37 protein-coding genes and 1 pseudogene (1 of these 38 running past the window's edge) are annotated in these 43,229 nt (G+C 32.3%); 19 read left to right on the forward strand and 19 right to left on the reverse strand.

The genetic code is table 11. From position 1 onward, the window contains the following. Nucleotides 1-318 carry the 5' portion of a beta-ketoacyl-ACP synthase II gene (fabF, locus tag KA867_RS10960; protein WP_210138034.1) on the reverse strand. Its footprint begins 927 nt before the window's first position, so the window shows 318 of its 1,245 coding nt (coding positions 1-318); its start codon is at nt 316-318; the stop codon falls past the left edge of the window. 11 nt (nt 319-329) lie between these two features. Continuing rightward, nucleotides 330-1,271: a beta-ketoacyl-ACP synthase III gene (locus KA867_RS10965; protein ID WP_210138035.1), complete on the reverse strand. Its 942-nt coding sequence runs from the start codon at nt 1,269-1,271 to the stop codon at nt 330-332. A gap of 228 nt (nt 1,272-1,499) precedes the next feature. On the opposite strand from KA867_RS10965, the gene KA867_RS10970 reads away from it, so the two are divergent. Then, entirely contained in the window at nt 1,500-1,694 is a 195-nt protein-coding gene (locus tag KA867_RS10970; RefSeq protein ID WP_210138036.1) for a YjzD family protein, read from the forward strand. A 276-nt stretch (nt 1,695-1,970) separates the two neighbouring features. Here KA867_RS10970 and clpB read toward each other — a convergent pair whose 3' ends face one another. Beyond that, nucleotides 1,971-4,580, reverse strand: a complete 2,610-nt coding sequence (gene clpB / locus KA867_RS10975; RefSeq protein ID WP_210138037.1) for an ATP-dependent chaperone ClpB — start codon at nt 4,578-4,580, stop codon at nt 1,971-1,973. 319 nt (nt 4,581-4,899) lie between these two features. Here clpB and KA867_RS10980 point away from each other — a divergent pair, with 319 nt between their 5' ends. Then, on the forward strand, nt 4,900-5,319 hold the full coding sequence (locus tag KA867_RS10980; protein WP_210138038.1) for a nuclear transport factor 2 family protein: 420 nt from the start codon (nt 4,900-4,902) through the stop codon (nt 5,317-5,319). A 285-nt stretch (nt 5,320-5,604) separates the two neighbouring features. On the opposite strand, the pseudogene KA867_RS10985 reads toward KA867_RS10980, so the two are convergent. Together KA867_RS10985 and KA867_RS10990 are read right to left on the reverse strand one after the other, a co-directional pair. After that, nucleotides 5,605-7,428: pseudogene (locus KA867_RS10985) on the reverse strand (acyltransferase family protein). A gap of 229 nt (nt 7,429-7,657) precedes the next feature. Then, the gene (locus tag KA867_RS10990; RefSeq protein WP_019469047.1) at nt 7,658-7,966 is read right to left on the reverse strand and encodes a metal-sulfur cluster assembly factor; all 309 of its coding nucleotides are present in this window, start codon (nt 7,964-7,966) and stop codon (nt 7,658-7,660) included. Nucleotides 7,967-8,079: 113 nt separating this feature from the next. Between KA867_RS10990 and KA867_RS10995 the strand changes: the two genes are divergently transcribed. Beyond that, on the forward strand, nt 8,080-8,922 hold the full coding sequence (locus KA867_RS10995; RefSeq protein ID WP_210138039.1) for a Cof-type HAD-IIB family hydrolase: 843 nt from the start codon (nt 8,080-8,082) through the stop codon (nt 8,920-8,922). A 28-nt stretch (nt 8,923-8,950) separates the two neighbouring features. After that, nucleotides 8,951-10,273: a CoA-disulfide reductase gene (locus KA867_RS11000; protein ID WP_210138040.1), complete on the forward strand. Its 1,323-nt coding sequence runs from the start codon at nt 8,951-8,953 to the stop codon at nt 10,271-10,273. Nucleotides 10,274-10,527: 254 nt separating this feature from the next. Here KA867_RS11000 and KA867_RS11005 read toward each other — a convergent pair whose 3' ends face one another. From KA867_RS11005 to KA867_RS11045, 9 genes are all read right to left on the reverse strand, one after another. Continuing rightward, nucleotides 10,528-10,917, reverse strand: a complete 390-nt coding sequence (locus tag KA867_RS11005) for a YisL family protein (protein ID WP_019469044.1) — start codon at nt 10,915-10,917, stop codon at nt 10,528-10,530. A gap of 229 nt (nt 10,918-11,146) precedes the next feature. Beyond that, nucleotides 11,147-12,052: a fumarylacetoacetate hydrolase family protein gene (locus KA867_RS11010; RefSeq protein WP_210138041.1), complete on the reverse strand. Its 906-nt coding sequence runs from the start codon at nt 12,050-12,052 to the stop codon at nt 11,147-11,149. A gap of 120 nt (nt 12,053-12,172) precedes the next feature. After that, nucleotides 12,173-13,312 (reverse strand): DUF418 domain-containing protein, encoded by a 1,140-nt coding sequence (locus KA867_RS11015; RefSeq protein ID WP_210138042.1) that lies wholly within the window; start codon nt 13,310-13,312, stop codon nt 12,173-12,175. Nucleotides 13,313-13,337: 25 nt separating this feature from the next. Beyond that, nucleotides 13,338-17,009, reverse strand: coding sequence for a helicase-exonuclease AddAB subunit AddA (addA, locus tag KA867_RS11020; RefSeq protein ID WP_210138043.1), 3,672 nt, complete (start codon nt 17,007-17,009; stop codon nt 13,338-13,340). Then, the gene (addB, locus tag KA867_RS11025; protein WP_210138044.1) at nt 17,006-20,470 is read right to left on the reverse strand and encodes a helicase-exonuclease AddAB subunit AddB; all 3,465 of its coding nucleotides are present in this window, start codon (nt 20,468-20,470) and stop codon (nt 17,006-17,008) included. Before addB ends, addA begins: the two co-directional genes overlap by 4 nt. A 229-nt stretch (nt 20,471-20,699) precedes the next feature. Beyond that, the gene (lepB, locus tag KA867_RS11030) at nt 20,700-21,272 is read right to left on the reverse strand and encodes a signal peptidase I (protein ID WP_107384475.1); all 573 of its coding nucleotides are present in this window, start codon (nt 21,270-21,272) and stop codon (nt 20,700-20,702) included. A gap of 18 nt (nt 21,273-21,290) precedes the next feature. Then, nucleotides 21,291-21,809, reverse strand: a complete 519-nt coding sequence (lepB, locus tag KA867_RS11035) for a signal peptidase I (protein WP_210138045.1) — start codon at nt 21,807-21,809, stop codon at nt 21,291-21,293. Between the two features lie 4 nt (nt 21,810-21,813). Further along, nucleotides 21,814-22,389 carry a TVP38/TMEM64 family protein gene (locus KA867_RS11040; protein ID WP_210138046.1) on the reverse strand — a complete coding sequence of 192 codons (576 nt, stop codon included), beginning with the start codon at nt 22,387-22,389 and terminating at the stop codon, nt 21,814-21,816. Between the two features lie 236 nt (nt 22,390-22,625). Continuing rightward, nucleotides 22,626-23,957, reverse strand: coding sequence for a glucose-6-phosphate isomerase (locus KA867_RS11045; RefSeq protein WP_210138047.1), 1,332 nt, complete (start codon nt 23,955-23,957; stop codon nt 22,626-22,628). A 353-nt stretch (nt 23,958-24,310) separates the two neighbouring features. On the opposite strand from KA867_RS11045, the gene KA867_RS11050 reads away from it, so the two are divergent. The 6 genes from KA867_RS11050 to KA867_RS11075 all read left to right on the forward strand — a co-directional run bounded on the left by KA867_RS11050 (nt 24,311) and on the right by KA867_RS11075 (nt 30,584). Continuing rightward, entirely contained in the window at nt 24,311-25,513 is a 1,203-nt protein-coding gene (locus KA867_RS11050; protein ID WP_210138048.1) for an argininosuccinate synthase, read from the forward strand. Beyond that, a complete protein-coding gene (gene argH / locus KA867_RS11055; RefSeq protein ID WP_210138049.1) occupies nt 25,506-26,900 on the forward strand; it encodes an argininosuccinate lyase in 1,395 nt (464 codons plus the stop codon). The genes KA867_RS11050 and argH overlap by 8 nt, the downstream gene beginning before the upstream one ends. 388 nt (nt 26,901-27,288) lie before the next feature. Beyond that, a complete protein-coding gene (locus tag KA867_RS11060; protein ID WP_210138050.1) occupies nt 27,289-27,603 on the forward strand; it encodes an ArsR/SmtB family transcription factor in 315 nt (104 codons plus the stop codon). A 2-nt stretch (nt 27,604-27,605) separates the two neighbouring features. Then, nucleotides 27,606-28,895, forward strand: a complete 1,290-nt coding sequence (arsB, locus tag KA867_RS11065) for an arsenite efflux transporter membrane subunit ArsB (RefSeq protein ID WP_210138051.1) — start codon at nt 27,606-27,608, stop codon at nt 28,893-28,895. Between the two features lie 17 nt (nt 28,896-28,912). Further along, complete coding sequence (gene arsC / locus KA867_RS11070; RefSeq protein WP_210138052.1) at nt 28,913-29,308, forward strand: arsenate reductase (thioredoxin); 396 nt, start codon at nt 28,913-28,915, stop codon at nt 29,306-29,308. A 292-nt stretch (nt 29,309-29,600) separates the two neighbouring features. After that, nucleotides 29,601-30,584, forward strand: coding sequence for a glycerophosphodiester phosphodiesterase (locus tag KA867_RS11075; protein ID WP_210138053.1), 984 nt, complete (start codon nt 29,601-29,603; stop codon nt 30,582-30,584). Between the two features lie 62 nt (nt 30,585-30,646). Here KA867_RS11075 and KA867_RS11080 read toward each other — a convergent pair whose 3' ends face one another. The 5 genes from KA867_RS11080 to KA867_RS11100 form a co-directional block, all read right to left on the reverse strand. Beyond that, nucleotides 30,647-31,891, reverse strand: a complete 1,245-nt coding sequence (locus tag KA867_RS11080; protein ID WP_210138054.1) for a Glu/Leu/Phe/Val family dehydrogenase — start codon at nt 31,889-31,891, stop codon at nt 30,647-30,649. Nucleotides 31,892-31,998: 107 nt separating this feature from the next. Next, nucleotides 31,999-33,189 carry an ornithine--oxo-acid transaminase gene (locus KA867_RS11085; protein ID WP_210138055.1) on the reverse strand — a complete coding sequence of 397 codons (1,191 nt, stop codon included), beginning with the start codon at nt 33,187-33,189 and terminating at the stop codon, nt 31,999-32,001. A 563-nt stretch (nt 33,190-33,752) separates the two neighbouring features. Further along, on the reverse strand, nt 33,753-34,886 hold the full coding sequence (locus KA867_RS11090) for an NADH-dependent flavin oxidoreductase (protein WP_210138056.1): 1,134 nt from the start codon (nt 34,884-34,886) through the stop codon (nt 33,753-33,755). A gap of 187 nt (nt 34,887-35,073) precedes the next feature. Beyond that, nucleotides 35,074-35,475, reverse strand: a complete 402-nt coding sequence (gene ygs, locus KA867_RS11095; protein WP_046208025.1) for a S1 domain-containing post-transcriptional regulator Ygs — start codon at nt 35,473-35,475, stop codon at nt 35,074-35,076. 431 nt (nt 35,476-35,906) lie between these two features. Continuing rightward, nucleotides 35,907-36,503 carry a peptidylprolyl isomerase gene (locus KA867_RS11100; RefSeq protein WP_210138057.1) on the reverse strand — a complete coding sequence of 199 codons (597 nt, stop codon included), beginning with the start codon at nt 36,501-36,503 and terminating at the stop codon, nt 35,907-35,909. 67 nt (nt 36,504-36,570) lie between these two features. Here KA867_RS11100 and kapB point away from each other — a divergent pair, with 67 nt between their 5' ends. From kapB to KA867_RS11145, 9 genes are all read left to right on the forward strand, one after another. After that, nucleotides 36,571-36,951, forward strand: a complete 381-nt coding sequence (gene kapB, locus KA867_RS11105; RefSeq protein WP_210138058.1) for a sporulation phosphorelay system protein KapB — start codon at nt 36,571-36,573, stop codon at nt 36,949-36,951. Between the two features lie 128 nt (nt 36,952-37,079). Then, on the forward strand, nt 37,080-39,497 hold the full coding sequence (locus tag KA867_RS11110; RefSeq protein WP_210138059.1) for a Na+/H+ antiporter subunit A: 2,418 nt from the start codon (nt 37,080-37,082) through the stop codon (nt 39,495-39,497). Beyond that, nucleotides 39,478-39,906, forward strand: coding sequence for a Na(+)/H(+) antiporter subunit B (locus KA867_RS11115; RefSeq protein ID WP_210138060.1), 429 nt, complete (start codon nt 39,478-39,480; stop codon nt 39,904-39,906). The genes KA867_RS11110 and KA867_RS11115 overlap by 20 nt, the downstream gene beginning before the upstream one ends. After that, a complete protein-coding gene (gene mnhC1, locus KA867_RS11120) occupies nt 39,906-40,253 on the forward strand; it encodes a Na+/H+ antiporter Mnh1 subunit C (RefSeq protein ID WP_040030166.1) in 348 nt (115 codons plus the stop codon). The genes KA867_RS11115 and mnhC1 overlap by 1 nt, the downstream gene beginning before the upstream one ends. Continuing rightward, nucleotides 40,240-41,736, forward strand: a complete 1,497-nt coding sequence (locus KA867_RS11125; RefSeq protein ID WP_210138061.1) for a Na+/H+ antiporter subunit D — start codon at nt 40,240-40,242, stop codon at nt 41,734-41,736. Before mnhC1 ends, KA867_RS11125 begins: the two co-directional genes overlap by 14 nt. Before the next feature lies 1 nt (nt 41,737). Next, nucleotides 41,738-42,217 (forward strand): Na+/H+ antiporter subunit E, encoded by a 480-nt coding sequence (locus tag KA867_RS11130; RefSeq protein ID WP_210138062.1) that lies wholly within the window; start codon nt 41,738-41,740, stop codon nt 42,215-42,217. Further along, nucleotides 42,217-42,510 (forward strand): Na(+)/H(+) antiporter subunit F1, encoded by a 294-nt coding sequence (locus KA867_RS11135; RefSeq protein ID WP_046208018.1) that lies wholly within the window; start codon nt 42,217-42,219, stop codon nt 42,508-42,510. The genes KA867_RS11130 and KA867_RS11135 overlap by 1 nt, the downstream gene beginning before the upstream one ends. Continuing rightward, nucleotides 42,488-42,844 (forward strand): Na+/H+ antiporter subunit G1, encoded by a 357-nt coding sequence (locus KA867_RS11140; protein ID WP_210138063.1) that lies wholly within the window; start codon nt 42,488-42,490, stop codon nt 42,842-42,844. The genes KA867_RS11135 and KA867_RS11140 overlap by 23 nt, the downstream gene beginning before the upstream one ends. A gap of 200 nt (nt 42,845-43,044) precedes the next feature. Continuing rightward, nucleotides 43,045-43,182, forward strand: coding sequence for a hypothetical protein (locus KA867_RS11145; protein ID WP_210138064.1), 138 nt, complete (start codon nt 43,045-43,047; stop codon nt 43,180-43,182). Nucleotides 43,183-43,229: the final 47 nt, after the last annotated feature.

Below are 43,229 nucleotides of genomic sequence, written 5' to 3' on the forward strand. Positions count from 1 at the left end.
AATCCAAACACCAATTCTATCGGCAGTGTTTTCATTAATTTCTAGTTTTGCATCATTGACCGCTTCTCTTGCAGCAACTACTGCATACTGTGTGAATCGGTCCATACGACGTGCTTCTTTTTTATCTATATGATCTTCAATATCAAAATCTTTTAATTCACCAGCTAAATGAACTTTATATGCTGACGTATCTAAACGTGTTATTTCGTCTATACCACTAACACCATTTAGTGCATTTTTCCATGAAGTTTTTGCATCATTACCGATTGGAGATAAAACACCCATACCAGTAATTACAACGCGATGTTCCTTGCTCATAAATTATCCTCCTATTTTCCCCATCTTATAGTTACAGCACCCCAAGTAAGACCACCACCGAATCCTACAAGTACTAAAACATCATCATCTTTAATTTTACCATTTTCTAATTCTTGTGCGATACTTAAAGGAATTGAAGCTGCAGAAGTATTACCAAATTTATCAACTGAGACGCTCATTTTTTCTTTTGGTATACCTAATCTTTCTCTTGCAGATTCCATAATTCTAATATTAGCTTGATGTGGTACAAACATATCGATATCGTTTGGTTCTAAATTTGCTTTTGCAACTGCATTATTTGAAGCTTCACCCATGATTCTAACAGCAAATTTAAACACTTCTCGTCCATTCATAAATATCTTACCATTTTCTGGATTTAAATATAAATATTCTCCTCCAGAACCGTCTGATCCAAGTTCATAACTTAAAATGCCTCGGCCTTCAGACACTTCACCGATAACTACTGCACCAGCACCATCACCAAATAATATAGCTGTTGAACGGTCAGTGTAATCTGTGATTTTAGATAATTTATCTGCGCCTACAACTAAAATATTTTTATAATCACCTGATTGTACGAATTGTTTAGCATTGATCATTGCATACATGAAACCACTACATGCAGCTAACTGATCCATAGAAGCAACTTTTCCGATTCCAAGTCTATCTTGTAATATATTAGCTACAGTTGGAAACGGAAAATCTCCTGTAGATGTCGCAACAATAATCATATCTATATCAGTTGGTTCTATACCAGCATCATTGATAGCCTTAACACTTGCTTGATAAGCTAAATCAGAAGTCTCTTCATCTTCCTCAGCCCATCTTCTTTCTTTAATACCTGTCATTTTTGAAATCCATTCATCTGAAGTTTCTAAAAATGATTCAAAATAGGCATTCTCTACTACTTTTTCAGGCGCATATGCACCGAAACCTTTAATACCCACGTTCATGGTTGTACACCTTCTTAATAATTTTTTAATACCAGGTATTAATTTAACATAATATATATTTCCAATACAAGAACTTCACCTAGTATACTCATTAAAATCACATTATTTATTATAATTTATCGTAAATGTTAGCACAATTAAAATCTATACTTTATAAGTTACTACTATACAAATACTACTTTCTTATTTATAATAAAGTTATATATATTAAATTGGAGGCATTACATAATGAAATACCTCGCAGTGTTATTTTGGTCTATTGTCTTATTACAAATGGTGAATTTCGTACTTAACAGTCTTTCAGGTGGGGGCGCACTTAATTTAATCACCCCTGTTATTGGTGCTATTGTATTTACAATCATTGTCGTATTATTTGACTTGATTATTAAACCTTCAAAGCATGAGACGAAAGAACAACATTAAATTTTTATCACATACAAATAAAAAGTTCAGAACGTAAGATATCTCGAACTAACAAAAAATGACAATTTCTTAGTTTTTAAATAGAAATTGTCATTTTTTACTACATCCTATCGCAAATAATCTATATGCCATGACTGTTTTGCATTGATACAATTTGTTAATTAACACTTTGAACATTCAAAATTAATATAATAATAGCCCGTAAAAGAACTACTTCAGTTCACTTACGGGCTTATTTTATGAGGTTTGATATCTCAAGTACTATTTATTTTCAGTTTATATTATTTCTGGTCTGATTTCTTCAAATGTTAAACCATCATCCGATAAATCTATTTTTATTAACGTACCTTCTGGTAAATTTTCTTTAATCATTTTGCGTGCAAGTGGTGTTTCAATTTGTCTTTGAACAAATCTTTTTAGCGGTCTTGCACCAAATTGAGGTTCATATGCCTCTTCACCTAACCATGCTTTAGCTTTATCAGAAACATCAATGGAAATACGTTGTTCCATCAATCTAATGTTTAATTGTGTTAAAATTTTATCAACAATTAAACTCATATCATTTACGGATAATGGTTTAAACAAGACGATGTCATCCATACGATTTATGATTTCTGGCTTGAAGTATTGATTTAAACTATTCATTACTGCTTTTTCTGTTGATTCAGTAATCACACCTGTATCTTTTACATTTTCTAATAATATTTGTGAACCAATATTACTAGTCATGATAATAATAGTATTTTTGAAATCTACTTCTCGTCCTTGTGAATCAGTTAAACGACCTTCTTCTAATATTTGTAACAACACGTTAAACACATCTGAATGTGCTTTTTCTATTTCATCTAACAAAATAACTGAATAAGGATTACGACGAACTGATTCTGTCAGTTGACCACCCTCTTCATGACCAACATAGCCAGGAGGAGCACCTATTAAGCGAGAGACAGAGTGTTTTTCCATATATTCACTCATATCAATACGAATCATATGTTTTTCTGAATCAAATAAAGTTGATGCTAATGATTTTGCTAATTCTGTTTTACCTACACCTGTTGGACCTAAGAATAAGAAGCTACCAATTGGTCTATTAGGATCTTTAATTCCAGCACGCGCTCTGACAACTGCATCAGCAACTAGATCTACAGCTTTATCTTGACCTACAACACGTTCATGAAGTATATCAGATAAGTTTAGGAGTTTCTCTCTTTCGGTTTCAACTAATTTTGATACTGGAATGCCTGTCCAAGAACTAACAATATCGCCAATTTCTTCATCAGTAACAATTTCACGAATGATGCGATCATTGTCTTCATTTTGTTCATTTTGGAAAGCGTCTTCTAATTCACGTAATTCTTTTTCTAGTTGCGGAATTTTACCGTGCTGTAATTCAGCTGCTTTTTCTAAATTGTAGTTATTTTCAGCATCTTCTAAAGCTTTTCGACTTTCATCTAATTCTGAACGTTTCTCTTGCAATTTAGCTATTTTTTCTTTTTCTTCTTCAACACGTGATTGAATAGAACTTTGTTTTTCCTTTTCGTTTGCTAGTTCTTCTTGTAGCTCTTGTAAACGTTGTTTACTGGCATTATCAGATTCATTTTTCAATGCTGACTCTTCAATTTCTAACTGCATAACACGACGATTCACTTGATCCAATTCTGTTGGATTTGAGCCCATTTCAGTACGTATCGTCGCACATGCTTGGTCTACTAAATCTATTGCCTTATCTGGTAAAAACCGATCAGTAATATAGCGGTCTGATAATTCAGCTGCTGCTACTAATGCTTTATCCTGTATACGAACACCGTGATATACTTCGTAACGTTCTTTTAAACCACGTAAAATAGAAATGGTATCTTCTACATTAGGTTCAGATACATTTACTTTTTGAAAACGACGTTCTAAAGCTGAATCTTTTTCAATATATTCTCTATATTCATTTAAAGTTGTCGCACCAATACAATGTAGTTCCCCACGAGCCAACATTGGTTTAAGCATATTACCTGCATCCATAGCACCTTCAGTTTTACCAGCACCTACGAGCATATGAATTTCATCAATAAACAAAATAATTCTTCCGTCTGATTCTTTGACTTCTTTAAGTACTGCTTTCAATCTTTCTTCGAATTCGCCACGATATTTTGCACCTGCTACAAGTGCACTTAAATCAAGTTCAAAAATTGTTTTATCTAACAATGATTCTGGTACGTCTTTACGTACGATACGTTGCGCTAATCCTTCTACAATTGCTGTTTTACCTACACCAGGCTCACCTATCAAGACCGGGTTGTTTTTTGTTTTTCTACTTAATATACGGATTGAATTACGAATTTCTTCGTCACGTCCAATGACAGGGTCCATGTTACCTTGACGCACTTCTTCGACTAAATCACGTCCGTATTTTTCTAAAGCTTCATAATTTGCTTCTGGATTTTGTGATGTCACGCGATTGCCTCCTCTAACTTTTTTTATAATTTCCTCTATTACTTCTTTTTTATTTGCCACAAATTGTTTGGTCGTATCATCTATATCCATTGCAGCTAATACGATATGTTCCATGGATATATATTCATCTTCATATTTTTTCATATAAGTTTCAGCTTTATTTAATAAATTGTTAGCATTTTGACTTATATATTGACCATATTGAACATTGTCTCCTTGGACCGATGGATATTTTTTAAGTTTTTCTTTATATGATTGATCTAATTTTTCTGTATCAATATGCGCTCTATCGAAAATACTTTTAAATAAACTTTCATTTTCTGTTAATGCCGCTGATAATACAGCTTCAATTTCAATATTTTGATTTTCATTTGTTTTAGCTAATTCAATTGCATTCTGTAATACACTTTGAACTGCATAGGTCATTTGATTTATATCCAAATTGATTCACCTCACCATTTAATGATTGATCAATAAAGTAAGTTTGACTTTGACTTTCTTTGACCTTATCTATATTATATTACGCTTCTTGACAAGAATCAACAATAAAGGGTTCGTTTTTTAATTATTTTTAACAGTTTTAAAAGCTTAGCAGCATATCATAACTTTTCCCAACACTCATTTGTTAAAACATCCATATAGATTACATTATAAACGCTAAATTGATAGTAATCTTTATACTTCCAACAATAGCACTTATCTCATTACGATAAAGTTATGTTAGCATTAATGTAAATATACAACACTGGAGGTTAAATATATGAATAACGTAATCAAAAGACCAACGCCGCCGTTTAATAAACAGACAGCTTTAGAAAAAGTAAAATTGGCGCAAGATGCCTGGAATACCAGAGATCCTGAAAAAGTATGTCTTGCATATACACAAGATTCACAATGGAGAAATCGTAGTGAGTTTTTTGAAGGTCGAGAAGCAATCAAATCTTTTTTATATAGAAAATGGCGCAAAGAACTTCATTACAAATTGATGAAGGAATTATGGTGTTACACCGACAACCGTATTTCAGTTAGATTTGAATATGAATGGTATGATATCTCTACAAATCAATGGATGCGTACACATGGTAATGAGCATTGGGAATTTAATAACAACGGCCTTATGACGAAAAGAGATATGAGTGCAAATGATTACCCAATCAATGAGCGTGATAGAAAATATTAAGTCTACTTTACCTAACGATTGCAACTCATAAATTATAAATACTTGTCATTTAATATATTCTCAACTTAATACGAGTACAGACTTAGTAAAAGGTTATTAATATCGTTTCAAAACGTATAAAGACGATTGTGAATTTCGAATGCATTTTCATTTAAAACACAAATAAATTCAAACGAAAGTTTTTCAAAAAATATATCTATAAAAAAGCAAACGCCAATTTCAATTGAAATTGGCGTTTATGTGTAATCAAACTATATTAATAACGTGTTTCTCTGATCTTTTGATTTATTTTGAATCGCTTGCTATATGTTTTAAAATCTCATCTGTTAAAGCCTCTACACCTTTTGTTTCTAAATGAATACCGTCTGGCGCAAAATATTCCGTATGATCTTCAGAGCGTTTGTACCAATCAATAAGCGTTACATTTTTATGTGCTTTAGCGGCATCTGTCATCAATTTATTCACGTGACTTTCATAACTTCTCGGAACGCGTGTATTCACTAAATAAATTTGTGCATTTCCGAATTTATTGATTAATGTATCTAATTGTTCTTTACTAAAGTCACCATTTGTACCTAGTTCTAGCACAATTTTATCAGTGCTTTTATTAAATGATTGATAATGTTTTTCTACAAGTGGTGCAACATCATATAGATTGCGTCCAACTTCACCATCAATTTTTGCGTTTGGTACCCTTTTTTTAAAATTTTCACCTATATCAACCATCACTGAGTCACCAATGAGCAATGGTTTAATATTTGTATATACTTCTGATGTTGTTGTTTTTTTAGCATTTGATTTATCAAAAAAGTTTACTTCATCAATTGGTATCGGCCGCACTAATTGTTTATCAAATTCATCTGTTTTAAACGTTGTTTTTTTATTCGTAATCATATCTTTTCCTAATTTATCAAAACTACCTGCTAAAACAAATAAGCTTGGAATCATAAATATTAATAAAACAACTGTTCTGACTAACGGTAATTTTTTATTTAATTTTATAGAAAATGCTTTGAAACCTTTTTTTCTAAAAGGTGTTTCAATATAGCGGTACGAGAGTTCAGCTAAAATGATTGTCAATATGATATCTAAAAAGTACACATAATTCGGTAATTGCCCAGCAACATAATATGAATGTACAAAACTAATCACTGGAAAATGCCATAAATACAAACTATAAGATCTCTTACCAATCATAACAAAAATAGGATTACCGATAATTTTAGCAAAATAACCTGATGGATGAACAGCACTCATTATGACAAATAACGTCATTGCAGATATTAAGTAAAATCCACCATTATAAATCCAATCACTATTGTCATTAACTTTACAAAAAAGTAAAAGTAAGCTAAAAATACCAAAAACACCAATACCATCTATGATATGCGTTAGTGCCTTTTGAGGATTTTTCTTCAACTTGAATGGTGGCCATAAAAACGCTAGTATAACACCCAATAACATTGTTTGAAGTCTCGTATCTGTACCAAAATAAACTCGAGAATGAGATATATGCGGTTGTGAAATGATAATCATCACAAGTAAAGAAATTAATGAAATTATCCAAAATATTAAAACAACATTGCGGTATTTTTTTAATGCTAATAAAAGGAATATAAAAAGGATTGGGAATACAATGTAAAATTGTTCTTCAATCGCTAAGGACCATAAATGTTTTAATGGCATAAAAGCAAATTGCTCAAAATAATTTACATCTGAAGCGATGTACCACCAATTAGAAAAATAAAAAATTGCTGCTATTGCATCCTTTTTTATATTAACAATTTCTTCTGGTTTTAATACCAATGTTGCTACTACTACAACAAATACTAAAGTTAGTACTGCAGGTATCAATCTTTTGAAACGTCGTACCCAAAAGTTTTTTAAATTAATTATCCCTGTTTCTTCATATTCTTTTAAAAGTAAGCTCGTAATTAAATATCCAGAAATAACAAAAAATGTATCAACACCTAAAAATCCACCAGTTAACTATTGCTTATTTAGATGGTAAATAATAATACCAATTACTGCAATTGCCCTTAAACCATCCAAACCAGGCATATACCGCGTATTACGTTTCACACGATTATTTTCAAGATTATTGTTCATTTCTCCACAAACTTTCCTAAAATTACGTTAACATCTAATTTATTTACCTAGCTATTGTAATATTAATGTAATACAACTGCAATTATTTTAATGAATTGAACGATAGAAATTAAAAATTTTAAAATAGCCTGACATAAAGCATACACATATCTTTTCAAATAAAAAAACTAGCTTAAGTTAGCAATACATATCAAACGTATTGCTACTTAAACTAGTTATCTATTTTTTATTAACCTATACCAAGCGCAATTTTAGCATAACGTGACATCATTTCTTTACTCCATGGTGGACTCCAAACAATATTTACTTCTGTGTCTGAAATCTCAGGAATTTCTGCTAAGACCATTTTTACTTGGTTCATAATTTGTGGTCCAAGCGGACAACCCATAGAAGTTAATGTCATTTCTACTGTACATAAGCCTTCATCATCAACATCTACATTATATACTAAACCTAAGTTTACGATATCGATTCCTAACTCAGGGTCAATTACCATCTCTAAAGCATTTAGTATGCTATCTTTTAATCCTTCGTCCATACATCTCACCTCTTCGTATTTAATCATACTAACAATATATCAAATATCTTACAAAACGCCAATAAAATGCTATGATATTCATACATCATTTATTAAATTTAAAGGAGATTTACATGAGTTCTTATTTAATTTGTTTAGACTTAGACGGAACACTGTTAAACGACGACAAGAAAATTACACCTTATACTAAAAAGGTTTTAACTACATTGCAAAAGCAAGGACACAAACTAATGATAGCAACAGGCAGACCATACAGAGCCAGTCAAATTTATTATCATGAGCTAAATATGAACACGCCTGTAGTAAATTTTAATGGTGCTTTCGTGCATCATCCAAAAGATGATCATTTTAAAAATAAACATGAAGTACTAGATTTAGACTTATCACATGAAATCATTCAGTCACTAAACAACTTTGGTGTCTCCAATATTATTGCTGAAGTAAAAGATTATGTCTTTTTAAATAATTTTGATCAAAAATTATTTGATGGCTTTTCAATGGAAAACCCTAAAATAGAAACTGGTGACTTACTTAATTCCTTAAATGAATCACCTACTTCAATTTTAGTTGAAGCTGAAGAGTTTATGATTCCTAGAATCAAGCAAATGCTTACACGTTTCTATGCAGAAAACATTGAACACCGAAGATGGGGCTCACCTTTCCCAGTTATTGAAATCGTAAAACAAGGTATTAGTAAAGCAAGAGGTATAGATTATGTAAAATCATATTTAGATATGGATAGAAATCATATTATTGCCTTTGGGGATGAAGATAATGACTTAGAAATGATAAAATATGCCAAACATGGTATTGCTATGGAAAATGGTTTAGACGAACTAAAACATGTCGCAAATCATGTAACTTATTCAAATAATGAAGACGGTATTGGTCGTTATTTAAATGATTTCTTCAATCTAAATATAACTTATGAATCAGTAGTAGAATCACATATTTAATTATTAAATTTATAGGAGGCTATATACTATGAATAAAATTGTAGTGGTTGGGGCTGTTGCTGGTGGTGCAACCGTTGCTAGCCAAATCCGAAGATTAGACCATGAGAGTGAAATCATCGTTTTTGAAAAAGATAGAGATATGAGTTTTGCTAACTGTGCACTGCCTTATTATTTAGGAAATGTCGTAGATTCTAGAGACAAAGTATTAGAAGCAACCCCAGAGTCTTTCTATGATTCTAAAAAGATTGTTGTTAAGCCTTATCACGAAGTAACTGCAATTAATGACAAAACGCAAACAATCACTGTTTTTAACAAACAAGACAATACAACGTTTGAAGAAAAGTATGACACTTTAATTTTAAGTCCAGGCTGTAGCGCGAATGCTTTAAACTTAAACAGTGATATCAGTTTTACATTAAGAAATATGGAAGATACTGATGCCATCGAAAACTTTATCGAGCGACAAAACGTTAAAACAGCACTTGTCGTTGGTGCGGGTTATATTGGATTAGAAATATTAGATAATTTACATCATAGAGGTATTGATAGCACATTAATACATCGTTCAACTCATGTGAACAAATTAATGGATAGTGATATGAATCAACCTATTTTTGATGAAATGAAAGCAAGAGATATCAACTATCGTTTAAATGAAGAAATTGTAAAAGTGAATGGTCGTGAAGTTCATTTTAAATCTGGTAAAGTTGAACACTATGATTTGATTATTGAAGGGATTGGCGTTAAACCTAATTCAGAATTCATTCAATCATCAAATGTAACTTTAGACAGTAAAGGTTACATTCCAGTAAACGATCAGTTTCAAACGAACATTGAAAACATTTATGCTTTAGGAGATATTATTACTTCTCATTATCGTCATGTAGACTTAAATGCACATGTACCTTTAGCATGGGGGGCTCATAGAGCAGCAAGTATTATAGCAGAACAACTAGCAGGAAATACTTCTGTACACTTTAAGGGTTATTTAGGTTCAAATATTGTAAAATTCTTTGATTATACCTTTGCCAGCGTTGGTGTAACACCACAAGAATTAGATAACTTTGATTATGAAATAGTAGAAGCTAACCAAGGTGAACATGCAGGTTATTACCCTGGAAATACTAAGCTACATTTACGTGTCTATTTCGATAAACCTAGTAGACGTATCATTCGTGCAGCTGCTGTAGGAAAAAATGGCGCTGATAAACGTATAGATGTTTTATCTATGGGCATGTTACAGAAATTAACCATTGATGAGCTTACTGAGTTCGAAGTTGCTTATGCTCCACCTTATAGTCGACCAAAAGATATTATCAACATGATAGGCTATAAAGCACGCAATAAATGATTATTGAGCACTAATTCAGAGATAGAAATCATTTCATATTGATTTATTCAACGTCATAAGCACCATCACTGTTTAATTTATATATGTTTTCAGTTTAATGTTAGCAGTGATTTATGTCGACTCTTGCGGGAATAGTACTAGCCGAAGACTATAGGCTAAGACAGTACTTGCGGAAAGCGTGCAAAAAAAACTGTCGACAAAGCCGGAGACTTTGTCGACAATCTGAGCGGAGACAATTAAATGTCTCCGTTTTTTTACATACCAAACATTTGTGTGATTGGGCCTTGCGGTAAAATAACACCAATAATCATAGTAATTATAATTAATGCAATCGTGCCCCACATCATACCATTGCTTGATTGTCCTTTTTTGCGTTTTGTAACTGTCACTTCCATTAATGCTACTACAGCAACACCACATATCATTTTCAATGTTAATAACATATGTCCGCCTGAATTTCCATCACCAAATGCTTGAATCCAGATCCAAAATCCTGAAATTAAGACTAAAACCATGAATAATCTTAATAGCATATGAATTGGTTTAAAATAAGGTGTTGCACCTTGTTTTTCTGAGAAATTAAAATAAGCTGCGAAAAACAAGATAATTAATAATACCCAACTTGCAATATGCATATGTAACATATATAATACCCCCACACTATTTTAACTTTTTATAAAAATATAAATACATAATAACTTTTAATCACAAAATTAAAAGCATACTTTTCTAATCATACTGAAAAAGTATATTTTTTTCAAAAAAAGTTCTGCACTTCACATTTTATCTTTATTTTCAATTTAAAGCAATATCATTACTTTGTTTCAAAAAAATTAGGCTAACTTTATTATCATTAGCCTAATTCATTTATTTTTATTTTTCTGATATGAAATTTGTTAACGTACCAATATTATCAATCGTTACTTTTACTTCATCACCCGGTTGTAAGAACTTAGGAGGTGCCATGCCTGCACCCACACCAGCTGGTGTACCAGTAGCAATAATATCACCAGGATGTAATGCTACATATTTTGAAATCTCTTCAATCAATTCATCGATTTTAAGAATCATTTCTCCTGTATTACCATCTTGGCGAATTTCATTATTTACTTTAGTTACAATATTTACATCTTCAGGTGTTGGTAATTCATCTTTTGTTACAATATATGGACCAACTGGGCAACCACCAGTTAAACTTTTAGATAAGAATGCTTGGTCCTGTTCGTTTTGAGCTTTACGGTCAGTAATGTCATTAATAATTGTATAGCCATATACATAGTCAAGCGCTAAAGCTTTAGGAATTTTTTCACCTGATTTACCTATTACAACACCTAGCTCACCTTCATAATCTAACTGGTCTGTAATATCTTTATGGTTTGGTATTACACTATTATCACCCGTTAACGATGAAGCTGCCTTTGTAAAGACGTATAAACGTTGTACCTCATGATTTAATTCACTTGCGTGGTCTTGATAGTTACGTCCAAAAGCAATCACATTATTTGTTGGCGTTACTGGAGGTAAAAACTCAATATCTGTAAATGCAACTTTATATTCTTCAGCTCTACCGCTATCTTCTGCCGCTACGACTGCTTTACGTACTTGTTCTTGGAAATCTAATATTTGGTTTTGTTGAAGACCATTCAATAATGTCTTAGGATGAAAGTCTCCTTCCGCAAAATCTGCAAAGACTTTTTTCAAGTCCCAAGCAGCTTCTTCTCTTTTAACTTTCACACCATAAGATGTCTGTTCATTATGTCTGAATGATAAAAATTTCATTCAATATCAGCTCCTCATCTATATCTTATTACATATTATAACTATATTTAGTAACAAATCACAAATAAATACCCATTATTTTCAAAAAATTCAATAAACACTGTCTTAGATATCTCATCATTATTTTAAATAAGTCACTTTACGCCACAACCACTCAATAGGTCCATATCTATAAAATTTCAGATATATATAACAGAAAATAAGTTGCAAACTATATACAATAAATACGATAATATAAGATTCATAAAGTGGCAGCTTATTATAAAAACCTAAGCCTACAAAAATAAATGTAAAAATAAAACTTTGCATTAAGTATACTGTTAAACTTAATTTTCCTGGATACTTAAAAATACGCATTATTTTAGAAAACTGGTTAAATTGACAACAATAGATAAACAATACTATGTAACCAAATGCTACAAGTGGGCCACCAATCATAGCGCTAATAATAGCAAAAGCTTGATTTCCATAATCAATTACATATGGCATTTTAAAAGCATATCCTACAACTAACATAGCAGATACATATAAAATATGACGATGACGACCTTGATTAGATTGTACTGTTTTAATTAAGTTGTATTTTTGTGCTGCCATTCCTAAGAACACATACGGTAAAAATTCAAAATATGCAGAAAAAGTTACTGTATCTATAATATTATAGATATTTTCAGCAACATTTATTTTTAAATAGTTAAAATATTCACCGCTTTGCTTTAAGTTGACGACTTCAGAAACAGTATATCCGCTTATGTTAATAGTACTGTATGGATCATCGAAGAATGTCACTAAAAAAGTAGGTAAAATCAATATCAATACTTTTATTACAAACAAAACAATACCTATCTTTAAAAGTTGCTTCGCATTTTTTTTAATAAATAATACTGCAATCATCCCAGTAAAAGCATAGCTGAATAAAATATCACCTGAAAAAAGTAAAAAACCGTGCAATGCACCTATTATTAATAAAAATATTAATCTCCTATAAATAAAAGGATAGTATTTCATTGATCTTTTTAGACTATGGTTATACATTATGGCTAAACCATAACCAAATAAAAAAGTGAAAATGGGATAAAAAGAACTAATCACCAAAAACGTAACGCCTCTTAATAAACTTTCATCTATACCCTTCACTAAATCAGGAAGAAATGATTCTTCATAGGGCATACTAAAAGTCAAAATATTCATCAATACAATGCCTAACAAACTGAACCCACGTAAAGCATCCAATTCAAATATTCTCTGCTGTGTCGACACTGTTTAGCACCCCTTTATCAAAGCATTATTTTATCGACTTATCATCTATTGAAAGCTGACCAAATTTAAAGAAATATAGATAGCCTTTAACAGATTCACCAAGGATGGTCTGTAAGGTGTTTCTATAATATTCCATTTGTATTTTATAACGAGTGCGTAGTTGATTTCCGACTTCTTCATCTGACATATGCAAACGCCTATTAAAAGCATCTGTTTTATAATCAACAAAGTAATATTGATCATCTTTAATAAAAATTAAATCAACCATCCCTTGAATAATTGATGCATCTGTTTCTCCATCTTGCAACTGGTCTACCTTTGCTTGATTAACAACGAAAGGTAATTCACGATAAATATAATCACTTTGCGCTATCGCAAGATACAAATCGCTCTCAACAAATTTATAAATATCTTCAAATTGAATGTCAGCTTTTGCATCTTTAGGAATAATAGATTTAACAATTAACTGGTCAACAAATGCTTCAATTTCTTCTGAAGTTAACCTTTCTTGTTTAAATGGCAAATGCTGCATGACTGTATGCATTAATGTCCCAACTTCATTTGCTTTTCTTTTAGTTTGATGACTTAAAAATGCAGGTCTTTCGTATGCAGTCGTACCAATACGATACTGTCGAACTCTATCATAATTTGTATCCGCTTGTTCCGTTTCTAATTGTCGTTTCAATTCAGAAACAGACTGTTTTGAAGGTTTTACCATGGCTTCCTGATACGGATAGACGTAAGTTAATTGTTGATGTATTTGCGTTTTTAAGGTGTCATTGCCACTATTCATATTCTCAATGTCACTAACAGTACGCTGCTCACTATCTGAAATAACTTGTTCTGAAGCAACATCTTCATAAAATTCTGTAGTCAATTTCACATAAGGTTTCATCGTGGCATCAATATCATCTACCGATTGCTCGAATCGCATTTCACTTGGCAATGACGATGATTGATATTTTGCTAGTATTGGATATATCATATCAATCGGTCTTTGGGCTGTAATTCTATAACTTACTGGTAAATGTGTTTCCGAGACAGAAACCTGCTCAAGCTGTGTTAATTCCTTCTCATCTTTAACACGACCAATCAAAAATAATTGTTCCTTAGCACGTGTCAATGCCACATAAATCAATCTCATCTCTTCGGAAACCATTTCTTTTTCTGCGATTGCTTTCAAAGTGACTGATGATAATGAAGGATACGCTAAATTTGATTCAACATCGTAATACGTCATACCAAGTCCATAATTTTGGTTTAAGATTACAGGTTTGTGTAAATCGTCTCTTCTAAATTTACGTGATAAACCAGAGTAAATAACAAATGGAAACTCTAATCCTTTACTACTATGAATTGTCATCATTCGCACAACATCATCATTAGGACCTATAATATTTTCTTCGCCGAAATCTTTTCCGCGATCCATAAGTTCATCAATAAACCGAATAAATTGATATAAACCACGAAAACTAGAATTTTCAAATTCTACTGCTTTATTAAACAATCCATATAAATTCGCACGTCGCCCTTTGCCACCAATAAGGCCACTAAAATATTGAATAACATAATGATCATTGTAAAATTTATCAATCAGTTGATATACAGGATGATTTTGACTGTAGTCTTGATACATAGCTATATCATTTAAAAATGATTTTAATTTTTTGACTAGTTTCTTATTGGCAACATCATTATCCATATAATGTTGTATAGATTGGTAAAAATAATCATCATGAGGACTAAACACTCTAATGTTCGATAATTCATCTTCTGTAAATTGATAAATAACTGAACGCATTAACCCGACTAAATAAATATCTTGTAGCGGGTTGTCAATTGTTCTTAAAAAGGACAATATCAATTGCACTTCTGTTTGTTCAAAATACCCTTCCTTACTATTCACATGAAACGGAATATTATGATCTTTAAATGCTTGTTGTATTTTTCGCGCTTGCCCATATGACCTTTCTAAAATAACGATATCTTTGTAATTAGGTTTTCGATATTGTTGTGTTTTAATATCATAGATTTCATGATTATTCATTATTTTTTCAACTTGTTGTACAATGTATTCTGCTTCTTGTTCAGAACCATTTAAATCAGAAGATGCATCTTCTACTAACATATTTAAATTCACATCATGTGGCTTGTTGTCAAAGGGAGCTCCATAATATAACTGTGCTGCATCATCATAGTTAATCTCTCCCACTGATTCATCCATCATGTGTTTAAATAAATAATTAGTTGTTGTTAATACTTCTAATCTTGAACGGAAATTTTGAGATAAATCTATACGTAAACCATATGATGAACCATCTACAGTAAAGCGATTATATTTTTCGATAAACAAACTAGGATCTGCTTGTCTAAATTTATAGATCGACTGTTTTACGTCCCCTACCATAAATAAGTTGCCATCATGTTCTGCGCCACGTTTAATACAAGATAAAATCTTTTCTTGTACTCTATTTGTGTCTTGATATTCATCTACTAAAATTTCTTCGAACTGTTCACGATAAGCTTGTGCAATGATTGAAGGTGAACCATCATCATTTGTTAAAATTTTCAAAGCAAAATGTTCATAATCTGAGAAATCTAAAATATTTCGACTGCGTTTTTTTTGATTAAAAAGTGTTATGACATCTTTGGTAATAAGACCAAGATAAGCTACTCTAGGTGCTAAACGTTGCATATCTACTTTTAGATTATCTGAAGATCTTGAAAAATAATCATTTTTAACTTTTGACACTAATTTTTTATAATTATCGTAATATGCTTTACCATCGTCATAAGCATCTATCATCATTTCATTTGCTTCTTTAATCTTTTTATCTTTTCGAGGAAATGTTTTTTCGAATTCGTGTTGCACGATTGCCTCATGATTGATATGACCATTTTCCATAGCTTTACCTAAAAATTTTTGTTCTTTCTCGATAACTGCAATTTGTTTATCAACTTGCTCAAGCATCATAAATAAATCATAACTTTTATTTAATGACTCTAACGCTGATTCCATAAATATCATAGCCAACTCATTAAGCAATTTTAATAATGCTTCCTGTTGTGCTTCATCTTTATATGGTGTTGAAAGATGGCTTAACCAATTCAAAGGATCGGGATTAGCAACACTAAAGAAATACATTTTTTTTACAATATCTCTAAGTTGCTCATCATTTCTATCTGAAGACAATTGTTCAGTCAAATCAACAAAATGAGGATCTAATATATCGTAATGTTGTTCTAAAACTTCATCAATGGTTTGTTCAAGTAGCAAAATATTTTCCGCTTCACCACTTGTTTTAAAGTTTGGATCAATGTCTAATACATCGTAATGTTGCTGAATTAACTTTAAACAAAAACTGTGAAGTGTAGAAATTTGAGCTTGATGAATTTTAATGCGTTGATTCTTTAGATGTGTATTATCAGGTGATTCAATAAATGCTTCTTGAATACGTTGGTCTACGCGTTGCTTCATTTCTCTTGCACTAGCATTAGTAAATGTTACAACTAATAAACGATCTACGTCGATTTTATCTCTAAGAATGCGTTGAATGATACGTTCAACTAAGACCGCTGTTTTACCAGAGCCTGCAGCTGCTGCTACAAGTATATCTTGATCTTTTGCAAAGATACTTTTCCACTGATTATCGGTCCACCTTGTATCAGCTGGTTTTACAGGAATCTCACTTATCATTCTTCTTCCTCACTTTCTAACTCCATATTTTGTATCGTTTCAATCGGGTTAATTGTTTCATCTACAGTTCTATAGCGTTTACTATCAATCATGCCATCAACATGACAGACTGGTTTATAGCTACAGAAATCACATGGCAGTGTTTGATTATACTTCATGGGTGCTACTTCTGTATGTCCGTCCATAATATTAGATGCTGTTTCTATAAAATTTTGTTTATTATGCTGAATTAATTTGTAAATAGTTTTTTCGTCCGCAACTTTACTATTAGATTTAATACCACCGTCTTTTTTTAAACCTAAAGGTACAATATCTGAATTATAACTTGGTTCTATTCGCGTATCAAAAGCGTCTAATACTGCTTCATCACTATTCAATAAGCCACTTAATTTAAAAGATTGAATAAATTCTAAATCTCTTTTCGTCTCATTTAATTCATTCCATGCAAGTTTTATACGTGGTTCATGAACATGAAAATATAATAACCCACCTGGTTTAGTCATATTCGTTAGTCCGAGTCTAGATTTATTTTGTAATACAATGTCCATATAGGTCATCATTTGCATTTGCATACCATAATAGACTTTTGTTAAATCTAAGGTTCCACTATATTTTGATGATTTATAATCAATAATATTTACAAAACTTTCATCTCCATGGTTATACGTATCTATCCGGTCAATTTGTCCTCGAATATTGATAGGAACTCCTTGTGTTGTTTGTAAAGGCTGAGCATATAGCTCTTGATTGTCCCTTGGTTTTTTTCTGAAGCTAGCTTCAAAGCGTTGCGGCGTAAATTTACTGTAACTACCTTGATATTTTAACGCGGTTAAAGTTGTTTCTGCTATTGAACCAATGCGCTGTGACAAATAGCGATAATAAGCTGTTGAATTTAATAAATTAAATTGTATCTCTGGAAGAATTTCAGATAATGCGTCACTCGTTAATTTTTGAATTTGCTTTATGTTTAAATTTTTGAAGTCACCATTAATTTTTTCAGAGATAAATTTTAATACTTGATGGAATATGTCACCTAAATCAAAGTTTTCCAGTTTATATTTTGTACGTTCATTAAGTCGTAAACCATGTGAAGCAAAGTGTTTGAATGGACATGATTGATACCCTTCAAAACGTGATACGCTAGCATTAATGGTCGTACCATATAAATCTTTTGATAATGCCTCACTTAATTGTACTGTTTTATTATCGTAAGTGAGTGCTGATAATAAATAACTAAGTCCAGCATTTAATTTCTCATCATCTCTCATAACTTGATATGTATCTAACCATGTGTCTGCGACAATTTCTTCATCAAGCCACGCTTTGAGTGATTCAAATAATGCAATTTTTGTTTGATGTGGGTGTTCCATTAACGTTAGTGGATTTGCTTGATGTTGACGATGAATGTTTTGTACTTCAAGATTTGTAAACAGTTGCTGAATTTGACTTAAAAATGGACTTGCTTCTTTTTCATCTCCACTTGCGCCCATTAATGAATACGAGAATGTCACTTCTGAACGCCCTCTCGTCATAGCAATATAGCAAACAAATGCTTCATCCATTTGTAATATATCTGATGTTGGACTTAATTCAATCTCAGATTGTTCTTCGAAGTATTTTTTCTCTTCATCTGTAATTAAGCCTGAAGCAGTTACAGTCTGTGGTAAAATACCGTCATTTACACCCACTAAATACACATGTTGCTTATTATCAACTTTTGCTAGGTCCATGGTACCAATGCTAACTTGATCAAGTGTTTGAGGAATCATTACAAATTCTAATTGATCCAAGCCAATATCTAACAACTCTAAAAATCTACTTTTTGTTAAATCTTGAGTTCCAAATACTGTAACTAAATCATCTAATGTTTGAATAAAACCATGCCATATTTGATCAATTTCTTCTGCTTTACGGTGTTCGCCTTCAGCATCTAACGTATCACGTTCTGTCATTAACTGGCTGGGTAAATCAAATGATTCGATTGCTTCATAAAATGCCGTTGCAAAATCAACAGCTGTTGTTGCATTAGCCATTTGATTTTCAAAACGCATAATTTTATCTATCACATCTACTTTTAATTGGATGACTCTCTCAAATGTTTCACGCTCTTCTTCTGTTAAAGGTTGTCGTTTTAAACCCATTTTTCTAAATTGTTCAATTTGGAAATATTTATCATCTATCCAACGTTTTCCATAAATACCACGTTCTAATACAAAATTTTCTAAAATATCAATTAAGTATTGGCTGTCTTTAAATTTTTTAGTTAAAATATTTGTTTTAAACAAACGCATGAGTGGTTCAAAGTTCCAATTTGTCTGGAGTACTTCAATTAATGAACGGAACATTTCCATTATAGGATGATGCGTCATTGATGACTTGACGTCAATGTTATACGGGATGTCATATTGGGGTAAAATAGATTCCATTAAATATGCGTATGTCTCATCTCTATATAAAATAGCAATATCTTGAAAACGTCTACCCAATTCACGATTTTCTTTTAGAATGCGTCTTGCAACTTCATTTATTTCTTCTCGCATCACTGATGATTCTATGATAGAGATGTGTCCTTTTGACGCAATTGGTTCAAATTGCAATGCATTAAAATTTTGTTCTAAATGTGTTAAATCGTCGTGAATGAATCTTTGTTGTTGATAGAATTGCTTAATATTTAAATCAATATTTAATTCACTTGCGATATCTTGCATATGTGTTAACGATTCTGATGGCTTTCTAAATAAACTAAAAATATCTTTATCTCCATCAGTAGTTAAAGCAACTGTAACTTTTTTAGTATTTTGAACTAATGACCGAATGATTTGATATTCGATTGTAGAAAAGTTATGAAATCCATCAATATAAATCTCAGCACGTTGTAACCATTCAGACTGATTCATCACCTCAATAAATCGTTGCAAACTATCCTCAGTAGAAATATATTCTCCACGAATTCTATCCTCTAAATGTTTATATATTAACGCAATGTCTTCTAATTTATGCTTAGTCCTCGTTTGTAAGTGGTTGGTTGCTATATAATCTTCAATATGTTGTGGTGAAACTGCATATTTCTTAAAATCTTGTATTTGTTCATATAATTTTTCACTGAAACCATAGTATTTCACTTGTGATTGATATAATTTCAACTGTGACTGATGTTGTTGAATAATGTCATAAATCATCATTTCAGTACCTACTTTGGATAATTGTTGCTCTGTTAATCCTCCAACTTCTTGAAAAACACGATGACTTAAACGTTCAAAATGGAGTACTTCAGTTCTCAAACTGCCATATAATAAAGGATCGTTTACAAAAGCTTGTTCTAACTGAAAAGTGTTTTGGGTTGGTGCGATTAATATAATAGGATCCCCTAATGGATTTTGTTTCATTTTTGTTTTTATTTCTTCTATTACACTGTATGATTTACCAGTGCCAGCTCTCCCAATATAAGCATTGAATTCCATTGCATACAACAACTCCTTTGATTTATATTTTAACATATTAAGTATTGTACTTTGTTTATTAGTCTATGTGATTTTCCTACATTTAAGTTCCTATATTAATTAAATACTGTATATCTTTCATGTTTACAAAACATTCTCAAACGGTTAACAAACCTTAAATTGTACAATCGTTCTATAAAGAAAAAACCTGAGACATTTGTATGTCTCAGGATATATATGCATATATTTTCTATTCATAACTGACATCTGGATTAAATCCAAATGTCATCTTATTAAGTGGCCAATATCTAAATGAAACTTTACCTACCACCTTATCTTCATCAATCAAACCAAATGAACGACTATCTTTACTTACTTCACGATTATCACCTAATACTAACAATTTCCCTTCTGGAATTTTGTTTTTACCATCAACTTGATTAATTTCTTTTGTTTTATAAGTACCTGTAATATATTCACCTAGTTTATGTTTTTCATTGTAATCTAAATAAGGTTCATCAACTTTTTTACCATTAACATATAATTGATCTTTTTTATATTCAATGTTATCTCCAGATGTACCAATGATACGTTTTACATAATCTTGTTCTTTATTAGCGTGGAATACAATGACATTTCCTTTTTCTAAATGTCCTAGTTTTTGACCAATCATATTTACAACTACGCGTTCACCGTCTTTTAAGGTTGGATCCATAGAATCCCCTTTAACTGTGTATGATTTTGCAACAAAATTTGTAATCAATAATACTAACGCTACTGCGACAACAATTGACACAATCCATTCTAGTATCTCTTTTTTCACTTTTTACACCTCGTCTATTTATTTAAAGTTTACTGTGAAGTTGCTTAAAGGGTAATACCTTAAACTTACATCACCAATAATGTCTTCTTGTCGAACAAAGCCTTCTGTTCTAGAATCATTTTTTATTTCACGATTATCGTTCAGTACAAAGTATTCGTCTGGTGGGATAATATCTCCTTCAGAACCTTTAATATTTCTGAGGGACAAATCATCAATACTTGACTCAGTATACCTTTCATCTACTTGCCTATCATCTCTATACAATTGATTGTTTCTAAAGGTTATAGATTGGCCGGGCTTCCCGATAATTCTACCCATATGTACATCGTTTCCTTTACGGTACATGATGATATCGTTTAGCTTTAACATGTTAAAAGTTGTTTTGATTTTATTAACAATCACACGATCGTTTTGTTTCAACGTCGGCGTCATACTTTTATCTTGTATGACTGCTCCTGTAACAATAAAAGTCTGAATCAATATTACAATAATAATCGCAAATATTATAGAAATCAAATGTTTTACTACCTTACTCAAATTGTCACTCCTCTGGAGAATGCATAAAATATCGTTCAAGTTTTCTACCTATAAACCATACGACAATAATAACAATAATAATGATAATCAACCTTAATGGCTCTGTAAATAGCGTCGTAATATCATTCCCTAACCATCCTATCAAACCGATCATTATCAATTTTGAACTGAACAATACAACAAGATATACGTGTGCTTTAATATGCGACAGACTCACTACCAAGTTCACTAATGCACTTGGAGTAAATGGAAAACATAATAGAATAAAAATAGGGATAACCCCTTTTCTATCTATAAAATGTATTAACCTCTGCACTGAGGTACGTTGCTGTAACTTTTTCATATAACGTGTATGGTTCAATCTGCGAAAGCCTAAAAATACAAGATAGCTCCCTAAAACAGTTCCCAACCATGCTAATAATGTGCCCATCCATAATCCGAATGCATTCACATTAACAATCACAAATACAATAATAGGTAGTACTGGGACAAAAGCTTCAATAAAAGGCAATAAAAACCCTACGATATAACCTAAACTGCCAAATAAATCAAACCAATACTGCACTTGTTCTTGAGTCATTTCATCAATCCCTACCATTGTTAGTCAACGATAATTATAAGTGTATTATAGCGATTTTAAAACAATTATGTATGCTTTTGTGCAAATATCAGTCTCAAGTACCAAAACAGTTAACGACATCTCACAGAAATGATGATGTGCAATGATAAAATAAAGAACATACAAAAAATGATTTCCGCCTTATTAGTGCGGAAATCATTTTGTCAGTCGTTTTTTAAATTAATAAATAGATAAAATTATAAACGTTTTTCTAATGCTTCTTTTTTATCTTCAAAGCCTGGTTTACCTAATAACGCGAACATATTTTGTTTATATGCTTCTACGCCTGGTTGGTTAAACGGATTGACCCCAAGTTGGTAGCCGCTCATTGCACAAGCCATTTCAAAGAAATAAACAAGATAACCAAATGTTTCTTCATCTAATTGCGGAACGTTAATTACTACATTCGGTACGCCACCATCAGTATGTGCTAATAAAGTACCTTCAAAGGCTTTAGTGTTCACTTCATCTATTGTTTTGCCTGCTAAATAATTTAATCCATCTAAATTGTCACTATCTTCTTCTATAGTAATGTTATGTTTTGGTGTGTTTACTTTGACAACCGTTTCGAATAAGAAACGACGACCTTCTTGCACATATTGTCCAAGTGAGTGTAAATCAGTTGTATAGTTTGCACTGGATGGATAGATACCTTTATAATCTTTACCTTCTGATTCACCAAATAATTGTTTCCACCACTCGTTGAAATATTGCATTGAAGGTTCATAGTTTATTAACATTTCAGTGTCATAGCCTTTTGCATATAAAATATTACGAATACTAGCGTATTGATATGCAATATTATCTTCTAGGTTTTCAGAAGAAAGCTCTTCTCTGGCTTTTGCAGCACCGCCCATCATAGCTTCAATATCAATACCTGCAACAGCGATTGGTAATAAACCTACTGCTGTTAATACTGAGTAACGTCCGCCAATATCATCAGGAACTACAAATGTTTCATAGCCTTCATTTGTTGCTAATTGTTTTAAAGCACCTTTTTCTTTATCAGTAGTTGCAAAAATACGTTGTTTTGCTTCTTCCTTACCATATTTATTTTCTAAGATTTGTTTAAATAGTCTAAATGAAACTGCTGGTTCTGTTGTAGTACCAGATTTAGAAATGACATTTACTGAAAAATCTTTACCATCTAAATAATGAATTAACTCTTGTGTATATGTCGAAGATAAATGATTACCTACAAAGACAATTTCAGGATATTCATCACTATTTCTAAAAGCTGGTGTCAGCATTTCAATTGCAGCACGTGCACCTAAATATGAACCACCAATACCAATTACAACAAATACATCTGAATTATTTTTGACACGTTTAGAAGCTTCTAATATACGTGAAAACTCTTCTTTATCATAATTAACAGGTAAATCAATCCAACCTAAGAAATCACTACCAGCACCTGTTCCTTCATGAATTGTATTATGAATTGATTTAACAATGTCATTTTGTTGTTGTAATTCATGTTCGCCAAAAAATTCTAAAGTTTTACCATAATCTAATTGAATATGAGTCATCTAAATTGCCTCCAGTGTTTTTGATTTCATACATATTTTACTAAGTTTATTTTGACTATTCAAACAACTAGCCTGCAAAACAAAATTTTTTATAATTATTTTAGCTTATTCATTTCTTATATAACAGATAGAATATCTAACGATATATTCACAAATATATACATCAATACAAAGCACATCAAACATCAAAACATCTACAAATCACTACCTAAATGGATATTTAGATTATAAGTAATTTTTACAATTTGCATAATTATGTATAAAAATGGTTTTATTTTCATAATTCTTCTGCTATACTTACTAATATCAAATTTATAAACAATATATTAAAAAATTCAATTGAGGTGTAATATATGAAGGAAAAAATAGTTTTAGCATATTCCGGCGGTTTAGATACAAGTGTGGCAGTAAAATGGTTGATAGATAAAGGCTATGATATCGTAGCTTGCTGTTTGGATGTTGGTGAAGGTAAGGACTTAGACTTAGTTCATCAAAAAGCTTTAGATATGGGAGCAATTGAATGTCATATTATTGATGCCACTGAAGAATTCAGTGAAGATTTTGTTTCATATGCAATCAAAGGCAATCTGATGTATGAAGGCACATACCCTTTAGTATCAGCATTATCAAGACCTTTAATTTCAAAAAAATTAGTTGAAATTGCTAGTAAAACGAATGCAGTAGGCATTGCACATGGTTGTACCGGAAAAGGTAATGACCAAGTTCGTTTTGAAGTTGCGATAAAAGCATTAGATCCAGAATTAAAAGTATTTGCACCAGTTAGAGAATGGGCTTGGAGCCGTGAAGAAGAAATTGATTATGCAATTAAACATAATATTCCCGTACCGATTCAACATGATTCTCCGTATTCTATTGATCAAAATCTATGGGGAAGAAGTAATGAATGCGGTATTTTAGAAGATCCATATGCGGCACCACCTAAAGATGCATTTGACTTAACAAATGAAATTGAAGATACACCTGACGAAGCTGATGAAATCGTACTTACGTTCGAACAAGGCTTACCTATCGCTTTAAATGGTAATTCTTATAAGTTAAGTCAATTAATTTTAGATTTAAACAAATTAGCTGGTAAACATGGTATCGGAAGAATTGATCATGTAGAAAATAGACTCGTTGGAATTAAATCAAGAGAAGTCTACGAAACGCCTGCAGCAGAAGTCATAATGAAAGCACATAAAGCACTTGAAACGATTACTTTAACTAAAGATGTAGCACATTTTAAACCTGTTATTGAAAAACAATTTTCAGAACAAATATACAATGGTCTTTGGTTCTCTCCACTAACAGATAGCTTAAAAGCTTTTGTGGATAGTACACAAAAATTCGTTTCTGGTGATGTACGTATTAAATTATTTAAAGGTAATGCTGTTGTAAACGGCAGAAAGTCACCTCATACACTATATAACGAAAAATTAGCCACTTATACTAAGGAAGATGCATTTAATCAAGAATCTGCAGTCGGTTTTATTGATATCTTTGGTTTACCTACAAAAGTTAATTCTATGTTACATGGTGGTTATTTAGATGAGTAATAAAGCTTGGGGAGGAAGATTTAGTGAGCAGCCCGAAGATTGGGTCGATGAATTCAATGCCTCCATTCACTTTGATAAAACACTCATTCAATATGATGTGCAAGGAAGTATTGCTCACGCTAAAATGCTAGCCAAACAAGATATCATAACTGATGTAGACTGTAAGCAAATAGTTAATGGTTTAACAGCGATTTTAAATGATTATGAACAAGGTAATTTAACGTTCGATGTTTCTTTAGAAGATATTCATCTTAACATCGAGCATGAATTAATTAAGCGTATCGGTGATGCAGGTGGAAAATTGCATACAGGACGTAGCAGAAATGATCAAGTCGCTACTGATATGCATCTATATGCAAAAGATGAAGTTACTCAGATTGTTGAGCTCGTCAGTGATTTACAACAAACCATCGTCAATATCGCAGAACAACATGTCAATACAATCATGCCAGGTTATACGCATTTACAAAGAGCGCAGCCCATTTCATTTGCACACCATATACTCACTTATTACTGGATGTTAGATAGAGATAAATCGCGTTTTCAGGATAGTTTGAAGCGTATCGATATTTCTCCACTTGGCGCCGCTGCACTAAGTGGAACGACTTATCCAATCGATCGTCATGAAACGCAATCTTTATTAAATTTCAGCTCTGTTTATGAAAACAGTATAGATGCTGTAAGCGATAGAGATTATATTGTAGAAACATTGCATAACATATCATTAACAATGATACATTTATCGCGTTTTGCTGAAGAAATTATCTTTTGGTCATCAGCAGAAGCCAATTTTGTAACTTTATCGGATGCGTTTTCAACAGGCTCGTCAATCATGCCACAAAAGAAAAACCCTGACATGGCAGAGTTAATAAGAGGTAAAGTAGGACGTACAACAGGAAACCTAATGAGCATATTAATGACGCTCAAAGGTTTACCCTTAGCATATAACAAAGATATGCAAGAAGACAAAGAAGGCTTGTTTGATGCAGTTCACACGATAAAAGGTTCTTTGCGTATTTTTGCAGGAATGATTGATACAATGACTGTAAATGTCGATCGTCTGCATCAAACTGTTTATAATGATTTTTCAAATGCTACTGAACTTGCAGATTATCTAGTTAATAAAGGAGTTCCATTTAGAACAGCACATGAAATTGTAGGAAAAATCGTACTATGGTCAATTCAACATAATGTCTATTTATTAGATGTGCCATTGGAAGAATATCAAAATGCGCATAAAAGTATCGATTCAGATATTTATGATTTCTTAAAGCCAGAAAATTGTGTTAGCCGTAGAATTAGTTATGGTTCAACAGGACAAGCAGCTGTGGAACACCAATTATCAGTCATAAAGCAGCAACAGGATACAAATCAACAAACTTCATAAAAGCGTTTGGGACATAAATCCCGGAAAAATAGCACTCAGATGATATAATTCAATTCATCTGAGTGCTCCTTTTTATTCAATACTTCATATTGTTAGCTTGTTTTCTTAAGGGATAGCTTCAGCTTGTCCTATTCCCTCAAGCTTCTCGCCAAAATACGTCACATTGGTTCAAAACTTTTTGTGGCAGACTTTTTTTACACTATCCAAACCACTTTGCTTTATACATTTCACCTACCTTCCTCGAAATATGCTTGCGTATGTTTAAAAAAGTATTCAACATCACATATTTTTGAATAAAATCAATGACCTCTTTTGCTATTTATCTCAAAACTATATAGACCGATTTCTATATAGATGTTAATCTATTTAGTGTTTAGGAGGTATACTTATGTCTTATAAAAGACTTTCAGCATTGCTTAAAGTTCTATCCGATTCAAGCAGATTAGAAATATTAGATTTACTTTCTTGTGGTGAATTATGTGCATGTGATTTATTGGAACATTTTCAATTCTCACAACCTACACTAAGTTACCATATGAAATCGTTAGTAGATTATGAGTTAGTAAATACACGCAAAAATGGCAACAAACGTATGTACCAACTTAATCATGCTATTTTAGATGATATCAATCAAAGTCTCAATATGATTAACACATCTAACCAACATTGCGTATGTAAAAATGTGAAATCAGGTGAGTGTTAAACATGACCATTCTAGCAATTATAATTTTTCTTTTAACATTAACTTTTGTCATATGGCAACCTAAGGGATTAGATATTGGTATTACGGCTTTAGCTGGGGCTATTATAGCTATTATTACAGGTGTCGTTAGCTTTTCCGATGTAGTAGAAGTAACTGGCATTGTTTGGAATGCAACTTTAACCTTTGTAGCTGTGATTCTTATTTCATTAATATTAGATGAAATTGGATTTTTTGAATGGTCTGCGATACATATGGTCAAGGCGTCAAACGGTAACGGCTTAAAAATGTTTGTTTTTATCATGTTACTAGGATCAATAGTAGCAGCGTTATTTGCCAACGATGGCGCAGCTTTAATCTTAACGCCCATCGTATTAGCGATGGTAAGAAATTTAGGATTTAATAAAAAAGTGATTTTCCCTTTTATTATCGCGAGTGGTTTTATTGCTGATACTACATCATTGCCCTTAATTGTAAGTAATTTAGTAAATATTGTTTCTGCTGATTACTTTGATATTGGCTTTATTGAATATTTTAGTCGTATGATAATACCTAATATATTTTCATTAATAGCTAGCATTCTCGTGTTGTGGCTCTATTTCAGAAAATCTATACCAAAAACATTTGATACTGAAAATCTTACAACGCCTAGAGCTGTAATTAAAGATCGCAAATTATTCAAGATTTCATGGATTGTATTAGCCATATTGCTCGTCGGCTATCTTGTTAGTGAATTGATTCATATCCCTGTATCAATTATTGCTGGTTTCATTGCTTTTATTTTTGTGCTCTTGGCTCGTAAATCTAAGGCAGTTCATACCAAGCAAGTAATTAAAGGCGCACCTTGGAACATTGTGCTATTTTCTATTGGTATGTATTTAGTAGTGTTTGGATTAAAAAATGTTGGTATCACCACAATTTTAGCAGATGTATTATCCAGCGTTTCAAGTTATGGATTATTTAGCAGTATCATGGGTATGGGCTTTATATCAGCCTTTTTATCATCAATTATGAACAATATGCCTACTGTATTAATAGATGCTATTGCTATTGGCCAATCCAATGTAATTGGAACGATGAAAGAAGGCATGGTTTATGCGAATGTTATAGGATCTGACTTAGGTCCTAAAATTACCCCTATCGGTTCTTTAGCAACATTACTGTGGCTACATGTTTTAACACAAAAAGGTGTGAAAATTTCATGGGGGACATATTTTAGAACGGGTATTATTATTACCATTCCAGTATTATTTGTAACACTGTTGGGTTTATACCTTACACTTATCATATTTTAAGAAAAGAGGTATTTATAATGGACAAGCAAACAATTTATTTTATATGTACAGGAAACTCGTGTCGTAACCAAATGGCTGAGGGTTGGGGAAAGCATATCTTAGGAGAAAAGTGGCATGTCTATTCTGCGGGTATTGAAACACATGGTGTTAATCCTAAAGCTGTAGAAGCTATGAAAGAAGTAAATATTGATATTTCAAATCATACATCAGATTTAATAAATAGTGATATCTTAGAGCAAGCAGATTTGGTCGTAACATTATGTAGTGATGCTGATAAGAATTGTCCGATTTTACCGCCAAATGTAAAAAAAGAACATTGGGGATTTGATGATCCAGCTGGTAAATCGTGGTCAGATTTCCAACGTGTTAGAGATGAGATTAAATTAGCTATTGAAAATTTTAAAACAAGATAAAACAATTAAATTATCAGTATAGTAGTTTTAACTACAAGTAAACGTCAATTTCAATAGAAATTGACGTTTACTCGTTGATTTGGCGTCTTATATGAAGATATGAAGCTAGCGTGATATAGAAAATAATATTTCCTATTATATTTATACTGGAAATGTTTTAATTATTTTAATATATTGTTATAAAAATATTAACTTTATAAAACTTAAATTTTAATACTGTAAATGTTATTCTCAAACACACTTTTATTTTGTAGGGTTGGTATGTAAATACATATCGAGGAGTGACCCATTCTTGCAAAATTTAAAAAAAGTACTATCCACGAGTATAGCAACGTTATCTTTAACTTTAATTGGAACGACATCTATAACATCAGCAAACGAAAGTAACAGCAATGTCAGTACACAACAACATGCCACACCATCAAACCAAAAGGATAATAACTCACATAATCCAAATAGAGCACAAAATCTAACGGGCGAGAAATATACAACGGTCGCGCATAGAGGTGCAAGTGGCTATGCGCCAGAACATACTTTTTATTCATATGATAAAAGCCACAATGCTATGGGTGCTTCTTATATCGAAATCGATCTTCAGATGACTAAAGATGGTCATCTCGTAGCCATGCATGATGAAACTGTAGATAGAACTACAAACGGTACTGGTAGAGTTGATTCATATACACTAAAGGAATTAAAGCAATTAGATGCTGGAAGTAAATTTAATGCTGCAAATCCTCAGTATGCTAATTCAAATTATGTAGGTGCTGAAATTCCTACATTAGATGAAATATTAGAACGCTATGGTACAAATGCAAATTATTATATTGAAACGAAATCACCAGATGTTTACCCAGGTATGGAAGAAGCAGTATTAAAAACATTGAATAATCACAATATGCTTAATGAACAATCATTGAATCAAGGACATGTCTTATTACAATCATTTTCACCCGAAAGCTTAAATAAATTGCATCAATTAAATAGCAATGTCCCATTAATCAGATTATTAGATAAAGGTGAATTACGCTCATTAACCCAACAAGATTTTAACCAAATCCGTCAATATGCCATTGGTGTCGGACCTGAATATACAGATTTAACAAAACAAAATGTTAAAAATCTTAAAAGAGCTGGCCTGCTCGTACATCCTTTCACCGTTAATAATGAAGCTGATATGCACCGCTTAAATCAATATGGAGTAGATGGTGTTTTCACAAATTACCCTGATTTATATAAACAGGTGATTCAAGATGATGAACAAAAAAATAAATAAAATAAAAAGAAGAAGTTCTTGAATACAAGAACTTCTTCTTTTTTTATAATTAAAATATTTAATTAAGCCCAACCACGATAACGTGCAGCTTCAGCAGTACGTTTAATACCCACAATATAAGCTGCTAAGCGCATATCAATTTTTCTATTTTGTGATAACTCATAAATTGTATCGAAAGCTGTGATAAGTTTTTCACGCAATTTTGTATTTACTTCTTCTTCTGTCCAATAATAACCTTGATTATTTTGTACCCACTCGAAGTAAGAAACTGTTACACCACCTGCACTTGCTAACACATCAGGTACAAGCAATTTACCACGTTCACTTAAAATACGTGTGCCAGCTGGTGTTGTTGGGCCATTAGCCGCTTCAACAACTATATCAGCCTTAATTTCATTTGCATTGTCTTCTGTGATTTGATTAGCAATTGCTGCAGGTACAAGAATATCACAATCAAGTTCAAACAATTCTTTATTAGAAATTGTTTCCTCGAATAGATTTGTTACAGTACCAAAGCTATCTCTTCTATCTAAAAGATAGTCGATATCAAGACCATCTGGGTCATGTAATGCACCGTAAGCATCTGAAATACCAACAATTTTTGCTCCCATATCATATAGGAATTTAGATAAGAAACTACCCGCGTTACCAAATCCTTGAATAACGATACGTGCACCTTTCAATTCTAGACCTCTTCTTTTAGCAGCTTGTTCTATTGCAATTACAACACCTAATGCTGTAGAGCGGTCTCTGCCTTGTGATCCACCTAATACAATCGGTTTACCAGTAATAAACCCTGGTGAATTAAATTTATCTAATGAACTATACTCATCCATCATCCAAGCCATGATTTGTGAGTTAGTAAATACGTCTGGTGCTGGGATATCTTTTGTAGGTCCAACAAATTGAGATATCGCACGCACATAACCACGAGATAAACGTTCAACTTCATGTATACTCATTTGTCTAGGATCACATATGATGCCACCTTTACCGCCACCATATGGCAAGTCGACGATACCACATTTTAATGTCATCCACATAGATAATGCTTTAACTTCCTCAACGTCAACGTCTGGATGGAAACGTACCCCACCTTTTGTTGGTCCAACAGCATCATTATGTTGAGCACGATAACCTTTAAACGTTTGAACAGTACCATCATCCATACGTACAGGAATGCGTACTTCAAGAAATCTTAATGGTTCCTTTACTAAGTCATACATCCCATCATCAAATCCCAATTTATGCAATGCTTCCTTAATAATTTGTTGCGTAGAAGTAACTAAATTATTATTCTCAGTCATGATTCATTTCGCCTCTTTTTCGTTACTAATGATTTCGCTTTCACGATAATTGTAACATAAGATTTTGCTTTTTAAAGGGTTTTCAAAACTTAAGTTACAGAACATTTTTATTTAAAAACATTTCTTACTTTATCCAATGCAAAGTCTAATTCTTCTTTGGAAATAATAAGAGGTGGTGCAAATCTAATTACTGTATCATGTGTTTCTTTACATAATAAACCTTCTTCTTTTAACTTTTCACAATAAGGTCTAGCATTTTCATTTAGTTCTATGCCAATAAATAATCCACGACCACGTACTTCTTTAATTGATGGGTGATTGATTTTTTCAAGTTCTGATTTAAAGTACTCACCTAATTCTAAAGAACGTCCTGCTAAATCTTCATCAACTAATACATCTAAAGCTGCAATTGATACAGCACATGCTAATGGATTACCACCAAACGTTGATCCGTGAGAACCAGGCGTAAATACCCCCAATACTTCTTCATCTGCTAATACAACTGATATTGGGAATACACCACCGCCTAGCGCTTTACCTAAAATATATACGTCTGGTTTTACATCATCCCAATCAGTAGCAAATAATTTTCCTGAACGTCCAAGTCCTGCCTGAATTTCATCAGCAATAAATAATACATTATGTTCATCACATAATTCTCTAATTTCTTTTAAATAACCTTCTGGTGGGACATTGATTCCTGCTTCTCCTTGAATCGGTTCAATTAAAATAGCAGCTGTATTTTCATTGATTGCTTCTTTAACAGCATCTATGTTACCAAAATCGACTTTGCGGAACCCATCTAATAATGGACCGTAGCCTCGTTGGTATTCTGGTTCAGATGACAATGATACTGGTGCCATTGTTCGACCATGGAAGTTACCATTGAATGCAATAATTTCAGCTTGATCAGGTGCAATATCTTTCACATCATAAGCCCAACGTCGTGCGGCTTTCAATGCTGTTTCAACTGCTTCTGCACCTGTATTCATAGGTAAGGCTTTGTCTTTACCAGCTAACTTACATATTTTTTCATACCATGCCCCTAAGTTATCACTATGAAATGCGCGTGATACTAAAGTCACTTTGTCAGCTTGATCTTTTAAAGCCTGAATAATTTTAGGATGTCTGTGACCTTGGTTTACTGCAGAATAAGCAGATAGCATATCCATATATTTATTTCCTTCAGGATCTTTAACCCATACACCTTCAGCTTCTGAAATTACAATTGGAAGCGGCACATAATTGTGCGCACCGTAATGATTTGTTAATTCAATGATTTCTTCAGATCTTGACATAATATCTCCCCTTTGTATGAATTATAAAATAATTTATTGGCAATACTCATTCATAGCATAACGTATTTATTCACTTACGAAAACTATTTTCCGAAAATACAATAAAATCGTAGATACAGAACTCAAATAGCAACTTTTAAATATTAAAGTTAGAATATAGCTATCAAAATGTAAGCCTTTACATGAATATAATGACACATTCCTGACTGTTTACACAAGCCAATTTTAATAAATTTATGAATTCTTCTTGATTAAAATCACTATCACATGATTTATGCTAATTCTAGCGTCTGCAATTTATAATATTTTATATAAAAATCGTTAAATATCTCAGACATATATGCTATATCTAACTAAAAACGCCAGTCGCAACAACCATTGATTGTTATAAATATAAAAAGTTACCATAACGTTCATCAAAATTTTATACAAACAAAAAACGTCAATTTCTATATATTCGATAGAAATTGACGCTGCTTCATTAGTAAAATGTTTATACTTTACCCTCATTTTGAAATTAAAACGGTGTTTAAATACTATAAACATTTTCACATTCAAAGATTTTATTTATTGTCTGTTCTTGGTAATGGGTAAAATCCTTTATTAAATTGTTCCCATAATTTTGGTGGCAGATGATGTTTATCTGCTCTTTGTGGATCAAAGTGAGATAGAATTTCATCTTCTTTGCCATCTTTAATTTTACTTACAAAATTATGATCCAATAAGATTTCTCGTCCTAAAGCGACGAGTTCTACACCTGTTGACTCAATTGCTTCAATAGCCTGTTCAGCCGTAAAGATAGATCCTATACCTATTAATGGCATGCGTCCATTAATCCACTCTAAAATGAGTTTAATACGTTCTTGCCCTTTGTACTGGCCTTCACGTGTTTGAGAGTGAATATCCATTAATGAAACATGTAAGTAATCTAAAGGTTTTTCTATTAATTGCTCAATTAGTTCTTTTGTAATTTCCATGCTTATACCTGGAGATTCAGCTTCTTCAGGAGAAAATCTATATCCAACGATAAAATCTTTACTACCATATTTTTTAACAGTTTCAGTTACTTCGTCTACTACACTTGTAGCAAATTTATAACGGTCTTCTCCCCATTCATCATTACGACGATTATAATATGGAGATACAAATTGATGGATTAAATAATGGTTGGCACCGTGAATTTCAACACCATCAAAGCCAGCTTCAATAACTCTGCGCGTTGCTTCACCAAATGCTTTTATTGTTGATTCAATTTCATCATTAGTAATTTCGCGTGCTTGATGGGCTTCTTGTTCACCAAAACTTTTTAATGATATAGGGCTAGGTGCCGCAACATCACCATCAGGCGTTAAATTAGGTAAAGATTGTGCACCGCCGTGATGTATTTGAACAACCGCTTTCGCACCATTTTTCTTCATAGCTTTTGCCAAACGTTTTAAGCCTTCTAAATTAGAATCATGCGCTACTGAAGGTTGGCCAGGAAAAGCTTTACCTAAATCTGTAACATTACTTGCTGCTGAAATTGCTAGACCAACATCTTTAGAACGTTGTTCCATGTACACGACCTCTTCATTAGAAATTGTACCATCATCATTAGATGATACGTGTGTTAATGGGGCTAGTACAAATCGATTATCTAAAACAACTTGATTGGGTAATTTTAATTTTTCAAATAACGGTTGAAATTTTTTGTCCATTAAATTAAATCCTCCTAATATACAATATACTTAAGTGTCATTGCATAATCACTTTAAGCGATTTTAATTCTAACTTTCTTGATTTTAAATATAAAACTATATGCTCACGCATATAATTTTATAGCATTATCTCAACTTACAAAATTTACCTTACAAATAAAAAACACTAACATTTTAAAATAAAATGTTAGTGTTTTTTAAAAGATGATTGTTCATCTTTTATCGCGTTTTTGGACTGTTTAATCCAAACCGGTAAGCGTTCTTTAATTGTTTGAAAACCATACTTTTCGGTTTCTTTAATTTCATCTAATACTGATTGCTTTTCTTTTTTACGTTCATAATTTTTAAAATAGTCGTTATCTTTTAAAGAAAGATTTAACTTCCCTTCTTTATCAATTGAAATGACTTTCGCTTTTACAATTTGTCCTTCCGATAAAAACTTTTTTAAATTATGGACGTAATCATCCATAATTTCAGAAATATGGATTAATCCTTCAGTATTGTCAGGGGTTTCTACAAAAGCGCCATACGGTTGAATACCAGTCACACGAACTTTGATATGTTGACCTACTTTATAGTGATTATTCAACGTGATAACCCCTTATTTCATTTTACTTAACATGTTCATAATAGCATAAATCATTCAATGGTACTAATATTACCTAGAAAAATTTCACGATTTTTCAAAATTCAGTTATACAATCATTGTTTGAATTGGGGTTACGTCTCATTATACAAAGGCTTTTGAACAATTCTTAAGTATGTTACTTAATTCAATACTTTCAAAATAAAATTCTCAAGCGATTGCTCAAAAGATGATTTTATTTAATATGTTTGCATCGCCATGTTCTGACATAGACAACTAATAAAATATCAAAATAATAGTAAAAGACTGGAACAATTAATTTGTCCCAGTCTCTTAGACTTTTCTATATTTTTAATATAAACGATAAATGTTTCATTAAAATTCAAAACGATAAAAGATTGTTTTACCTATTACTGTTCAAACTACGTTTTACATTATTTTTCAATAATATCTATCGAATCAATCGTGATATCATGTAAAGGTTTATCTTGCGGTCCTACTTTTGTTGCAGCAATATCTTCTAACGTAGATTCACCTTCTAATAATTGACCAAAAACAGTATGTTTTTGATCTAACCAAGGTGTACCACCCTTTTCACCATAAGCTTTCACAATTGGTTCCGGCCAACCACCATCTGCGAGTTGGCTAAGCATAGACTCTGGTACTTCCTTCATTTGAACAATAAAGAATTGTGAACCGTTAGTATTTGGACCAGAATTTGCCATTGATAAAGCACCATATAAATTGAATGCTTCAAGTGAAAATTCATCTTCAAATGGGCCTCCATAAATACTTTCACCACCCATACCAGTTGCAGTTGGGTCGCCTCCTTGTACCATGAAGTCATTGATGACACGATGGAAAGAAATACCATCATAGTATCCATTTTTCGCATGTGTAACAAAGTTCTCTACTGTTTTAGGTGCGATATCAGGTAATAATTTGAAAGACATATCACCTTTATTCGTATGCATAATCATTTTTATTTCATTTTCGTTTACTTCTGAATTTAGCTGAGGATAGTTCGACATTTTTATTCTCCATTTCATGTTAAGATGATATATGTATTCTAACATAAAATGAGGGGTGTATTGAATTATGTTATATCGTTTTGCACATAAAACTGGAAGTTATGGTGTATCTGTTATAGAAGAGGATGACAATCAAGTACTTGTTCAAATTGAACAGGTCATTAAACATCCAAAGCAAGGTGACTTACACCATCCAAACGAAACGGAAAATGTATTTTTTCACGAGCGCAAAGCTTTAAGTCAATTTGAAAAGCGTTATACGTCAAAATCCAAACTTAGACCATTTAATGTAGAAGAACTGGATTATATACAATCTTTACAAATTGCAATTACAAACTTAGAAAATAAATTAAAAGAAGAAAATACTGAATATGCTAATTGCTCACTTGCTAATTTAGCACAATTAAAAAAAGATTATTCAATTCAATATAAACAAAATTTTGAATAAAAATACCGTGTTTCTTCTTATTTAAAACAAACTTTAAATTAAAGCTCCACAAGGGTTAGCGTGGTTTTTCAGAATAGTCTTATTCATGTATAATGACCTTATACTATTTTAAAAAGGAGGATAAAATAATGAGTTTGATACATATAGCGGTATTATTACCGTTAATATTTGCACTCATTATTCCAATTGTATATCGCATACATAAGCGTATACATTTAGGATGGTTTGTGTTACCTATCCCCGTCGTCTTATTTATATATTTTCTATCAATCATTTCGACAACAATGTCAGGTAAAAGCGTAGTACATAAAGCAAATTGGATGCCTCATTTTGGCATGAATTTCGATTTATACGTTGATGGCTTAGGCTTATTATTCAGTTTACTAATAACTGGTATCGGAAGCTTGGTTGTCTTATATTCCATTAGTTATTTAAGTCGACAAGAGCAATTAGGTCATTTTTATTGTTACCTTTTGCTTTTTATGGGTGCCATGTTAGGTGTCGTATTATCAGATAATATCATTATCTTATATCTGTTTTGGGAGTTAACTTCATTTTCAAGTTTTCTACTCATTTCATTTTGGAGAACGAAACAAGCATCTATTTATGGTGCGCAAAAATCAATGCTCATAACTGTGTTGGGCGGTCTTTCCCTGCTAGGTGGTCTTATTTTACTATCACTTGCAGGTAATTCTACCAGTATTCAAACGCTCATTAATCATGCGTCTGAAATCCAAACGAGCCCCTACTTTATATTGTCTATGATCTTTGTAATTATAGGAGCGATGACAAAATCAGCTCAGTTTCCATTCTATGTTTGGTTACCAGATGCAATGGAAGCACCAACGCCAGTAAGTGCTTACTTACATTCTGCAACAATGGTTAAAGCTGGTCTTTATTTAGTTGCACGTATGACACCAATATTCGCGCTTTCACAAGGTTGGATTTGGACGATTACTGCAGTGGGGTTAATCACTCTATTTTGGGCATCATTAAATGCAACAAAGCAACAAGATTTAAAAGGCATTTTAGCCTTTTCAACTGTCTCACAACTTGGCATGATTATGTCAATGTTAGGTATCGGAGCAGTAAGTTACCATTTCGAAGGCTCAGACAGCCAAATTTACGTTGCTGCTTTTACCGCAGCTGTGTTCCACCTTATAAATCATGCTACTTTTAAAGGCGCATTGTTTATGGTAACTGGTGCTATTGATCACAGTACGGGAACTCGTGATGTCAATAAATTGGGTGGCTTAGTAACCATCATGCCAATTTCTTTTACCATTACATTAATTACATCATTGAGTATGGCAGGTATCCCTCCATTTAATGGATTCTTATCAAAAGAGAAATTTCTTGAAAGTATGATTGAAGTTACGCACGCTAATATCTTCAGTTTAAATAGTATTGGTATACTCATACCAATTGTTGCAATTTTAGGTAGCGTATTCACTTTTGTCTATGCTGTTAGATTTATTGGTCAAATATTCTTAGGTAGCTATAAACCGAATAATTTACCAAAATCAGCGCATGAAGTTTCAAAATTAATGCTAATTTCTCCAAGTATATTAGCAATACTCGTTATTGTTTTTGGGTTCTTCCCTTCCATATTGACTGGGACAATCATTGAACCAGCAGTAAATGCAATCAGCCATAATAGTAACGCAACAGCTGAGTTTCATATGTTCCATGGATTCACACCAGCCTTTTTCTCAACCTTAGGCATTTACATCGCTGGAATTTTGTTAATTCTTAGCTTTGGTTATTGGATCAGCTTATTAAAAGCACAACCTACAAAACTAACAATCAATTATTGGTATGATAAATTCGGAACGGTATTCCCTGGCTATTCAAGTCAATTTACTAACACTTACGTTACTGGGTTTACACGTAATAACTTATTAATCATCTTTGCATCTTTAATCGTAATCACACTTGTGACATTATTAGTAACACCGTTCAGTGTTAACTTTAAAGATGTTAGTGAAATCAGACCATTTGAATTGATCATCGTAGTCATTATCATTACAGCAGCGTCTATGATTATATTTGCACGCTCTCGCCTATTCAGTATCATCATGGCAAGTGCAGTAGGTTATGCAGTAGCGATCTTCTTTATTTTCTTTGGTGCACCAGACTTAGCATTGACGCAATTTGTTGTTGAATCTATTTCTACTGCATTGTTCTTATTATGTTTCTATCATTTGCCAAATTTAAATCGACATAACGAATCAACTTCGTATAAATGGCTGAACATTATTATTGCCATCGGTGCTGGTACCGTTGTAACAGTATTAGGTTTAATCACGTACGGAAATAGACACTTTGGCTCAATTGGAGAATTTTATAAAGCGCATGTATATGATTTAGCACATGGTACAAACATGGTCAACGTGATTCTAGTTGATTTCCGTGGTACCGATACTTTATTCGAATCCTCTGTACTAGGTATTGCAGGTTTAGGTGTTTACACAATGATTAAACTTCGTTATAAAAATAAACCAAATGATGAAGGAGGAACTCACATTGAAAAGACAGAAAAATAATTTAATTTTCCAATACTCAGCTATCGTGATTTTCTTCTTAATCGTTATGTTTGGTTTACACTTATTTTTAACAGGACATTATACACCTGGTGGTGGTTTCGTCGGTGGCCTACTCTTATCAAGTTCACTTGTGATTATAGCTGTGGCTTACGATATTAAGACTATGCGTAAAATATACCCATGGGATTTCAAAAAACTCATTGGTATCGGGTTATTCTTTTGTTTAGTTACACCTATGGCGAGTTGGCTATACAATAAAAACTTCTTTACGCATACGCCATTTGAGATTCCATTAGGTATTTTAAAACCTATAGAAATGCATACTGCCACATTTTTCGATTTAGGTGTTTTATGTGCAGTTGTTGGCACAATAATGACTATAATATTAGCGATTGGAGAGAATGAGTAATGGAAATAGTGATGATTTTTGTTTGTGGTATTCTCACTGCAATGAGCGTCTATCTCATTCTTTCTAAAAGTTTGATACGCATCATTATTGGGACTACATTACAAACACATACAGCTAATTTATTCTTAATAACTATGGGTGGTCTTAAGAAAGGTGAAGTCCCTATTTATGAAAAAGGGTTCACTTCATATGTGGATCCAATTCCACAAGCACTCATATTAACAGCTATAGTAATTTCATTTTCTGTAACAGCCTTTTTCTTAGTATTGGCTTTTAGAAGCTATAAAGAACTAGGTACAGACAACGTAGAAAGTATGAAAGGGGTGCTAGATAATGATAGAGAGTAATCTTATTATTTCATTACTCGTTATACCAATGTTAACAATTATCGCATTAATTTTTATTGGTAAACGCCCTAAAATTAAACGCTACGTTGCATTAACAGGTACTGCAATTACATTAATTTTTGCTTTTATAAATTTAAAAAACATTCTCAGAGATGGACCTATAAAACTCGAACTTGGTTCATGGGATGCACCATATAGTATTGTTTTTGTTACCGATATTTTTAGTATTTTACTTGTGATTACAAGCTTAATTGTAACGATGTTGATTATTTTATATTCATATCAATCTGTAGGTATCGAGCGTGAAACATATTATTATTATTTTGCCATCATGTTTATGCTCACTGGTGTTATAGGATCATTTATAACTGGTGATATTTTCAACCTTTTCGTATTCTTTGAAGTGTTTTTAATGGCATCATATATTTTATTAGTTATTGGTGGCACACAAGTTCAATTGAGTGAAACGATAAAATATGTACTTGTGAATGTGACATCTTCTGCTTTCTTTGTTATAGCCGTCGCAATGCTTTATTCTGTTGTAGGCACATTGAATTTAGCAGATATTAGTGAAAAATTAAGTCAATTGTCCACACAAGATAAAGGAATTATCAGTATTATATTTATTATGTTTATCTTTGTCTTTGCTACAAAAGCTGGTGTGTTCCCAATGTATATCTGGCTACCAGGTGCTTATTATGCACCACCTATAGCAATTATTGCTTTCTTTGGTGCATTGTTAACAAAAGTTGGAGTTTACGCAATAGCTAGAACAGCAAGCTTATTCTTTGGTGATGCTTCTAATTTTTCACTGTACACCATTTTATTCTTAGCCTTACTTACAATTATTTTTGGTTGTGTAGGTGCAGTTAGCTACTTTGATACTAAAAAAATCATAATTTATAATATTATGATTGCTGTTGGTGTCATTTTAGTAGGCGTAGCAATGATGAATCAGGCTGGTATGATGGGAGCGATTTATTATACATTACATGACATGTTGATTAAAGCAGCATTGTTTTTCCTAATTGGTGTCATGTATAAAATCACCAAGACACACGATTTACGTAAGTATGGTGGTTTAATCAAACATTACCCTGTATTAGGCTGGTCTTTCTTTATCGCTGCTTTGAGTTTAGCAGGAATTCCGCCGTTAAGTGGCTTTTATGGAAAATATTACATTGTTCAAGCTACTTTCGAAAAAGGATTTTATTTAAGTGGGATTATCGTATTATTATCTAGTTTAGTTGTACTTTACTCAGTTATTCGTATTTTCTTAAAAGGTTTCTTCGGAGAATCTGAAGGTTATGAAGTCAACCCTAAACTACAATACAAAGGTATTTTAACAGTAGCTGTTATTGCAGTTGCTATATCAGTGATATTTGGCCTATCTGCTGACTTTTTACAACCAATCATAAAAGATGCTGCCGAAACATTCTATAATCCTAGTGTTTATATAGACAGCGTATTGGGGGGCAAATAATATGGCAATTCAAATATTAGTAAATTTAATTTTATCAGTGTTTTGGCTATTTGTAACAGGTAGCTATACATTTAATAATTTCCTATTAGGTTATATATTTGGTCTATTGTTAGTATTCCTGATGCGTGGTGTCTTACCCGGTAGATTTTATGTTATTACTATTTATAAAATCATAAAATTATTTATCGTCTTTTTAGTAGAATTGGTTAAAGCCAATATTGATGTTATTAGAATCGTTACTAAACCTAAAATTAACAATGAGCCCGCCTTTTTTACTTATCCAACAGATTTGAAAAAAGATTGGCAAATTGTGTTGTTATCAAATTTGATTACACTAACACCAGGTACGATTGTTCTAGGTATCAGTGATGATCGCAAAGAAATATATATTCACAGTATTGATTTTAGTACCAAAGAAGAAGAAATAGAAAGTATTAAATCATCACTTGAAAAAGTGGTAAGAGAGGTAGGCGAGTATTAATGAACTACAACGTGATATTAATCGTGGCATTAGTTATTGTAACATTGTCAATGTTTGGTATGCTTGTTCGTGTCATTATCGGCCCTTCTCTTGCCGATAGGGTTGTGGCACTTGATGCAATGGGTATCCAACTAATGGCGATTGTAGCACTATTTAGTATTTTCTTAGGTACTAAATATATGATGGTTGCCATTTTGTTAATTGGTATTTTAGCGTTTTTAGGAACCGCAGTGTTTGCAAAATATATGGATAAAGGTAAGGTGATTGAGCATGATAACAACGATCATCATTAGTATAGCGCTTATTTTGGTTATCCTTGGCTCACTCATAAGTGCACTAGCTGCGATTGGCCTCTTACGTTTAGATGATGTGTATGCACGTGCGCATGCTGCTGGTAAAGCTGCTACATTAGGCGCAATGTTACTTATAAGTGGTGTTTTCTTATATTTCATAGGTCGTGAAGGTTACGTCAATATGCAATTACTTATCGGAATATTATTTATATTGATCACGGGGCCGTTAGCAAGTCATCTTATTATTAAAGCAGCATATAATTTGAGGACACCCGCTTCAAGAAGAACAAAACGTGATGACATACAAGAAGACTTAAAAGATACAAAATTGTAAATGCTGTGTTAGCAATAAATAGTAATATTCAAAAAGGACTGTCGACAAAGTCTCCGACTTTGTTGGCAGTTTTTTTGTGCACGCTTTCCGCGGGCACTGCCTTAGCCTGTAGTCTTCGGCTAGTGCTCTTCCCGCAGGAGTCGGCCCAAATCACTGCCAATATTATAATATTTGTAAATTAAGCAGTTGTAGTGTTTATTATGTTGAATAAATCAATTGATAAAAGAGATCAATATGAAATAATTTCTATCTCTGAATTAGCAGAAAAGGACACACTCCATTTTCAAGAAGAATTAAATAATGAAATTAACGAGCAAAGACTAGTTAAAGGAAAATAATCCTATTTAAAAAAAGAAATAAATAGAAATCAAAACCACCCGTATAA

The organism is Staphylococcus sp. GDH8C109P (assembly GCF_017893405.1).
Classification (GTDB): domain Bacteria; phylum Bacillota; class Bacilli; order Staphylococcales; family Staphylococcaceae; genus Staphylococcus; species Staphylococcus cohnii.

Excerpts from the sequence above, each read along its gene's own strand:
- KA867_RS10965 (WP_210138035.1), bottom strand. The coding sequence starts at position 1,271 with ATGAACGTGGGTATTAAAGGTTTCGGTGCATATGCGCCTGAAAAAGTA.
- KA867_RS10970 (WP_210138036.1), top strand. The coding sequence starts at position 1,500 with ATGAAATACCTCGCAGTGTTATTTTGGTCTATTGTCTTATTACAAATG.
- KA867_RS10980 (WP_210138038.1), top strand. The coding sequence starts at position 4,900 with ATGAATAACGTAATCAAAAGACCAACGCCGCCGTTTAATAAACAGACA.
- KA867_RS10990 (WP_019469047.1), bottom strand. The coding sequence starts at position 7,966 with ATGGACGAAGGATTAAAAGATAGCATACTAAATGCTTTAGAGATGGTA.
- KA867_RS10995 (WP_210138039.1), top strand. The coding sequence starts at position 8,080 with ATGAGTTCTTATTTAATTTGTTTAGACTTAGACGGAACACTGTTAAAC.
- KA867_RS11000 (WP_210138040.1), top strand. The coding sequence starts at position 8,951 with ATGAATAAAATTGTAGTGGTTGGGGCTGTTGCTGGTGGTGCAACCGTT.
- KA867_RS11005 (WP_019469044.1), bottom strand. The coding sequence starts at position 10,917 with ATGTTACATATGCATATTGCAAGTTGGGTATTATTAATTATCTTGTTT.
- KA867_RS11010 (WP_210138041.1), bottom strand. The coding sequence starts at position 12,052 with ATGAAATTTTTATCATTCAGACATAATGAACAGACATCTTATGGTGTG.
- addA (WP_210138043.1), bottom strand. The coding sequence starts at position 17,009 with ATGATAAGTGAGATTCCTGTAAAACCAGCTGATACAAGGTGGACCGAT.
- addB (WP_210138044.1), bottom strand. The coding sequence starts at position 20,470 with ATGGAATTCAATGCTTATATTGGGAGAGCTGGCACTGGTAAATCATAC.
- KA867_RS11040 (WP_210138046.1), bottom strand. The coding sequence starts at position 22,389 with ATGACTCAAGAACAAGTGCAGTATTGGTTTGATTTATTTGGCAGTTTA.
- KA867_RS11045 (WP_210138047.1), bottom strand. The coding sequence starts at position 23,957 with ATGACTCATATTCAATTAGATTATGGTAAAACTTTAGAATTTTTTGGC.
- KA867_RS11050 (WP_210138048.1), top strand. The coding sequence starts at position 24,311 with ATGAAGGAAAAAATAGTTTTAGCATATTCCGGCGGTTTAGATACAAGT.
- argH (WP_210138049.1), top strand. The coding sequence starts at position 25,506 with ATGAGTAATAAAGCTTGGGGAGGAAGATTTAGTGAGCAGCCCGAAGAT.
- KA867_RS11060 (WP_210138050.1), top strand. The coding sequence starts at position 27,289 with ATGTCTTATAAAAGACTTTCAGCATTGCTTAAAGTTCTATCCGATTCA.
- arsB (WP_210138051.1), top strand. The coding sequence starts at position 27,606 with ATGACCATTCTAGCAATTATAATTTTTCTTTTAACATTAACTTTTGTC.
- arsC (WP_210138052.1), top strand. The coding sequence starts at position 28,913 with ATGGACAAGCAAACAATTTATTTTATATGTACAGGAAACTCGTGTCGT.
- KA867_RS11080 (WP_210138054.1), bottom strand. The coding sequence starts at position 31,891 with ATGACTGAGAATAATAATTTAGTTACTTCTACGCAACAAATTATTAAG.
- KA867_RS11085 (WP_210138055.1), bottom strand. The coding sequence starts at position 33,189 with ATGTCAAGATCTGAAGAAATCATTGAATTAACAAATCATTACGGTGCG.
- KA867_RS11090 (WP_210138056.1), bottom strand. The coding sequence starts at position 34,886 with ATGGACAAAAAATTTCAACCGTTATTTGAAAAATTAAAATTACCCAAT.
- KA867_RS11100 (WP_210138057.1), bottom strand. The coding sequence starts at position 36,503 with ATGTCGAACTATCCTCAGCTAAATTCAGAAGTAAACGAAAATGAAATA.
- kapB (WP_210138058.1), top strand. The coding sequence starts at position 36,571 with ATGTTATATCGTTTTGCACATAAAACTGGAAGTTATGGTGTATCTGTT.
- KA867_RS11110 (WP_210138059.1), top strand. The coding sequence starts at position 37,080 with ATGAGTTTGATACATATAGCGGTATTATTACCGTTAATATTTGCACTC.
- mnhC1 (WP_040030166.1), top strand. The coding sequence starts at position 39,906 with ATGGAAATAGTGATGATTTTTGTTTGTGGTATTCTCACTGCAATGAGC.
- KA867_RS11125 (WP_210138061.1), top strand. The coding sequence starts at position 40,240 with ATGATAGAGAGTAATCTTATTATTTCATTACTCGTTATACCAATGTTA.
- KA867_RS11130 (WP_210138062.1), top strand. The coding sequence starts at position 41,738 with ATGGCAATTCAAATATTAGTAAATTTAATTTTATCAGTGTTTTGGCTA.
- KA867_RS11135 (WP_046208018.1), top strand. The coding sequence starts at position 42,217 with ATGAACTACAACGTGATATTAATCGTGGCATTAGTTATTGTAACATTG.
- KA867_RS11140 (WP_210138063.1), top strand. The coding sequence starts at position 42,488 with ATGATAACAACGATCATCATTAGTATAGCGCTTATTTTGGTTATCCTT.
- KA867_RS11145 (WP_210138064.1), top strand. The coding sequence starts at position 43,045 with ATGTTGAATAAATCAATTGATAAAAGAGATCAATATGAAATAATTTCT.